Here is a 57671-nt window from a genome sequence, read left to right as displayed (position 1 = left end):
CGGTCCTTGTCGAGGTTCTGCAGCGCTTCGCGCAGAGAGCCGCAGACGGTCGGGATCTTCTTCAGTTCCTTCGGCGGCAGGTCATAGAGATCCTTGTCCATCGGCTGGCCGGGATGGATCTTGTTCTTGATGCCGTCGAGGCCGGCCATCAGCATGGCGGCAAAGGCGAGGTAGGGGTTCGCGCCCGGATCGGGGAAGCGGACCTCGACGCGCTTGGCCTTCGGCGATGAGCCGAATGGAATGCGGCAGGAGGCAGAGCGGTTGCGGGCCGAATAGGCGAGCAGCACCGGCGCTTCATAGCCGGGCACCAGGCGCTTGTAGGAGTTGGTAAGCGGGTTGGTGAAGGCATTGATGGCCTTGGCGTGCTTGATGATGCCGCCGATGTAAAACAGGCAGCTCTCCGAGAGGCCGGCATATTCATTGCCCGCGAAGGTCGGCTTGCCGCCCTTCCAGATCGACTGGTGGACGTGCATGCCCGAGCCGTTGTCGCCGAAGACCGGCTTCGGCATGAAGGTGGCCGTCTTGCCGTAGGCGTTGGCGACCTGGTGCACGACATACTTGTAGATCAGCATCTTGTCGGCGTTGCGGACCAGCGTGTCGAACTTGATGCCGAGTTCGTGCTGGGCAGCGGCGACTTCGTGGTGATGCTTTTCGACGCGCACGCCCATTTCGGCGAGCACGGTCAGCATCTCCGAGCGCATGTCCTGTGCCGAATCGATCGGCGGCACCGGGAAATAGCCGCCCTTGATACGCGGACGGTGACCGAGGTTGCCGGTCTCATAGTCGGTGTCGTCGTTGGACGGCAATTCGGTGGAATCGAGCTTGAAGCCGGTGTTGTACGGGTCGGCCTTGTACTTGACGTCGTCAAAGACGAAGAACTCGGCTTCCGGGCCGACGAAGATCTGATCGCCGATGCCTTCCGCCTTCATGTAGGCTTCGGCCTTCTTGGCGGTGCCGCGCGGGTCGCGGTTGTAGGACTCTCCGGAAATCGGATCGAGGATGTCGCACAGGATGACCATGGTCGACTGTGCGAAGAACGGGTCCATATGCACCGTCTCGGTGTCGGGCATCAGCACCATGTCGGACTCGTTGATCGCCTTCCAGCCGGCGATGGACGATCCGTCGAACATGACGCCGTCGGCAAACATGTCTTCCTCGACCTCAACGACATCCATAGTCACGTGCTGCAGCTTGCCCTTCGGATCTGTGAAGCGCAGGTCAACGAACTTCACGTCGTTGTCCTTGATCTGCTTCATGATGTCTTTGGCTGTCGTCATGTCATGTTTCCCTGTCTGATGACGTTTCGAGGAGATGATCTGAAATCAGAAACCTCAGACCGCGTCCATCCCTGTTTCGCCGGTGCGGATGCGCACGACTTCCTCGATGTTGGAGACGAAGATCTTGCCGTCGCCGATGCGGCCGGTCTGGGCGGCCTTTCGGATGGCTTCGATCGCGCCTTCGACTGCGTCGTCACCGAGCACGACCTCGATTTTCACCTTGGGCAGAAAATCGACAACATATTCGGCGCCGCGATAGAGTTCGGTATGGCCCTTCTGGCGGCCAAAACCCTTGGCCTCCGTAACGGTGATGCCTTGCAGCCCGGCCTCCTGAAGCGCTTCCTTCACTTCGTCTAGCTTGAACGGCTTGATGATCGCTTCGATCTTTTTCATGTAAAAAGTGGCCTCCACTGCCAAAAAGACGGGTTGTGAGCCCCGCTTGCGCCTCCTTCAAGCACGAACTGTGCCAATTTGAGGGGATTCGAAGCGGTATCACGCGATTTCGGTGCCATGCCGCGTCAGGATGTGATTTCGCGTCATTCGCTGCGTTGGATGCGTCATGGATACTGGGAACCTACACATTGTCAGCGCTCCCGTCCGCACAATAATTGAGCATATAGCGCACTTTGCAGGCAATTGTGTTTCGGCGACGCCATTGTCCCCAACGATGTGCTTACAGATTGCGCCATCTCGGCACCCGTTTGCTTCGAACCGAAAACTGGACGATCTTTGAACACAAGGATCGGGCTTGAGCCAATGCGTATCGGCACTCCATGAATAACGAACTTTTGTCTCCGGCCGAGATGACCGAGGCGGACCGGCTGGCGATCGCCACCGGCCCATTGGCCGGCATAGACCTTATGCGCAATGCAGGTGCCGCGGTCTCTGCCGTGGTGCTCGCCCATTTTCCAGTTGCCAGACGGGTCCACGTCCTGTGCGGTCCCGGCAACAACGGTGGCGACGGATATGTCGTCGCCCGCATTCTGAGGGACAGCGCCGTCGACGTAACCGTGTGGGCGTCCGGCTCGCCGAAAGCCGGCAGCGACGCGGCGCTCGCTGCTTCGGATTGCCCGGTCAGGCCTCGGCCGCTGTCGGAATTTGTTGCCGAGGCAGGTTCGATCGTGGTCGACGCGCTGTATGGGGCAGGGCTGTCCAAGCCACTATCCGGCGATGCCGCCAGGGCGGTCGAGGTCGCGACAGAGCTGAACCTGCCAGTCGTCGCGGTCGATCTGCCCTCAGGCGTGTCAGGCGAGAGCGGCCAGAGTCTCGGCCAGGCGTTCCGTGCCCGGATCACGGTGACGTTTGCGCGAAAAAAGCCCGGCCATCTGCTGTTGCCTGGGCGCGAGATGTGCGGCGAGCTGGTGCTTGCCGACATCGGCATCGGCGACGGGATCATTGCGCGGCTGGAACCGCGGACCTTCGAGAACACCCCGCCGCTTTGGATCGGGGATTTCCCGGTTCCAGCCGTCGACACCCATAAATACAGGCGCGGCCATGTCGGCGTCTTTTCCGGCGGGCCATCGGCCACGGGTGCCGCACGGCTGTCGGCGCTTGCCGCGGCCAGAAGCGGGGCAGGGGCGGTGACCGTGCTGTCGCCGGCAGATGCGCTGCAGGTAAATGCCGCGCATCTGACCTCGATCATGCTGCACAAGAGTGACAGCGTTGCGGACGTACAGGAATTCATCGACCGCCGCCGGCCGTCGGCTTTCGTCCTCGGACCCGGATTTGGCGTCGGCGAAAAAACACGTGATTTTGCCCTCGGCGTGTTAGCCACCGGGCAGCGGCCAGACGGCAGGGTCGACGGGCTGGTGCTCGATGCCGATGGTATTACTTCGTTTCGCGATACGCCGAACGCTTTGTTCGAAGCCGCCCGTCGTTCGAATGTGCCGGCGCTGGTGCTGACGCCGCATGAGGGCGAATTCGGCAGGCTGTTGCCGGACATCGCCGGGGACAAGAGCCTGTCCAAGCTGGCTAAGGCGCGCAGTGCCGCCGAGCGCGCCGGCGCCATCGTGGTCTACAAGGGCGCGGACACCGTGATCGCGGCGCCCGATGGCAGCGCAGCGATCAACGGCAATGGCGCGCCATGGTTGGCCACCGCCGGTTCGGGCGACGTGCTGTCGGGCATCATCGCCGGCTTTCTGGCGCAAGGCATGCCGGCTTTCGAAGCCGCCTGCGCAGCGGTCTGGATCCATGCCGAGGCCGGCAGCCGTTTCGGACCAGGGCTGATCGCCGAAGACCTGCCGCTGGCGCTGCTGCCGGTGCTGCGCCAGCTTGCCGAACGTCGCAACGAGGTGACTGCTGGATGAACCGCTGGGTCGCGCTGCTTGCCACAGTCTTCATCGCCGTTTTCATGGCACACACCGCGCGCGCCGAAGGTCTCGTGACCATCGTCGACGATCCGGCCGTGCTCGCCGCCCTCGATGCCAAGGGTTTTGGTTTCGCCGGCATTTTCGGCGTCGATGGCAAGGGCGACCTGAAGACGCTCTATGACAAGGCACCGGGCTATCACGCAATCGTCGAAACGATTGCCGGCGATGTCGCCGCGCTGCGGGCCGAGATGAAGGCTGGCGGGCGGCTGCTCTACGAAGTCACCGACGGCAATGTCGGCCGCATCATGGACATGCGCTGGCTGAAGACCGGCGCCGCGCGCTTCCGGCTGGTCGGTGTCGTCAATAGGATCGACCGGCGCGATTTCACCGAAGCGCGCGGCGACGGGAGTTGCGGCGAGGTGCGTTTCATCTATCGCCTCGCCTACAGCTTCAAGAAGAACGGCAAGGTTCTGGCCTCGCGCCTGCCGTTCAACTTCAATGCCATTTACAGCGCCGCGCCGGACGCCGATGGCGGCTGCGTCGGCGTTGCCGGACGCTGGACGCCACAGCTCGACGAGACCGTCGATACCGGCTGGCTCATCGGTGGGCCGCTGGATAAGGCGGGACTGAGCTTCAAGCAGCTCGAGCTCAACGCACAAGTGGTGCGCTTTCCCTCCGGCCAGGAGACCGAATTCGGCGGGCAGGCCGCCTATCTCATGCGGATTTTTGGCATCGATGGAGAGACGGTCAGCGAGAGGCCGCTGGAAAACACGCCGGATGTGGCGCTGCTCTCGGAAGACGCCGCGCTGAAAGCGAAACTTGCTGACTACATCAGCGCCAATCTCGCGGCGGTCGATCTCGGCGTCTACGAAATCCCCGATGAGTTCCTGGCGAAAAAAGTCATCTCATGGTCGACCTTCGGCAGCGCAAGGCAGGCCAACCACCCGTTTACGCCATTATTCCAGCCTGCGGATTTTGTCGGGTTCGATTATTCCGCCTTGAGGCTGGTGCGCACGCCGGAAGCGCTGGTCGAGCGGCTCGACAATGGCGCCTGTCAGGGGTGCCACCAGGCGGGTTCGACCGCCGGTTTCCATTTCATCGGTCTCGACGACAAGACGACCTCGCCGCTGAACCGCATCGAGGTCGGCATCTCGCCGCATCTTCATGCCGAGATGCCGCGGCGCGAGGCCTGGCTGCGCGCGACCGCAGCGGGCAAGGAGCCGAACCGCTTCCGCCCGCTGTCCTTCGCGCCGCCGGCCACATGGAAGGACGCCGGCGAGGTCGCGTATGCGCCGGCCGCAATGGCGATGCCGTGCCTGATGCCGGAGGATGAGGCCCGTTTCGGCACGACTTGGCAATGCGGCGGCGGCACCGTCTGCACGCCGCTGGCGACTGCGTCGGGCGTGCGGACCAAACTGGCGCAATGCCTGTTGCCCAAGGACAGCGGAAAGATGTTTGCCGGCCATCCCTGCCTGACCGGCTCGATCGCCAGCAACCCGGCGCAGCCTTTCAACGACCGCTACAGCATATCAGGCCAGTTCGCGGCCTTCGCGACCGACATTTCGCGCACCGCCTACACTTGCCGGCCCCCGAAGATCGGCGTGCCGGCCGGCATCGCCTATCGCGGCTGCGACGACAAGGACCGTGCCTTTGCCGGCTTCAAGCCGGGCAAGCCGATGCCGAACGAGATCTGCGGGCTGGTCGGCGGCAAGAAATTCGACACTTGCGTGGCAACCAACAATTTCGACCAGTGCCTCGGCGGCGCGGTCAACCGCGGCAACCGGCCGGCTTGCTCGGCCGATCATTTCTGCCGCGAGGACTATATGTGCCAGTCGCTGCCACCAGACACGCCTGGTATCGGTAAGGTGAAAGGTATCGGCTTCTGCTCGCCGACCTATTTCATTTTTCAGATGCGCATCGACAACCACGCGACACCCTGGACGGGCGCTGTCCGCGCCGCCATGGGGGCGGGGTTTGGCGCGGCGGAAGCGGAGTGAGCTTTTACTGTGGCCGCTTTCGCGCTGTCAGCGATGTCACAACGGAATGTTGTCGTGCTTCTTCCAGGGGTTCTGCATATCCTTGTTGCGCAGCATGCGGAGCGCGCGTGCAATGCGGCGACGGGTCGAATGCGGCATGATCACCTCATCGACATAGCCGCGCTCGGCGGCGACGAAGGGCGACAGGAAACGATCCTCGTAAGCCTTTGTATGCGCTGCGATCTTCTCCGCATCGCCAATGTCCTTGCGATAGATGATCTCGACCGCGCCCCTGGCGCCCATTACCGCGATCTGCGCCGTCGGCCAGGCATAGTTCATGTCGCCGCGCAGATGCTTCGACGCCATCACGTCATACGCGCCGCCATAGGCCTTTCGGGTGATGACGGTGATCTTCGGAACGGTCGCCTCGGCATAGGCGAACAAAAGCTTGGCGCCATGCTTGATCAGCCCGCCATATTCCTGCGCGGTGCCGGGCAGAAAGCCTGGAACGTCGACGAAGGTGACGATCGGAATCGAGAAACAGTCGCAGAAGCGTACGAACCGTGCCGCCTTGCGGCTGGCATCCGAATCGAGCACGCCGGCAAGCACCATCGGCTGGTTGGCGACGAAGCCGACCGTGCGGCCTTCGACGCGCCCGAAACCGGTGACGATGTTTTTCGCAAAATTCTGCTGGATCTCGAAGAAGTCACCCTCGTCGGCAACTTTAAGGATCAACTCCTTGATGTCGTAGGGTTTGTTGGCGTTGTCGGGGATCAGCCGGTCGAGCGACAGATCGTGATCGGTGACCGACTGGTAGCATTCGATCTCGGGAATATCCGCCGTGTTGGAGGCCGGCAGCAGATCGACCAGCCGGCGCATCTGCAGCAACGCCTCTACGTCATTGTCATAGGCCCCATCGGCGATCGAGGACTTCGTCGTGTGGACGGAGGCGCCGCCGAGGCTCTCGGCGGTGACTGTCTCGTTGGTGACGGTCTTCACCACGTCCGGGCCGGTGACGAACATGTAGGAAGTGTCGCGAACCATGAAGATGAAGTCGGTCATGGCCGGCGAATAGACGTCGCCGCCGGCGCAAGGGCCCATGATCAGTGAAATCTGCGGGATGACACCCGAGGCGAGCACATTGCGCTGGAAGATCTCGGCATAGCCGCCAAGTGCTGCCACGCCTTCCTGGATGCGGGCGCCGCCGGCGTCGTAGAGGCCGATGATCGGGGCGCGGTTACGCAGCGCCATCTCCTGCACCTTGACCACCTTTTCGGCGTGGGCCTCGGACAGCGAGCCGCCGAACACGGTAAAATCCTTGGCGAAGACATAGACCGGGCGGCCGTTGACGGTACCCCAGCCGGTGACGACACCGTCGCCGGCGATCTTGGTCTTCTCCATGCCGAAATCGGTCGAGCGATGCTCGACATACATGTCGAACTCCTCGAACGAGCCCTCGTCGAGAAAGACGTCGATGCGTTCGCGCGCGGTGAGCTTGCCCTTCTTGTGCTGAGCGTCGATACGGGCCTGGCCGCCGCCCATGCGCGCCATGTCGCGGCGGCGCTCGAGTTCCTTCAGCACGTCCTTCATCGGTCGATCCTCGAAACGGAAGCTGATTTGTGGTAATCATGCAGGCAGGGGAGCGCAAGCGCGGCTTTTGCCGTCGATTTGCTGCGCTGCAACATGATGCCCCTTGCATTCCGGGGCGAACTCGGCCATATGCAGCCACATAGGCGCTTGGGCCGGGAGTATCCGGCCTTCTCGACGAATGAGACTGGTTGCGTCTGTTTTCCCTCTTCCCGACAATCGGCAAGGTGGCGAAAAAGCCCCGTGGCATGATGCCTGCGGGCACGACAGCGCAGCCGAGTGGACGTTTACGTCCGCCCGCCTTGTCGTTTCATATCAATTTTTTCGACGGCAGGTTGCGCCCTGCCGCCATCGATGTTTGCGGCCACAGGCCGCGTGAAAGAAGACTATTTTGACCAACGAAAACACTTTTGCCGGTAACACCACCTCGACCGGTAACACTGCGGAACTCACCGGTTTCGCAGCCCTTGGAATTACCGGCGCTCTGCTCAAGGCGACCCATGGCGCCGGCTTTACCGAGCCGAAGCCGATCCAGACGCAGGCGATCCCGCCGCAGCTCGAAGGTCGTGACATTTTCGGCATCGCCCAGACCGGTTCGGGCAAGACCGCGGCGTTCGCGCTGCCGATCCTGTCGAAGATCATCGCGCTCGGCACCAAGCGCCGGCCGAAGACCGCTCGCGCGCTGATCCTGGCGCCGACGCGCGAACTCGCCGTGCAGATCGAAGAGATGATCAAGCTGCTCGCCAAGGGCGCGCATGTCTCGACAGCACTCGTGCTTGGCGGCGTCTCGCGTTTCAGCCAGGTGAAGAAGATCGCTCCCGGGGTCGACATCCTTATCGCCACGCCCGGCCGGCTGACCGATCTGGTGCGTGAGGGCGATCTCGTGCTTGCCGACACCAAATGGCTGGTGCTGGACGAAGGCGACCGCATGCTCGACATGGGCTTCATCAACGACGTCAAGCGCATCGCCAGGGCGACCGCGCCGGACCGTCAGACGGTGCTGTTCTCGGCGACCATGCCGGCGGAAATCGCCGAACTGGCCAAGGGCCTGCTGAAGAACCCGATCCGCGTCGAAGTGGCGCCTCACAGCACCGCAGCAGCCGAGATCGTGCAGGGCGTTGTCTTCGCCCGCACCAAGCAGAAGCGGCAGGTGCTGTCGACGATGCTCGCCGACGAGGCAATGAAGTCCGTCATCATCTTTTCGCGCACCAAGCATGGCGCCGACAGGGTGACCAAGGACCTTGAGCGCGACGGCTTCAAGGCTGCCGTCATCCACGGCAACAAGTCGCAGAACGCCCGCCAGAAGGCGCTGAACGATTTCCGCGAGGGTTCGGTGCGCATTCTTGTGGCGACCGATATCGCGGCGCGCGGCATTGACGTGCCCGGCATCAGCCATGTGGTGAATTTCGACCTCCCGGACGAGGCGGAGAGCTATGTCCACCGCATCGGCCGTACCGGCCGTAACGGCATGGACGGCATCGCCATCACGCTTTGCGATCCCTCCGAGAACAGCAAGCTGCGCCAGGTCGAGCGCATCATCCGCACCAAGCTGCCGATCGTTGCCGACCATCTCGGCAGCCCCGATCCGCAGCGCAATCCCGCCGAAAAGAACGAGCGCACCTTCGAGCCGGCCAACGACCGCAATGGTCGTCGCGACGGCAGGCGGCCAGGCGGCCAGAACAACGGCAAGAAGCGCTTCGGCGACAAGCCGGTCTTTGCCGGCGAGCGCAAGCCGGAAGGCGCCAAGCCCTTCAAGGGCAACAACAAGCGTCGTTTCGGCGGCAAGCGGCCAGCGGCGCGGGCTGCGTAATCAGATAGTTGCATCCGGCAGAGCCTGTCGGGCTCGGCTTGGCTGCTCACAATTGAAAAAGGCGATCGGAGCGATGCTTCGGTCGCCTTCTTCGCCTGAGACCTACTTCACCACCGCCTCTACCCACACCGTAATGCGCTGCGCGAGGAAAGCCGTGGTTGCTGGCGACAGCGCATCACCGGCAATGACGTGATTGTCCCGGTCGCCGGTATCGTCGACCGGCACCAGTTCGTGCGCGGCGCCCCAGCGCCCAGCGATTTCGCGGGTGCGGTCGGGCCGCACGATCCTGTCCGAATCCGAAAAGATGAACAGGGCAGGGATTGTCGCCTTCTCCACCGGCGCGCCATAGGCAAGCTCGGTCAGCGCCACCATCGGCAGCGTCGCCGCGATCGGATAGCGGTAGGTCCAGAATTTCTCGTGCAGCGCATTGCGTGGCACGAAGCGCGTTCCTTGCCGGCGACCAGCTCGGCGATCTCTCGGCCCCACGGCATGGTCAGGAGTTTGGCACCGGAAGCCTTGACGCCGAAATTCGGCGAGATGAACGCGATTGCCGCCACCCCGTCCGACCCGCCCGGCTGCGTCGCAGCCCAGGCCGCCAGCGAGCCGCCAGTCGAGGTAGCAATGACGATCACCTTGTCGCCGATCGCCCGGCCGATGGCGAGCGCTTCCTCATAGTCGTTGATCCAGGCGTTGACGCTGCCTTCGGCCATCGCAGCACCGCCCTGCCCGTGGCCGGTGAGGCGGGTGTAGTAGAGATTGGCGTCGAGCTGATCGGCCACCTCGTCGGGCAGCGGACGAACCTCGCCCTTCGACGCCGAAAAACCGTGGATGTAGACGATCGCGAGCGGCGTCCTGGCATGCACCATCGGATTGGCCCAGATGATCTCCTTCTCCAGCCCGTCGTAGATGCCCGGTACGGCTCCCTCGTTGCGTGCCAGATAGGCTTGCGGGTCATCGCCGACCACGGAAGGATCGAAGCGGATCGTGGTGTCGGCTTGCACGCGTGGGCCAAGCAGGAAGGCCAGGACAAGAATGACGGCGAGACCCAGTACCGCAAGCACGATCCGTTGCCCCATTGCAGACTCCACGCAACAATTCTCAACCTATGGCCGCGATGGCAAGCAGGCAACGGGCGTCCTGCCGGCGGCGGGATCGCCAACTTTGACAGCCGGCCTATTCGCTCGGCGGCTTGCGGTCGAAATTCAGCGGACGTGCCTTCCAGCGGGTCGCGGTGCTGATGACCCACCGGCAGAACGGTCTCGGCAGGATGCTGAGCAGCTTCAGGCCCCAGCTCAAGCGGCGCGGGAAGGTGACTTCGAAGCCGCCGGATTTGATGCCGCGCGCCATGCGCCGCGAGGCGCGGTTGACGGGCATCAGCCCGGGCATCGGCAGCAAATTCTTCTCGGTCAGCGGCGTGTCGACGAAGCCCGGATTCATCACCTGGATGCGCACGTTCATCTTATCAAAGTCGTATTTCAGCGATTCAGCCAGAATATTGATCGCCGCCTTGGTGCCGCCATAGGCGGCCGTGGTCGGCCAGCCGAAATAGGCGGTGACCGAACCGACCAGGACGACATGGCCGCGCGCGCGGACGCGCATGCGTTCGATGACCGGCACCAGGCCATTGATGATGCCGAAGTAATTGACATCGAAGGACTGGCGAAACCCGCGGACGGTGAGATCTTCGCCGGCGGTCGCAATATAGTTCCCGGCATTGAAGACGGCCAAGACGATCGGGCCGAGATCCTTCTCGATCGCCGCGACCGTCTTTGCCATGCGCTTCTCGTCGGTGACGTCGCAGGGATAGGCCGTGACACGGCCTGGCATCTGCGCCGTCTCGACGACAAGCGTGTCGATCGGTTCGTCGTCGAGCGCCGTCACCGCGACGGTATAGCCCTGAGCCGCAAGGTCCTTGGCCAGTGAACGGCCGATGCCGCTGCTGCCGCCCGTGATCCAGGCGACGCCGTGCTTCGGGTTGGCCCGATAGAGAGTCATGCTATGCCCTGCGACTTTTTCTTAGCCTGTGCTCTAGCGATGAAGAAATCGAATGAAAAGAGCGCTTTTCAGCGAAAGCTTCGAACGAATGCTGGAACGCGACATCTGTTTTAGGAATTGCAGCCCAGAAATGCCGCTGGACCAGGCAAATTCTTGCCTTGAAACCGAAGCTTCGGGTTTCTAGGGTTCCGCCGCAAGCATAAAGGAATCTCCATGCCCCGTTCTGTGATCGAAGCGATCGGCAACACGCCTCTGATCCGCCTCAACAAAGCTTCGGAAGAAACCGGCTGCGAGATCCTGGGCAAGGCCGAATTCATGAATCCGGGCCAGTCGGTCAAGGACCGCGCCGCGCTGTTCATCATCCGCGACGCCGAGCAGCGCGGGCTCTTGAGGCCGGGCGGGGTCATCGTCGAGGGGACGGCCGGCAACACCGGCATCGGATTGACGCTCGTCGCCAAGGCACTCGGCTACCGCACCGTGATCGTCATCCCCGAGACACAAAGCCAGGAGAAGAAGGACACGATCAAATTGCTCGGCGCCGAGCTGATCGAGGTGCCTGCCGTTCCCTACAAGAACCCCAACAATTACGTGAAACTGTCCGGCCGTCTGGCCGAGCAGATGGCCAGGTCCGAGCCGAACGGCGCGATCTGGGCCAATCAGTTCGACAACGTCGCCAACCGTGACGGCCATACCCGCACCACGGCGGAAGAAATCTGGGCCCAGACCGGCGGCAAGGTCGACGGTTTCGTCTCGGCGGTCGGCTCCGGCGGAACGCTGGCCGGCGTCGCGTTCGGGCTGAAGGCCAGGAGCAAGGACATCAAGATCGCGCTCGCCGATCCGCTAGGTGCGGCGCTCTACAGTTTCTACACCAGCGGTGAGTTGAAATCCGAGGGAAGCTCGATCACGGAAGGCATCGGGCAGGGGCGGATCACCGCCAATCTGGAGGGGTTCACGCCGGATTTCTCCTTCCAGATTCCGGATGAGGACGCGCTGCCGATCGTCTTCGACCTGATCCAGGAGGAAGGCCTGTGCGTCGGCGGTTCGACCGGCATCAACATTGCCGGCGCGATCCGGTTGGCGCGTGAAATGGGTCCCGGCCACACCATCGTGACCGTGCTTTGCGACTACGGCACGCGCTATCAGTCGAAATTGTTCAACCCGGAGTTCCTGCGCCAAAAGAACCTGCCGGTGCCGGGCTGGATGGAACAGCGAAGCACAATTTCGGTGCCGTTCGAGAAGGTTGCGTGATGGCTTACAGGACGGACGCCCTGTTTCGCGACGACGCCTATCTCAGGACGGCTGATGCCGTGGTTGTCGCCGTCAACGACCGTGGCGGCGTCATTCTGGACCGGACGATCTTCTATGCCACGTCGGGCGGGCAGCCGGGCGATACGGGCACACTCCAACGCGCCGACGGCAGCCTGATCGCTGTTGCCGCCACCATCACCGGCGAGACCAAGGACGAGATCATCCACGTGCCGCCGCCTGAGCAGGCGGCGCTTGAGATCGGCGAGCCGATAAAGCTCGCCGTCGATTGGGAGAGGCGGCATCTGCTGATGCGCATGCATACAGCCTGCCATTTGCTCACCGTCGTCTGCCCGTTCCCGATCACCGGCGCCTCGGTTTCCGAGGACGACAGCCGTGTCGACTTCGATATTCCGGATGCCGGCTTCACCAAGGAGGACGTGACGGCCAGGCTGATGGAACTGGTGCGGGCCGACCACCCGGTCTTTGTCAGGCTGATCACCGACGAGGAACTGGCGGCCAATCCGGGACTGGTGAAATCCAAGAATGTTCGGCCACCCGTCGGCACGGGCAAGATCCGCCTGGTCTGCATCGGCGAAAACGCCTCGATCGACAGCCAGCCTTGCGGCGGCACCCATGTGAGGAGCACTGGAGAAGTCGGCGAGATCCATATCGGCAAAATCGAGAAGAAGGGTCGCGAAAACCGGCGCTTCCGCATACGCTTTGGCCCGATGCCCGCGGCTTGATATATTAGTTTGCCAAAGGCGGGACAGGAGAAGAACAATGGCCGAAGACAGCCCTTTCACCGTCGACGCGGATTGGTTGCAGAGGCGCCTCGGCGAGCCCGGCCTGACCATCGTCGACGCGTCCTGGTATCTGCCGGCGCAAAAGCGCGACGCGCGCGCCGAATATGACGCAGCGCACATTCCGGGCGCCTCTTTCCTGGATCAGGATGCGATCTCGGATCCCGATTCCCCGCTGCCGCACACACTGCCGTCGCCGCAGCATTTCGCCCAATATGTCGGCGCCATGGGCATTTCGGCCGACGACACAATCGTCGTCTATGATGGTCCGGGTTTGTTCTCGGCACCACGCGCGTGGTGGATGTTCCGCGTCATGGGCGTGTTCCAGGTCTACATATTGGACGGCGGCTTCGACCGCTGGAAAGCGGCGGGACGGCCGGTCACGGCGGAGCCGACGAAGATCGCGCCTTGCGTCTTCCATGCCGACTTCGATGCCGCTCGCGTCGCCAGCCTTGCCAACATGCGCAGGCTCGTTGGGACGGGGGAAAGCCAGATCGCCGACGCGCGTTCGCCCGGCCGGTTTGCCGGTACTGAGCCGGAGCCTCGCGCCGGCATCCGCTCAGGCCATATGCCCGGCGCGCACAATGTGCCGTTTTCGGCGCTTGCTGAAAACGGCGAACTGCTGCCGAAAGACCGCTTGCGCAAGGTGATCGAGGACGCCGGCATCGACCTGTCGAAGCCGGTCGTCACCTCTTGCGGTTCTGGCATTACGGCGGCGGCGATCACGCTGGCGCTCGAGACGCTTGGCCATACCGACAACAGGCTCTACGACGGTTCATGGACGGAATGGGGTGGGCTTTCCGATACGCCCGTGGTGACGGGCAAGGACTGACGGTGATGAAGAACGGAGCGCTGGAAGACATCGAGGTCACGGTGACGTTTCTCGAAATGCATGTGCCGCCGGCCTATTCGCCGCCAGTGCCGTACAACCGTCAGATCGCATTGCTGAAGACCAAGGACATTCCACTGCATTTCTACCGCTATTTGATGGACCGGGTGGGCCGCAAATGGCACTGGGTCAACGTGCTGAGGCTGAGCGACGAGGAGCTGTCTGCTGGCCTTCACCGCGAGGACCGCGACATCAGGGTGCTGTATCTCGATGGCGCACCGGCCGGCTTCTTCGACCTCAAGCCGCATCTGCCGGAGGAAGTGGAACTCGCCTATTTCGGCATGATGGAGCACGCGACAGGGCAAGGCATCGGCCGCTGGTTCCTGGGTGCGGCGATCGCCGCCGCCTGGTCGCATGGCCCGAAGCGGGTGACGGTGCAGACCTGCACGCTCGATCATCCTGCGGCATTGCCGCTCTACCAGAAACTCGGTTTTGCGCCGGTGGCGCAAAAGAAGGAGATCGTGCATCCGATGTCCTTAGCCGAGCGCTCGGCCAGCGTCATGCGGCCATGATTTTCTCCGCAACCTGAACTTATTGTTCATCAAAGCTTCAGCTTGTCTTTGCCATCTTGCCGGCACCATCAATGCGGCCGAGGCCGAAGGAGAAAACACATGCTGACCCGACGCACATTTGCCGCCGCGCTGATTGCCGCACTCGCCGTGCCGACCGTAGCCGCCGCCCAGGCGACCACGCCTTCGGCGGCGACAATCGAGCGCCAGCTCGAGGCGGCGCCCCGAGTTAAGCTGCGCCCGAACCAGCGCGTCACCATCCGCGAATTCAAGAGGCGGCCGGACCTGCGGCGCATGGCCCGTTCGATCGATATCCAGTCGATCAATTTCGCCTTTGGCTCAGCGGCCATTTCCAGCTCGCAATACGACAAGATCGAAAACATCGCCGATGCGCTTCAGCGCATCCTGCGGCGCGACCCCGGTGCCCGCGTGCTGATCGAAGGCCATACCGACGCGGTCGGCTCCTTCCAGTCGAACCAGATTCTGTCCGAACAGCGCGCCGCCTCGCTAAAGCGCACTTTGGTGCGCGAATTCGGCGTGCCAGGTTATGCGCTCGAAACCGTCGGCTACGGCGAAGAATTCCTGCTGGTGCCGACGCAGAACGAGAATTGGCGCAATCGCCGGGTGACGCTGCGCCGCTTCGACGACTTCATAAGGTAGCGGGTGACTCGACGCCTGCCGAATCCCATTCTCCGTCTGGATCAACAGTCAAAAGAGAGCCCGGCTTGAATGAGCCGGGTTCTTTCCATATCGCTGGTCATTCAAACCCAATGTGATGGCGCGAAAGGACCAAACGATGACGATACGGGTGGTGATGGCCGGCGCGACCGGCTGGGTCGGCAAGGCGCTGGTTCCGGCGATCGGGGCGCAAGGCGACATGGCGCTGGCCGGGGCAGTGTCACGCAGCGGCGCGGGGCAGGATTCCGGCCTGCTGGTTGGCACGCCGGCTAGTGGCATCATCGTTTCCGCGTTGCTGGCCGAAGCGCTGGAGGTGCCGTCGGACGTGCTGGTCGACTACACCAAGCCACATGTCGTGAAAGACCATGCGCTGCTGGCCATCGAAAAAGGACGGCACGTTGTGATCGGCACGTCGGGGCTGGGTGCGGCCGATTTTGCCGAGATCGACGCTGCAGCACGCGCCAATCGTGTCGGCGTCATTGCGGCCGGCAATTTTTCGATCACCGCCACGCTGATGAAGCGGTTTGCCCTGATGGCGGCGAAATATGTGCCGGATGTCGAGGTCATCGACTATGCCAGCGCCAAGAAGCCCGACGCGCCGTCCGGCACCGCGCGGGAGCTTGCGGAGGCGCTGGCCGATGTCCGCAAGGCTTCGACCGCGCGGCCGGTCTCGGAGGTCTCCGGTGTGCCTGGAACGCGCGGCGCGGCGGTCGGTGCGGGCGAGGGGGTGCAGGTGCATGCGCTTCGCCTGCCTTCCTACATCCTGTCCTGCGAGGCACTGTTCGGCCTGCCCGACGAGCGGCTGACTATTCGTCACGACGCCGGCTCGTCCGCCGCTCCTTACGTGGCCGGCACGCTGCTCGCTATCAGGCGTGTACAGGAGATCACAGGGCTGGTGCGCGGTCTCGACGCCCTGATGGACTGATCCAAATTGGCAGGAATCGGGTGGGAAGCGCTGGCGCAGCGGCGTAATTTCCGGTCGACGACACCGGAGATTTCGCCATGACCATCCAGTTCAAAGCCTTGCCCACGGAAGATGTCAGAGCCTTGCAGCGCGGCGGGCCGGACGCTTACGGCCTGAGACCAGAGCGGAAAATATCCGACGGTGACGGCGTGCCTTGCCGCCACTGCCTGAACAACGTGGCCGCCGGCGACGCCTATCTCATCCTGGCCTACCGACCATTCCCGGAATTGCAGCCCTATGCCGAGACCGGGCCGATCTTCCTGCACGCCGAGGAATGCGAGCGCGCTGCCGAAGCCGAGGCGCTTCCCGAAATGCTCGAAAGCACCGACTACATCGTGCGCGGTTACGGCAAGGACGACCGCATCGTCTATGGCAGCGGCGGCGTCATCCCGACGGGCGCTATCGCGGCGCGGGCAGAGACTTTGTTCGAGCGCGACGACATCGCCTATGTGCATGTCCGCTCGGCGCGCAACAATTGCTACCAGTGCCGGATCGAGCGCGCGTGACGATCATCTGTCGCAGCTGTCGTATGCCTGTCGCAATGTCGCGTTAGAAAAGCATTGTCGATCGATTTGCCGACCGCGGATGAACCGGCGGGAAGTCTCGACATCCGAGGAAGCGGGGCTTTGGCTCCGCTTTTTTGTTGCCCGCATTCTCTCGCCCAAAGAAAAAGCCCGCCGGAACGACCGGCGGGCTTTGACTGTTGTCTGGACGGTTTTAGTTGAACTTGTACTTCGCACCGATACGGACGGTGTGGAACGAAGGCGTGGAGGTGAGGCTGTCATCCGGCGCCCCAATATCCGACGAAAAATCCTTCTCGGAGAACTGCGAATAGCGGTATTCGAGGCCGACGGTCACATTGCTGGACATAGCCGTTTCCAGGCCGGCACCAACTGAGAAGCCGCTGGAGTCCCAATCGAGGATATCACCGATGGGTGAGGACGCATTCAGATCGAAGTGCTGCCAGCTGTAGCCGCCGAGCACATAGGCGAGGGTTGATTCGTTGACTTTCATACCGACACGAGCAAGCACATCGAAACCGTAATCAGTATCCAGATTGACGGATCCGCCTCCGAGATCCAGCTCCGTGGTCATGCCGGAGTAACGAGCATCGACCATGACGCCTGCCACCCAGCTGCCGAAATCATGGTCGTAGCCGACGTTCAATTCACCGAACACGCCTTCGCCGCCGACCCCGTTGAACTCAAGGCCAACCGGCGGAACGTCGATCTGATGCACCGATGCGCCCGCACCGCCCGCTCCACCGATGTAGAAGCCGGTCCAGTTGTAGGCAGGGGCTTCAAAAGAGGCGACCCCGCCATTCTGAGCGCCAAACCGATAGTTGGCCGCAACCTGGAACGTATGCCGCGAGGTGTCCGTGTCGAGAACGCCATCCGGTATATCGAACTCGGAAAGAATGTTCTGAGTACCGAAGCGGGTATAGCGATATTCTGACTTGATGGTCCAGTTGCTGTTGATGGCCGTTTCAACGCCAGCTCCGACAAAGTAGCCGCTCTGGTCCCAATCGAAGTCAAAACCTGCGTTCGTGTCGAGCTTGTACTTCTGCCAGGAATAGCCGCCGAGCACATAGCCCAAAGTGTTTGGCGTGAAGAGGTAGCCAACCCGCAAACCAGCGTCGAAACCATAGGTCTCGCGGATCGAAGCGTCCAATCCAGCAACATCGAGCGTGGTTTCAATGTTGCCGACATGGGCGTCCAAAAGCCCGCCGATCAGGAAGCGCGGCGACACCATGTAGTCGTAGCCGACGGTCAGTTCACCGTACACGCCTTCACCGCCAATGCCGTTCAACGAGAAGCCGGGAAGGAAATCGCTGCTGAGCTCGTGGACATTGGCGCCGGCGCCAACCCCAAAGCCGACATAGATGCCACTCCAGTTGAAGCCGGACGTCTCGACGACCGGCACAACCGCGTCGGCGGCATGAGAAACCGATCCGAGCGCCAGCACCGAAACCGCGCCAAGAAGAACAGATTTTGCGAATCTTTTGCTGATCATTGCCCCTAACCCCTTTGAAACCCAGCACGTCTCTAGCAGCAGCCCATACTGGCCGCTGTAGCAAAAAAGTCACAGGAGGAGCAGATTGCAAGCAAGCCGAGCAAAACCGGTCAGCTAATCGCAAACCGTGAAATCTGCTTGTGGAAAAACAGAGCCGCCGACGGGCGTCGGCGGCTCTGTGGGGAAGGAATCAGGGGCGGGTTCAGGCGGCGAGAACGGCCTTCGGCTCGACCAGATCGTAGCCGAGTGCTTCGGCCACCGCGCGGTTGGTGATCTTGCCCTTGTGGACATTCAGGCCGTTGCGCAAATGATGATCGTCGACCAGCGCCTTCAGGCCCTTGTCGGCGAGCTGCAGGCCATAATGCAGAGTCGCGTTGTTGAGCGCATGGGCCGAGGTGACCGGCACCGCGCCCGGCATGTTGGCGACGCAATAGTGAATGACGCCGTCGACCTCATAGGTCGGCTCGGCATGGGTTGTGGCGTGCGAGGTCTCGAAGCAGCCGCCCTGGTCGATGGCGACGTCGACCAGCACGGAACCTTTCTTCATGCCCGATAGCATTTCGCGCGAAACGAGTTTCGGCGCGGCGGCACCCGGGATCAGCACGGCCCCGACGACGATGTCAGCCGAAAAACATTCCTCTTCCAGCGCCTCGACGGTCGAGTAGCGAGTGTGGACGCGGCCGCCGAAGATATCGTCGAGCTGGCGCAGGCGCGGGATCGAACGGTCGATGATGGTGACGTCGGCGCCAAGCCCTGCCGCCATCCGGGCGGCATGCAGGCCGACGACGCCGCCGCCGAGCACAGTGACCTTGCCGGGCAGCACGCCGGGCACGCCGCCGAGCAGCACGCCGCGGCCGCCATTGGCCTTCTGCAGCGCGGTAGCGCCGGCCTGGATCGACAGGCGGCCGGCAACTTCCGACATCGGCGCCAGCAGCGGCAGGCCGCCGCGGTCGTCGGTGACGGTCTCGTAGGCGATGGCCGTCACGCCCGAGGCCAGCAGGCCCTTGGTCTGCTCCGGATCTGGAGCGAGATGGAGATAGGTGTAGAGTATCTGGCCGTCACGGAGCTGAGCCCATTCATTGGGCTGAGGTTCTTTGACCTTGACGATCATGTCGGACTTGGCGAACACGTCGGCGGCCGTCTTGGCGATGGTGGCGCCGGCGGCGCGATAGGCGTTGTCGTCGGCGCCGATGCCGGCGCCGGCACCGGTCTCGACCAGCACTTCGTGGCCATGCGCGACATATTCGCGGACCGAGCCCGGCGTCAGGCCGACGCGGTATTCGTGGTTCTTGATTTCCCGGGGGCAGCCGACGCGCATCTTCTTCTCCTCCTGATCCAGCCCTTTGGGGCATGTTCCCTGTCCAGAGATAGTGAACCACGAATCGTCCCGTAGGTGTTTGCGAATGCGCTTGCGCAAGAGGGTGTGGTTCGATAATCGTTGCGCAAAATAGATGGATTGTCGCAGGAATCCCGAAAAATGCCGCTCGACAGGATCGATATCGCCATACTCGAGACATTGCAGAAGGATGGGCGGATACCCAACGCGGCGCTTGCCGAGAAGGTCGGCCTATCGCAGTCGGCCTGCTCGCGGCGGCTGGACAATCTGGAGAAATCCGGAACCATCCGCGGCTATCACGCCCGGCTTTCCAATGCCGCTCTTGGCCACCAGATGACGGCGATCGTGCATATATCGCTATCGGGGCAATTCGAGAAAACACTGTCGGATTTCGAGGCGGCGATAAAGCGCTGCCCGAATGTTCTGTCCTGCCACCTCATGTCAGGCGAATACGATTATATACTGCGCATCGCGGCGAAGGACCTCGTCGACTATGAGCGCATCCACAAGGAGTGGCTGTCGGCGATGCCGCATGTGACGAAGATCAATTCGTCCTTCGCCTTGCGCGAGATCGTCGACCGAACGGCCGTGGGGATGAAGCCGGAGATGGCTTAGGCCTCGAAGGCCTCTGTCACCACCCGGTCCATCGGTACGTCATGCGGTTGCGGGTAGATGGTGGCGATGCGCTGCAACTCATAACCGACACCGATGACCAGCGGCTTGAACGGCATCGTCGCCAGCGTCCGGTCGAAGAAACCGCCGCCATAGCCCAGCCGATACTGTCCCGGATCGATGCCGACAATCGGCGAAATGACGATGTCGGGCAGCACCGGATCGCCTTCAGCCGGGATCGGGATATTCCAGACACCCTTCTCCAGCCGGTCGCCCGGTGCAAAGGCGCGAAAGATAAGCGGCCGGCCTTTCTCGATGACAACAGGCAGTGCGGTACGGCCACCGCGCTCATTGATGGACGCCATCCATGGCCGCAGATCCGGCTCGCCGCGGAACGGCCAATAGAGGCTGACCATGCGGCCCTCGATGGCGCCGATAACCGCGTCGAGGCTTTCGCCGATGCGCTGCGACATTGCCGTGCGCACGTCAGCCGAGACAGCGAGCCGGGCTGCAATCAGCCGCTCGCGCTCGGCCTTGCGCCATCGTTTGACGTCGGTCCAGTCGGATAGGGGCGCCCGGAATTCCGGGTCGAGCTCGTGCATGAAGCAAGGCGGCGAAGAATAGTGCGCCGGACCGTCGTCATGATCGCTATCCAAGTTCCACTCCCGTCGTCTGTTTCGACGAAATTATACCCGCCGGCAGGATGGGGGCATGTACATTCGCGACATCTTAGAGCTGGCAGTCGGCAAAGTTGGATGTTGTTGCAGTGCACAAAACTATCTACATCAGCCTTTGTGAATTGCTCTCCCAGAGTGAATGAGATGAATGAATCCAGCCATCATGTCGTTGTCGTCGGGGCAGGCTTTGGGGGTCTCGAATTCACCCGCGCGCTTGACGGTGCGCCGGTGCGCATCACCATGATCGACAAGCGCAACCACCATCTCTTCCAGCCGCTGCTCTACCAGGTGGCGACAACGGCGCTGGCGACCTCGGAAGTCGCCTGGCCGATCCGCCATCTCCTGCGCAAGCGCAAGGACGTGACGACGCTGCTCGCCACCGTCAGCGGTGTCGACCGCGCCGGCAAACGCGTGCTGCTCGATGATGGCAATGCGGTCGCCTACGACACGTTGCTGCTGGCCACCGGCGCCCGCCACGCCTATTTCGGCCATGACGAATGGGAGCCTTTCGCACCGGGGCTGAAGACGCTGGAGGACGCCACCACCATTCGACGGCGCATTCTGCTCGCCTTCGAGCAGGCCGAGCGGGAAACCGATCTCGCCAAGCGCCAGGCGCTGCTTACGCTGGCGATCGTCGGTGGCGGGCCGACCGGCGTGGAACTGGCCGGCACTATTGTCGAACTGGCGCACGACACGCTGCGCGGCGAGTTCCGCAACATCGACACGCGGCAGACGCGCGTGGTGCTGATCGAGGCCGGCGACCGCGTCCTTCCCAATTTCGCCCCGGAACTCTCCGATTACGCCAGCAAGGCGCTCGAGCGGCTCGGCGTGACGGTCGAACTCGGCCGGCCCGTCACGCGCTGCGATGCCGAGGGCGTGGTTTTCGGTGATACGCACTTGCCGGCCAGGACGATCCTGTGGGCAGCCGGGGTCGCCGCTTCGCCGGCCGCCGAATGGCTGGGGGCGGCGGCGGACCGTGCGGGCAGGGTGCTGGTCGAGCCCGACCTGACCGTGCCGGGTAGCCCCGAGATTTTCGTCGTCGGTGACGCTGCGCACGTCCTGCGGCCGGATGGCCGCATGGTGCCCGGCGTAGCACCTGCCGCCAAACAGCAAGGCCGGCATGTCGCCGCGACGATCAAGGCCCGGCTTGCCGGCGACGCAACCCCGCGGCCGTTCCACTACAAGCATGACGGCGATCTGGCCACGATCGGCAAGCGCGCCGCCGCGATCGATTTCGGCTGGATCAAGCTCACCGGCCGGCCGGCCTGGTGGCTGTGGGGCCTCGCGCACATCTACTTCCTGATCGGCTTCCGTAACCGGCTTGCGGTTTCACTGAGCTGGCTATGGATCTACGTGACAGGTCAGCGCAGCGCGCGGCTAATCACCCAAGGCGACGACGACAGGAACTGACGTCTCCGCCCGCGCGCATTCATCGGCACGTCATCTGTTCCTGATGGACTCGACCGGATTTCGGCGCGAAGCTTTGCTTCGGGCAGGGCTTGGCACGCCGTTGAAGGCAGGCATGTTGCCGAAGCCTGACATGCCGTCGAACAGGAGAAAACAAAGCAATGCTCGAACTGCTTCAACCCGTCTCCCGTCGCGGGTTCCTTGCCAGCGCCGCCGCCACCGGAGCGCTGATCATGCTTCACCCGTTCTCCGCTCGCGCTCAGGGGAATCAGGCGCATCTCAGGATCATGGAGACGACCGACATCCATGTGAATGTCCTGCCTTACGATTACTACGCCGACAAAGAGAACGACACGATGGGACTATCACGCACCGCTTCGCTGATCGATGCGGTGCGCAAGGAAGCCACCAATGCGATGCTGATCGACAATGGCGACCTTCTGCAGGGCAACCCGATGGGCGACTATATTGCCTACGAGCGGGGGATGAAGGATGGCGACCTGCATCCGGTCATGAAGGGCATGAACCTGCTCGGCTATGAATGCTCGACGCTCGGCAACCACGAATTCAATTACGGCCTGCCGTTCATGGACAAGGTGCTGGCGGGCGCCAATTTTCCGTTCGTCTGCGCCAACCTGATCCGCGGCACCGAACTCGCTGCGAACCCGCGGGACGACAAGCTCTATCTCAAGCCTTACGTCATCCTCGACAAGAAGATCAGGGACGGGTCCGGCGCCGAGCAGCCTCTCAGGATCGGCGTCATCGGCTTCGTGCCGCCGCAGATCATGGTCTGGGACCTGAAGAATCTCGAGGGCAACGTCAAGACGCGCGACATTGTCGAGGCGGCCAAGGCGTGGGTGCCGCAGATGAAGGAGGAGGGCGCCGACATCATTATTGCGCTCTCACATTCCGGCATCGACGTGAAGCAGGGCGACATGATGGAAAACGCCTCGTTCTTCGTCGCTGGCGTCGAGGGCATCGACGCAGTGTTCACCGGCCACCAGCATCTCGTCTTTCCCGGCAAGAAGGACTTTCAGGCGCTCGAGGCCGTCGATACTGAAAAGGGCACGCTGCAGGGCAAGCCTGCCGTCATGGGCGGCTTCTGGGGCTCGCATATGGGTCTGATCGACTTGTTGCTGGAGCGCGACGGGTCGAAATGGCGGGTCGTCTCGGCGACCTCCGAGGCACGGCCGATCTACGAGCGGGTCGAGAAGGCGAACAAGCCGACGGTCGCTGACGACCAGCGCATCGTCGATGCGCTGAAAGAAGATCACGAGGCGACGCTTGCCTATGTGCGCCGGCCGGTCGGGAAAACCTCGGCGCCGCTCTATTCCTATTTCGCGCTGGTCGCCGACGATCCGTCGGTGCAGATCGTCAGCCAGGCGCAGGCCTGGTATCTCAGGGATATCCTCAAAAATACGCAGTGGAAGGACGTGCCGCTGCTGTCGGCGGCGGCGCCCTTCAAGACCGGCGGGCGCAACGGCGCCGACTACTATACCGACGTTCCCGTGGGCGACATCGCCATCAAGAACGTCGCTGATCTCTATCTCTATCCGAACACTGTCCGCGCCGTCGAAATCACCGGGGCTGAAGTGAAGGATTGGCTGGAAATGTCGGCCGGTATCTTCAACCAGATCGAGCCCGGTAAGCCCGACCAGCCGCTCATCAACACCGATTTCCCATCCTACAATTTCGACGTGATCGACGGCGTCACCTACCGGATCGATCTGTCGCGGCCGCCGAAATATGATTCCAAGGGCGGGCTGGTGAACGCCGGATCGAGCCGCATCGTCAACTTGATGTTCGACGGAAAACCAATTGATCCCCAACGAAAATTCGTCGTCGCCACCAACAACTACCGCGCCGGCGGTGGCGGCAATTTCCCGGAGATCGACGCCTCGAAGATCATCTACGAGGCGCCGGATACCAACCGCGACGTGATCGTGCGCTACCTCATCAGCCAAGGCACGATCAACCCGTCGGCGGACGCCAACTGGTCGTTTGCGCCAATGCCTGGAACCAGCGTGGTGTTCGAGACCGGCGCCAAGGCGAAGGATTTTATTGCGCAGGTGAAGTCGCTGAAGATCGAACCGGCAGGCGAAGGCGAAGCAGGGTTTGCCAAGTACCGCATCACTCTCTGAAGACAAAGCTTTTGCGCGCTAACTCAAACCCACGCCTACAGCGGCGTAGGGTTTGGCGCTTCAAGCTGGCGGTGCGAAACGCCGCTTGATCACGGGCATGACCAGATCCAGCGCGTCCGTGGAAATGCCGCCGGAATAGCCGTCCGGCAACTGGTCGATCAGTTCGGGCTCGTCGAGCCCTTGCGAAAAGCCGCCGCCGGCATAGGGGCCGAGCAGGTAGACGCGGGTGTCGACGGCATCCATGCGATCCAGAAAACGGTCGGGCCAGCCCCACAGCCATTGGGCGACATTGATCGGGATGAGCAGGGTCCCCTGCCGGCACGCCTCCGGAACGTAGCCGCTCCAGCCGAGCGCCGCATAGCGCAGGATGCATCGGGTCAGCGATGCACGGCTCAGCGTATGCATGTCTGGCAGCGCCGTCTTGACCGCCGCGATCGGCCTGTCGCCGCCATACACAGTCAAGCCGGCGCGCTCGGTTGGCTTCAGCGTGGCGAGCCAGGAGGCCAACGTCTCGCCTTCCTTGGGGTCGTTGCTTTTGATGTTGATGTTGAAACGGCGGTTCGGGAAGTGCTGCAGCACCTCGTCCAGCGACGGCATCATGCCGATCCCCTTGCCGCGAAACGGAAAGGTCTTGCCGCCATCAGCCGTATAGCCATAGCCGACATCGAGCGCCTTCAACTCGGACATGGCATGGGCGCGCGTTTCTCCCTTGCCTTCAGTGCGGCAATCCAGCGTCCAGTCGTGGAAGACGGCGAACTTGCCATCCGTGGTCGGGTGGACATCGAGTTCGAGCGCGTCCGCGCCAGACGCGAAGGCGGCTTCCATCGAGGGGATCGTGTTTTCAAGGAAAGGATGGCGTGGCGGCAGCATGCGTTCGGCCGTGCAAGTGTCGGGGCCAAGATCCTTGCGGTCGAAATCCTGGGCCATGCCGCGATGGGCTAGCACCGCCGGCGTGCCGGCCAGACGGCTCGACAGCAGCGAGCTGTTGTTGAGCCAGATGCCGCTCGCGACGACAAGAATGGCAACGAGGAAGATCGTCCGTTTGCGCATGATGTGATTCCAATTCTTGGCGCCGCATCTTGCGTCGGGATCGGACTTTTTCACGGCAGCCAGATGATAGCGTGGCCGCAAATCAAGCGATGATGTCGCCGGACTGACCTAAGCTCTGTAGACCACCTGGCGAACATCGATGTAGCTGGCGCGGAAGCCGGCTTCGCAATAGTGCAGGTAAAACTCCCAGAGTTTCTTGAAGCGGTCGTCGAAACCGAGCGGCACGATCTTTTCCCATGACGCCCAGAAGCGGTGGCGCCATTCGGCGAGTGTGCGGGCATAGTCGTCCGGGAAAATGCGCTCGCGCAGATGAGCGAGGCCATGGTCTTTACCGAGCGTTTTCAGGATCGATGGCGTCGGCAGCATGCCGCCCGGGAAGACGTAACGCTGGATGAAATCCGGCCGCGCGCGATAGGTGTCGTAGGCCTTCTCGTTGATGGTGATGATCTGCAGGCCGGCGGTGCCGCCGGGCCGCAGGCAATCCTTCATCTTGCCGAAAAACACCGGCCAGTATTTTTCGCCGACCGCCTCGAACATCTCGATCGAGGCGATGCGGTCGTAGGTGCCGGTCTCGTCACGATAGTCCTGCAGCTTGATGTCGACCTTGTCGGCAAGTCCAGCCTTCTGGACGCGCGCTCTGGCGAAATCATGCTGCTCGCGACTGATGGTCAATCCGGTGACGCGGCAGCCGATCTCGCGCGCGGCGAATTCGGCAAAGCCGCCCCAGCCGCAACCGATTTCCAGCACGTGGTCTTTCGCGCCGATGCCCGTGTCCTTGGCCAGCGCGCGGTACTTGGCGGCTTGCGCGCTTTCCAGATCGTTGGCGCCAGTCGCATAGAGCGCCGACGAATAGGTCATGCTCGGATCCAGCCATTCCTTGTAGAAGGCGTTGCCGAGATCGTAATGCGCCGAAATGTTGCGCTTCGAGCCCGTGCGGGTGTTTTGGTTGAACCAGTGGCGGACACGCTGGACGGCGTTGATGAGCCAGCTGGCGCCGCCGGCGATGCGCTCTCCGATTTCCGAATTGACCACGAACAGTTCCAGGAAACTGGTTACATCGGGACTGTCCCAATCGCCGTCGATGTAGGATTCTGCGATGCCGATGGTGCCGCCGGTGAAGGCGCGGCCGGGCAAGCGCCAGTTCTTGAGCACCAGTTCGGCGTCCGGACCCGGCGCCTTGCCGCCGACGAGGACGGCGCGGCCGTCCGGCATCCTCACCTTGAGCGAGCCACGCGGCAGGTTCATCGCCGCCGACAACACCATGCGCGCCTTGGCCGGCAGGCCCTTGACGGTATCGGCGAAATTGAATTCGTCCAGCCTGACCGCGTCGCCCCACGCAACGCCGGTGTCTTCCTTGTGAGCCATGTCACGCCCCCGGACTTCTGCGGAGCCGGCACAAAATGGCCGGTTTCCACACTCGCAGTTCATTCGTCAGAGCGCGAACGCCGCTTCCTGATGAATCCCCGCAGCAATCTTTCATCTCATCAAAGGGAGCTTCAAGAGGCAAGGGGCAAGCGAACACGGATCAATGGACAGATTTTGGGGGAGGGCGCTGATCAACGCCGGAATCACTATGGTTGCAATCACCCAGATGCAGTAGTTGTAGCCATGCGTTACGTTATCGTCATCTGCACCGTCACGTTCTTCCTGATCTGGGACGGAATCTACAATCAGGGCCGCTATCTCGACACCACGGTCAGGGAGATAACGCGCATCGTGCGCTACATCACCAGCCTGGTGTAGGTTTCTTTCGCGCTCAACGCGTTGTCGCCGCGACATCGTTGCCGGTTGACGCGACCGTTTTGCCCACACAAAACACGCTTGCACATCGATCGAGGAGGCTGGGTTGATCCGGCATATCGTTTTCTTCAGCGCGCGGCACAAAGAGGATGTCGAGGCCGTACGCACGGGCTTGCTGGCGCTGGGCAATATCCCACATTCCCGTCTTTTCGAGGTGACACTCAACACCAAGGTCGACCCGCTTTCGGACGAGATCGACGTGGTCGTTTATGCCGAATTCGAGGATGAGGCCGCGCTGGCCGCCTACAAGGCGCATCCGCTCTATGGCGAGACGACCAGCCAGGTCAAACCGCTGCGCGAATTGCGATATTCGGCGGATGTTGTGGCGGCGTCCTGAAAAGAAATCGACCGAAGCAGGAGCAACGTGCTTCGCTTACTCCGTCTGAGCAGCGGTCGGTTCGGTCAGATCGGCGCCAGGCTGCTTCGGCGCACGCCAGACCAGTATGGCAATAACAGCCATCGCGACGACCGCTGCCGCTATGAACAATATCTTTCTCATTTGGATCACGTAGGTTGGTTTCCGACAGCGGCAAGTGTTCCGGAGGCTCGCGTACTGACGCCGCGCGATCGGCCACCTGGATCTTTGCGGCGTCAGACGAGGCTCTTGAACCAATTTCCGGAATGATGCACACCGCGCCGGCATGACCGAAACGCTGCCAGCAGGCCCTTATCCGCCAAGCCCTTATCCGCCAGGCCCTCATCCGCTTGACCATCTTGTGCTGCCGACCGCCAGCCTCGACGTGGCGCGGGCGCGGCTGGTTTCGCTTGGATTTGTCGTGGCACCGACCGGCATCCATCCTTTCGGAACGGAAAACTGCTGCGTCTTCCTTGAAGACGGCACTTACCTCGAGCCGCTGGCGGTGGGCAACGCGCAAGCGGCGGCGAAAGCGATCGCGGACGGCAACGTCTTCGTCGCGCGCGATCGTGCCTATCGCGACGAGCGCGGCAATGAGGGATTTTCCGCCCTTGTCCTGGGCACCGAAAATGCGAACGCAGATCATATGCGCTATGTCGAAGCCGGCCTGTCGGCCGGAGACATGCTGAGCTTTTCGCGCGCCTTCGCTGACACAGCTGGAAAGAGCGACACGGCATCGTTCAAACTGGCCTTCGCCTCCGGTGCCGGGGCGAAGGACGCATTCCTGTTCGCCTGCGAGCGGATCAATGCGCCGAAAGTGGATCGCACCGCGTTGCAGATCCACCCCAATGGCGCAACCGGCATCATCGAAGTCGTGGCGGTCAGCGACCAGCCATCCGAACAGCACCGATTGATCTCGATCGCGGCGCGCAGTCCCACGGCCGGACAGGGGAGCACCGCGTTTGGCCTGCCGAACGCGACCTTGACCCTGCTTGACCCCGCCGCTTTCGAAGCGCGCGTCGGCATACTTGCCGGCGCGCCATCGGAACTCCGCTTCGCCGGGGTAGTCTTTTCAGTTCGCCGCGCAGACACGGTCGCAAAGCTGCTTGCAGCCAATTCCGTCGAACACGACATACGCGGCAATGATATTGTCGTGCGGCCGGCACACGGACAGGGTGTGGCCTTCATCTTCCGGGAGATCGCATGAGCAAGCCCAATTCGTCCGTAACCGTCGGCAATGTCGTCTTCGGCAACACCGCGCCGCTGTCGCTGATTGCCGGCCCGTGCCAGCTTGAATCGCGCCAGCACGCCTTCGATATGGCTGGCGCGCTGAAGGAACTGACTGAGAAGCTGGGACTGGGCCTCGTCTACAAGACCAGCTACGACAAGGCCAACCGCACCTCGCTTGGCGGCACGCGCGGCGCCGGGCTCGATGCGGCGCTGCCGGTCTTCGACGATTTGCGCAAGGCGTTTTCGCTGCCGATCCTGACCGATATCCACACCGAGGAACAGTGCGCGGTCGTGGCGCCGCATGTCGACATCCTGCAGATTCCGGCTTTCCTCAGCCGCCAGACCGACCTGCTGATCGCGGCTGCAAGAACCGGCAAGGTCGTCAATGTGAAGAAGGGCCAGTTCCTCGCGCCCTGGGACATGAAGAACGTCGTCGCCAAGATCACCGGTTCCGGCAACGCCAACGTGCTGGTTACCGAGCGCGGCGCATCCTTCGGCTACAACACGCTGGTGTCCGATATGCGCGCCCTGCCGATCATGGCCGAGATCGGCGCGCCGGTGATTTTCGACGCCACGCATTCCGTGCAGCAGCCGGGCGGGCAGGACGGCTCCACGGGTGGCGATCGGCGCTTCGTCGAGACGCTGGCGCGCGCCGCGGTTGCTGTCGGCGTCGCCGGCGTGTTCATCGAGACGCACCAGGATCCCGACAACGCCCCCTCCGATGGCCCCAATATGGTGCCGCTGAAGGATCTCCCGGCCCTGCTTGAAAGGCTGATGGCATTCGACCGCGTCGCCAAGGGCTGAGCATGCCCAGGGTCCTAAGTCCCGCCTCCCTCTAAACTTGTGGTCAACAGGTGCCGGTTGTACGCTGTCCAGGCAACCGAGTACCTTGGAGGAGGAAGCCATGCCCGTCGCCCGTGTCACCGAAATCACGTCATCGTCGAAGAAGAGCTTTCAGGACGCTATCGAACTGGGAATTGCGCGCGCTGCAAAGACTTTAAAGAACGTCGAAGGCGCCTGGATCCAGGACCAGAAGGTCGTCGTCGAGGACGGTAAGATCTCCGCCTACCGCGTCAACATGAAGGTCACCTTCATCTTGGCTGAGTGACCGACTGGCGTCGAAAAGTCTGGAACCTTCATTCGCGCCCCTCATTGTCAAGCATAGCGTCAACGACAACGAGGAGTACACAATGACAACCCAGACAGGACACACAGAAGCCATCGCTGCCTCGCGGGTCATCGGCACATCAGTCTACAACACGGAAGGCACGCATATCGGCGACATCGAGGATGTCATGCTCGACAAGTTGTCGAATGGAATCATGTTTGCCGTGATCGGCTTTGGCGGATTTCTCGGCATCGGCGAGAAGTATCATGCGATTCCGTGGGCGACCCTCGACTATGACGAGAACAAGGGCGGCTACGTCGTGCCGTTCACCAAGGAGCAACTGAAGGCTGCTCCCGCCTATTCGATCAACGAGCTGACGGGCGCCGACGGCGAGGCCGCGCGTGATGCTTCATACAGCTACTACAAGGTCGAGCCTTATTGGCACTGACCTTGATCTGCCGGAATCAAAAGGCCCTCGGTTGAACCGAGGGCCTCTTCTGCAGGATATCTACTCCGCCGCTTGAAGGGTCGACAACTCTACCGCGCCTTGTTGAGGCTGCTGAGTGTCACACGACGTCAGAAACGCCGCCGCGATCAGGAACAAACTCACAATGCCGCTCAACTGAGACATGGCGAAACTCCTCCTGTTTCGCCCCGCGCAAGTGCGAGCATAACCAGAAAGTCGCATGCCGCCAAGACTTATGATGACAGCAATTTTTGCTTTGTGAACCGGCACGGCGGAGGTGGCGGCAATATTTGCGGACGCCCCGATTGCGTTTTGCAGCACTTTGGCTAAGACGTGCGCGACGCTTCGTCAGATCAAATCGGGGACATCGTATGACCGCCATCATCGACATTGTCGGGCGTGAAATCCTGGACAGCCGCGGAAACCCGACCGTCGAGGTCGACGTCGTGCTCGAAGACGGCTCGATGGGCCGCGCTGCGGTACCCTCCGGCGCATCGACCGGCGCGCATGAGGCGGTCGAGCTGCGAGACGGCGGCGCCCGCTACCTCGGCAAGGGCGTCCTGCGGGCGGTAGAGGCCGTCAATGGCGAGCTGTTCGAGGCGATTGGCGGCATGGAAGCCGAGAACCAGATCCACATCGACCAGACCATGATCGAGCTCGACGGCACGCCCAACAAGAGCCGGCTCGGCGCCAACGCCATCCTCGGCGTGTCGCTGGCAGTGGCGAAGGCTGCGGCGGAAGCGGCTGGCCTGCCGCTCTACCGCTATGTCGGCGGCACCAAGGCGCATGTGCTTCCGGTGCCGATGATGAACATCATCAACGGCGGCGCCCACGCCGACAATCCGATCGACTTCCAGGAGTTCATGATCCTGCCGATCGGTGCGCCGACACTGCGTGACGGCGTGCGCTGGGGCTCGGAAATCTTCCACACGCTGAGGAAGCGGCTGAAGGACGCCGGCCACAACACCAATGTCGGCGACGAGGGCGGCTTCGCTCCTAACCTGAAGAGCGCGCCCGCTGCGCTCGATTTCATCATGGAATCGATCGAGCAGGCTGGCTTCAAGCCGGGCGAAGAGGTTGCGCTCGGTCTCGATTGCGCCGCCACCGAATTCTTCAAGGACGGCAACTACGTCTATGAAGGCGAGAAGAAGACCCGCGATCCGAAGACCCAGGCCAAATATCTGGCCAAGCTCGCCGCCGACTATCCGATCATCACCATCGAGGACGGGCTGGCCGAGGACGACTGGGACGGCTGGAAAACGCTGACCGACCTCATCGGCAAGAAGACCCAGCTGGTCGGCGACGATCTGTTCGTCACCAACACGGCGCGGCTACGCGACGGCATTCGCATGGGCGTCGCCAATTCGATCCTGGTCAAGGTCAACCAGATCGGCTCACTGACCGAGACGCTTGACGCCGTCGAGACCGCGCACAAGGCCGGCTACACCGCGGTCATGTCGCATCGCTCGGGCGAAACCGAAGATTCGACCATCGCCGATCTCGCGGTTGCCACCAATTGCGGGCAGATCAAGACAGGTTCGCTGTCGCGCTCTGATCGCATGGCCAAGTACAACCAGCTCATCCGCATCGAGGAAGAACTCGGCAAGCAGGCGCTCTATGCCGGCAAGTCGATCGTCAAAGGCTGAGCCAGCCGAAAATATCCGGAATGAAAGGGCGGGGCATTCTCCGCCCTTTTTGCTTTACACCGCCAAATCCGGCCGTCCGTAACCGTCCATTAAGCACAATTGGGCGAGAAAGGAGGCTAGGTCGCAGAGCGTTAGAGCGTCCTTTGCTCGTCCAAGAGGACGCGCGGCGCTTTATGGGATTTGGATCATGTGGACACGTCAGCACAAGCAGAGAAATACCGGGCGGCTGATCATTCCCTCGCTCTGCGTGGTGTTCCTGGCCTATTTCGGATTCCACGCCTATCACGGCGAATTCGGCATCTATTCCAAGTACCGGTTGGAAGCCGAAACCGTCGACCTGCAAGGTAAGCTCGATGCCGTCAAGGCGCGCCGGCTCGACCTGCAGCGGCGCGTTCAGCTCATGCATCAGGGCACGCTGGAGAAGGACATGCTTGACGAGCAGGCGCGCAAGGCGCTCAATATGTCTCACGCCGACGAAATCACCATCATGTTACCGGCTACGGCGAGATAACCATATTTCAGTTAATCGCAAATATTTTCAATGATTTTAATCGCTTAGACGCATGTCAGCCATGCATTTTCAGCATGGCGAAACGTCTTCTCGCGTGTTAGCCTCCCCAAAATCGGTTGGGAGAACTGATCTCCCTCAGTGTCCGCAAGAGACGCCAACAGGGAGTGATGCATGGCCACCGCCGCCAGAAAAGCGCCTGCCAAATCCAAATCCAGATCCGACGGCAAATCGGCGGGGCTTTCAGCCCCCAAGCCTGTCGACTTCACCAAGCAAGAGGAGCTTGACGCCTACCGGCGCATGCTGCTTATCCGCCGCTTCGAGGAAAAGGCCGGCCAGCTCTACGGCATGGGTTTCATCGGCGGCTTCTGCCATCTCTATATCGGCCAGGAAGCAGTCGTCACCGGCATGAAGATGGCGCTGGTCGATGGCGACCAGATGATCACCGCCTACCGCGATCACGGCCACATGCTGGCGATGGAACTGTCGCCGCGCGGCGTCATGGCCGAGTTGACAGGGCGCCGCGGCGGCTTGTCCAGGGGCAAGGGCGGCTCCATGCACATGTTCTCCAAGGAGAAGCATTTTTACGGCGGCCACGGCATTGTCGGCGCGCAGGTTTCGCTCGGCACCGGCCTTGCTTTCGCCAACCGCTATCGCGGCAACAACAATGTGACGCTGACCTATTTCGGCGACGGCGCCGCCAATCAGGGCCAGGTCTATGAAAGCTTCAACATGGCCTCGCTGTGGAAGCTGCCGGTGATCTACATCATCGAGAACAACCGCTACGCCATGGGCACCTCGGTGTCACGTTCGTCGGCCGAGACGGATTTTTCGCACCGCGGCGCCTCCTTCAAGATCCCCGGCATCCAGGTCGATGGCATGGACGTCCGCGCGGTCAAGGCAGCCGGCGATCTCGCCGCCGAATGGTGCCGCGCCGGCAAGGGGCCGCTGATCCTCGAAATGCAGACCTACCGCTACCGCGGCCACTCGATGTCCGATCCGGCAAAGTACCGCTCCAAGGAAGAAGTGCAGAAGATGCGCTCCGAGCGTGACCCGATCGAGCAGGTCAAGGCGCGCCTGATCGAGAAGAAGTGGGCCGATGAGGACGAGCTCAAGGCCGTCGACAAGGAGGTTCGCGATATCGTCGCCGACGCCGCCGAATTTGCCCAGAATGACGCAGAGCCGGATCCGTCCGAGCTCTGGACCGACATCGTGCTGTAAGAGAGGGCAAGGACATGCCGATCGAAATTCTCATGCCCGCTCTCTCGCCGACCATGGAAGAGGGCAATGTTTCCAAATGGTTGAAAAACGAGGGCGACAAGGTCGTCGCTGGTGACGTCATCGCCGAGATCGAAACCGACAAGGCGACGATGGAAATCGAGGCCGTCGACGAAGGCACGCTTGCCAAGATCGTGGTTCCTGCCGGCACCGAAGGTGTCAAGGTCAACGCGCTGATCGCTGTGCTCGCCATTGATGGCGAAGACATCGACAAGGCCGGCGAAGGCGTCGGCGAAGAAGAACCTGCCAAGGCTGAAACAGCAGCGCCACCACCTGCTGCGGCCAAGAGCGAGGCGGCGGCACCTGTCGCCGCCGCGCCGAGAACCGAAATTGCCGCCGATCCGGACATCCCGGCCGGCACGGAAATGGTCTCGACCACTGTGCGCGAGGCGTTGCGTGACGCGATGGCCGAGGAGATGCGCCGCGATGGCGACGTCTTCGTCATGGGCGAGGAGGTCGCCGAGTACCAGGGCGCCTACAAGATCACGCAAGGGTTGCTGCAGGAATTCGGGCCGCGTCGCGTCGTCGACACGCCGATCACCGAGCATGGTTTCGCCGGCGTTGGCGTTGGGGCCGCGATGGCTGGCCTGAAACCGATCGTCGAGTTCATGACCTTCAACTTCGCCATGCAGGCGATCGACCAGATCATCAACTCCGCCGCCAAGACGCTCTACATGTCCGGCGGCCAGATGGGCGCGCCCATCGTCTTCCGCGGGCCGAACGGCGCGGCTGCCCGCGTCGCCGCCCAGCATTCGCAGTGCTATGCCGCCTGGTACAGCCACATTCCCGGTCTGAAGGTGGTGATGCCCTACACCGCCGCCGACGCCAAGGGGTTGCTGAAGGCCGCGATCCGCGACCCGAACCCGATCATCTTCCTCGAAAACGAAATCCTCTATGGCCACTCCTTCGACGTGCCGAAGATGGACGATTTCGTGTTGCCGATCGGCAAGGCGCGCATCCATAAATCAGGCAAGGACGTCACCATCGTCTCCTTCGGCATCGGCATGACCTATGCGATCAAGGCCGAGGCCGAATTGCGCGGCATGGGCATCGATGCCGAGATCATCGACCTCAGGACCATCCGTCCGCTCGATTTCGACACCATCATCGCTTCGGTCAAGAAGACCAACCGTCTGGTGGTGGTGGAGGAAGGATTTCCGCAGAACTCGGTCGGCGACCACATCGCCAACCAGGTGTCGCAGCGCGCCTTCGATTTCCTCGACGCGCCTGTCATCACCATTGCCGGCAAGGACGTGCCAATGCCCTATGCGGCCAACCTCGAAAAGCTGGCGCTGCCCAATGTCGGCGAGGTCGTCGAGGCGGTCAAAGCCGTCACATATCGCTGAGCAGGGCGGGAGGACAAAATGCCGATCAACATCACCATGCCTGCCCTCTCGCCCACGATGGAAGAGGGCAATCTTTCCAAATGGCTGGTCAAGGAGGGTGACAAGGTTTCGCCGGGCGATGTGCTCGCCGAGATCGAGACCGACAAGGCGACGATGGAAGTTGAGGCCGTCGACGAAGGCACGGTCGCCAAGCTGGTCGTTCCGGCCGGCACCGAAGGCGTCAAGGTCAACGCGCTGATCGCCGTGCTCGCGGCTGAGGGCGAGGATGCGGCGGCGGCCGCAAAGAGCGGTGATGGCGCTGCGCCGGCAAAGGCCGAGGCCAAGCAGGACAAGGCGCCAATCTCCCCACCCGTGGGGGAGATGTCGACGAAGTCGACAGAGGGGGGCGCTGTCCCTCCAGCCGTAGGGAGCAAAGCGCCCCCCTCTGGCCTGCCCTCTTTGTCGCCACTTGGCATCTCCCCCACAAGGGGGGAGATCAGCCAATCGCCGGACGGCCGCACCTTCGCCTCGCCGCTGGCCCGTCGCATCGCCCTGGAAGCCGGCGTCGACGTCTCAGCGGTGACCGGTTCCGGCCCGCATGGCCGCGTGGTCAAGGCCGATGTCGATGCAGCTATTTCCAGCGGCAGCGCCAAGGCGCCCGCTGCAAAAGCGGCGCCCGCCGGCGCTCCGGCTCCAGCTGTCGCAGCCAAGCCAATGTCGGACGACCAGGTGCTGAAACTGTTCGCCGAAGGCTCCTACGAGCTTGTTCCGCACGACAACATGCGCAAGACCATCGCGCGCCGGCTGGTCGAGGCCACGACCACCATCCCGCATTTCTACCTGACGCTCGACTGCGAGCTCGATGCGCTTCTGGCGCTGCGCACGCAGATCAATGCGGCTGCCCCGGTGAAGAAGACCGACAAGGGTGAGGTGCCGGCCTACAAGCTGTCGGTCAACGACATGGTCATCAAAGCGATGGCGATGGCGCTGATGGCGGTGCCGGATGCCAATGCCTCATGGACCGAGAGTGCCATGGTCAAGCACAAGCATGCCGATGTCGGTGTCGCGGTCTCGATCCCCGGCGGCCTGATCACGCCGATCATCCGGCGTGCCGACGAAAAGACCCTGTCGGTCATTTCCAATGAGATGAAGGACCTTGCCAGCCGTGCCCGCAGCCGCAAGCTGAAACCGGAAGAATATCAGGGCGGCACCACGGCAGTGTCTAATCTCGGCATGTTCGGCATCAAGGACTTTGCCGCCGTCATCAACCCGCCGCATGCGACGATCCTGGCGGTCGGCGCCGGCGAGGAGCGCGCGGTGGTCAGGAGCGGCGAGATCAAGATCGCCACCATCATGTCGGTGACGCTGTCGACAGATCACCGCGCCGTCGACGGTGCGCTCGGCGCCGAACTGCTCGTCGCCTTCAAGCGCATGATCGAAAACCCGATGGGCATGCTGGTCTAGAAAGGAAAAAGGCGGTGCGGAAATTCTTCACCAGCCTTTTTGCCTTCATCCTTTCCGGTTTGGCCGGCGGATTGGTGGCGCAGGGGCTCGCCGTCGCCACTGATGCCGACGTAGAGTACATCCTTGTGTTCATGATCTCGGCTCTCGTCACCATCCTCGTGACGGTCGCCCTCTTCATCGCGCAGTTTATGTCGAACCCGCAAAGCGCGATAAACCTGACGTCGCTTATCGCGGTTGCGTTTTTTGTGCTCGTCGGGGTTGGCCTGATTACCTGGACTTTTTCCCAGCCACCCGGAAAGAGCCAGTGGTCGAGCGATCTTCCCATTGTCGCCGGCCTCGTCCTGCCGGGCCTCGCCACGGTGTTGGTCCAGTGGCTGTTCGTGGGCTGGCGGGTAAAGCGCGCACAAGCAGGATTTGGCAGGAGCGGGGCAAACGCATGAAAACAGTCCTTTGCTACGGCGACTCGCTGACCTGGGGCTACGATGCGGCAAGCCTGGATCGCCACCCGCTCGAGGACCGCTGGCCGAGCGTGCTGCAGGCGGCGTTGGGAGGCGGTATCGAAGTCATTGCCGAAGGCTTGAACGGCCGCACAACGGCTTTCGACGATCATCTGGCCGGCGCCGACCGTAACGGCGCTAGAGTGCTGCCGACGATCCTGATGACGCATGCGCCGATCGACCTGATCATCATCATGCTCGGCGCCAACGACATGAAGCCGTGGATCCACGGCAATCCGGTCGCCGCTAAGCAAGGCATCGAGCGCCTGATCGATATCGTGCGCGGGCACGACTACCCGTTCGACTGGCCGGCGCCGCAGATCCTGATCGTCGCGCCGCCCGCGGTCAGCCGTACGGAAAACGCCGAATTCAAGGAAATGTTCGCCGGCGGCGATGAAGCCTCGAAGCGGCTGGCACCACAATATTCCGCCCTCGCCGACGAGGCCGGCTGCGGCTTCTTCGATGCCGGAACGGTGGCGACGACTACGCCGCTCGACGGCGTGCATCTCGATGCCGAAAACACGCGAAACATTGGCAAGGCGCTGGCACCGCTGGTGCGCGTGATGTTAGCGACATGATAGTCAATGCATTTCTGATCATTGGCATTTGGTTGGCTGTGCATTGGCAGGGCCGCCGAAGTCGGCTTCTCGCAGGTTACGCATTTCTGGGGCTCTGGGTTTCCGACGCCCTTTCGATACTGGTGCATGAGCCAGCTTTCGCGCCTTTAATACTGAGGTACGAGCCAATTTCGATACCGAAGCCTTCTTTCGGTGAAGCCTCGCTTCAATAAGGACCACAAAATGGCTGAGAATTACGACGTCATCATCATCGGCTCCGGCCCCGGCGGCTACGTCACGGCGGTGCGTTCAGCCCAGCTCGGCTTCAAGACGGCGATCGTCGAGCGCGAGCATCTCGGCGGCATCTGCCTTAACTGGGGCTGCATCCCGACAAAGGCGCTGCTGCGCTCGGCCGAGATCATGCATTATTCGGATCATCTGAAGGACTATGGATTGAAGATCGACGGCAAGGTCAGCGTCGACACCGCTGCCGTCGTCGACCGCTCGCGGAAGGTCTCGCTGCGGCTGAACGGTGGCGTCGCCTTCCTGATGAAGAAGAACAAGGTCGACGTCATCTGGGGCGAAGCCAAGCTCTCCAGGCCCGGTGAGGTTGTTGTTTCGAAATCCTCCAAGAAGCCGATGGAGCCGCAGCCGCCGGCGCCCAAGGGCGTCAAGGGCGAGGGCACCTACACCGCAAAGCACATCATTCTTGCCACCGGCGCCAGGCCGCGTGCGCTGCCCGGCATCGAGCCTGACGGCAAACTGATCTGGACCTATTTCGAGGCGATGGTGCCGAAGGAGATGCCGAAGTCGCTGCTGGTGATGGGTTCGGGCGCGATCGGCATCGAATTCGCTTCGTTCTACCGCACCATGGGCGCCGAGGTGACGGTGGTCGAGCTGCTGCCGGCGGTAATGCCGGTCGAGGACGCCGAGGTCTCGAAATTCGCGCAGAAGCAGTTCGAGAAGCAAGGCATGAAGATCATTCTCGAAGCCAAGGTGACCAAGGTCGAGAAGGGCGCGAACTCGGTTACCGCGCATGTCGAGATGAAGGACGGCAAGGTCGAGAAGATCACCGCGGATCGGATGATCTCGGCCGTCGGCGTGCAGGGCAACATCGAGAATCTCGGCCTCGAAGCGCTCGGTGTGAAGACCGACCGCGGCTGCGTTGTCGTCGACGGCTACGGCAAGACCAATGTGCCCGGCATCTATGCGATCGGCGATGTCGCTGGCCCGCCCATGCTCGCCCACAAGGCCGAACATGAAGGCGTGGTCTGCGTGGAAAAGATCGCCAACTTTCCAGGCGTTCACGCCACTGACAAGCTGAAGATTCCGGGCTGCACCTATTGCAACCCGCAGGTATCCTCCGTCGGCCTGACCGAAGCGAAGGCGAAGGCCGAGGGCAAGGACATCCGCGTCGGCCGCTTCCAGTTCGCCGCCAACGGCAAGGCCATCGCGCTCGGCGAGGACCAGGGCTTCGTCAAGACCATTTTCGACAAGAAAACCGGGCAGTTGCTTGGCGCGCATATGGTTGGCGCCGAAGTGACTGAGCTGATCCAGGGTTTTGTCGTGGCGATGAATCTGGAGACCACCGAGGAAGAACTGATGCACACGATTTTCCCGCACCCAACGCTGTCGGAGATGATGAAGGAAAGCGTCCTAGACGCCTATGGCCGCGCGCTGAACGCATGATAAATCGGCCGCTTGAGGCTCAACACGCGAGAGCCAAGGAACTCGACGGCAAGGTAATTCGTTTCCGGATGCATTCATCACACAAGGATAGGGCATATGGACGTGAACGGCGTGGGCTGGGTAGCAGCGATCATCATCGGCGGTTTGGCAGGATGGCTTGCCGAGATGTTCATGAAGAGCAACACCGGCATCCTGATGAACATCATTCTTGGCATCGTTGGCGCGATCGTGCTGAATGCCATCCTGCAGGCGCTCAACATCGGCGCCTTCGGCGCCGGCTGGATCGCCTATCTGATCACCGGCTTCATCGGTGCCTGCCTGCTGATCTGGGTAGGGCGCATGGTGCGCCGTTAGTTGCTGAACTCTTGCCATGCGAACGCGGCTGTGGCGGCATGCGCCGCCGCGGCCTTTTTCTTTGGAGCGAAAAGTCTTAGATGACTTGTGAAAAGCGAACGTCGGACAGGCGATCGCCAACGAACCGGATTTCAGATGGTCACCGTCCTCGACACGATCGCCAATGCGCCGCGCCTGCGGCATCCTGAAAAGGCGCACAAGCCCGACCAGGACGTGCTGCGCAAGCCCGACTGGATCCGCGTCAAGGCGCCGATGTCGAAAGGCTATGCCGAGACGCGCGAGATCGTGAAGTCGCACAAGCTGGTGACGGTGTGCGAAGAGGCCGGCTGCCCCAATATCGGCGAATGCTGGGAAAAGAAGCACGCCACCTTCATGATCATGGGCGAAATCTGCACGCGCGCCTGCGCCTTCTGCAACGTGGCTACCGGTATACCGACCGCGCTCGATCCCGATGAACCGGCCCGTGTCGCACACGCCGTCAAGCAAATGGGCCTGACCCATGTCGTCATCACCTCAGTCGACCGCGACGATCTCGCCGACGGCGGAGCTCAGCACTTTGCCGAGGTCATCCGCGCCATCAGGGCGGCAACGCCGTCGACGACGATCGAAATCCTGACGCCCGACTTCCTGCGCAAGGAAGGCGCGCTGGAGATCGTGGTGGCGGCGAAGCCCGACGTTTTCAACCATAATCTGGAGACCGTGCCGTCGAACTATCTGACGGTCCGGCCGGGCGCCCGCTATTTCCATTCGATCAGGCTGTTGCAGCGGGTCAAGGAGCTCGATCCGTCGATCTTCACCAAATCCGGCATCATGGTTGGCCTTGGCGAGGAGCGGAACGAGATCCTGCAGCTGATGGACGATCTGCGTTCGGCCAATGTCGACTTCATGACCATCGGCCAGTACCTGCAGCCGTCGAAGAAGCACCATCCGGTTATCCGCTTCGTCACGCCGGAGGAATTCAAGTCCTTCGAGACCATCGGCAAGACCAAGGGCTTCCTGCTGGTGGCGTCAAGCCCGCTGACGCGCTCGTCGCACCATGCCGGCGACGATTTCGCCAGGCTGCGCGCGGCGCGCGAAGCGTTTCTCAGAAAGTCCGCCTAACACACTGGTTTCATGCCGCAATTCGAAGCCCATCGTCGCGTTTCCCATACGCCGGAGCAGATGTTTGCTCTGGTTGCCGATGTCGAATCCTATCCACAATTCCTGCCGCTTTGCGAGGCGCTGACGGTTCGCTCGCGCAAGGAACGCAACGGCCGCACACTGCTCATCGCCGACATGAGCATCGGCTACAAGGCGATCCGCGAGACTTTCACCACGCAGGTGCTGCTAAAGCCTGACGAGAACGCCATCGACGTAAAATACATCGACGGTCCGTTCAAATATTTGAGCAATGCCTGGCGGTTCGAGCCGGCCGACGGCGGTTGCAACGTCTGCTTCTTCATCGACTACGAATTCAAGAGCCGTATTCTGGGCGCGGTGATGGGAACGATGTTCGATCGCGCCTTCCGCATGTTCTCCGAGGCGTTCGAGAAGCGCGCCGACGTCATCTATGGGCCAGCGCCAGCAGCCTGATCCGCAGCGAGTGCGCGCAAGCCCAGTTCAAGCGCATGCTTGACCGTCGCCTGGCGGATGAAATTGCGGCCTTTGTCGGTGAACAACTGACATTCGCTGACGACCGGCCGACCAGTCAAGGCGACACCGAACCAGACCAGGCCGACGGGCTTTTCCGTCGAGCCGCCGCCTGGACCGGCAATGCCGGTGACGGCGAGGGTCAGTCCGGCGCGCGAACGGGTCAGGGCGCCCTGCGCCATCTCGATCGCCGTTTCCCGCGAGACCGCGCCATGCGCCTCAAGCGTGGCGGCGGAAACGCCGAGCATCTCCGTCTTGGCCTCGTTGGAATAGGTGATGAAACCCCGGTCGACCACCGTGGAAGAGCCGGCGATGTCGGTCAGGGCGGCGATGATCATGCCGCCGGTGCAGCTCTCGGCCGTCGCCAGCATGATGTCGCGCTGCTGGCAGGCTTGAAGCAGGGCATCTGCGAGATCGTTGTTGCTCATTCGGGGACATCCCCTGGAAATACGACACTGGCGGTCGCGATGGCGGCTATCCCTTCCTCGCGGCCGACAAAGCCGAGCCTTTCGTTGGTTGTCGCCTTGATCGAGACACGGTTCCGGGAAATTCCCAGCATTGCCGAAAGGGTTTCTGTCATTGCTTCGCGATGCGGGCCGACCCGTGGCGCCTCGCAGATCAGCGTTATGTCGGCATTTGCGATGCGCCCGCCGCGCGCGCGCACCAGTCTCGCCGCATGTTCGACGAAGATCCGCGAGGCCGCGCCCTTCCACTGCGGATCCGATGGCGGGAAATGCGTGCCGATGTCGCCGGCGCCGCAGGTGGCGAGCAGCGCGTCGGCCAAGGCGTGCAGGCCGACGTCGGCGTCCGAATGGCCGGACAGTTTCTTGTCGTGCGGGATGGAGACGCCGCACAGGATGACATGGTCACCGGGCTCGAACGCATGAACGTCGTAGCCATTGCCGGTGCGGATGTCTGGAAAGCGCGGCCGTTCGCCGGAAAGCCGCTGATCCGCCATCGAAATATCTCTTGCCCAGGTGAGTTTGACATTATCCGGCGAGCCCGGAACGATTTTCACCGGAATATGTGCCCACTCGGCGATCGCGGCATCGTCGGTGAAGTCCGCCTTGCCGAGATGATGGGCCTTTTCGTGGGCGGCCAGGATTGGCCAGAACGGAAAGCCTTGCGGCGTCTGGGCTGCATGAAGCCCGTTCCTGGAAACCGTCTCGCCGATCATGCCGGCGGCCGATTCACGTTTCAGCGTGTCGGCGACTGGTAGGGCAGGCAGCGCTGCCTGGCGCTCGCCGATGGCGGCGATCGTACGATCTATCAATTCCGCGTCGACGAAAGGGCGAACGGCATCATGGACCAGAACCTGGCCCGGCGCATGGCCTCTCAGCGCAAGCAGCCCGAGCCGAACGGAGTCTTGCCTGGACGCGCCACCCGTTACCGTGACGACCCGATCGGCGTTGGCTCCGGCGGCGCTGCGAAAAAGCGCGCTGTCGTCGGCATGGATGGCGACGACGACGGGACCGATTCTCGGATGCGCCAAAAACACGTCCAGTGTGCGCGCGATGACGGCACGGCCACCGATCCTTTGGTATTGCTTTGGCCCGTCGGCCTGACCCGCGCGCGCGCCGCGGCCGGCAGCGACAATAACGACTGCAACTTTGTTGTCCGCCGCCGAGGCTTGCTTTTCGCTTGCATCTGTCATGCCGAGACGCTTAGCGCATGATCCCGAAAAGTGGAATCGCTTTTCGGAAGAGATCATGCGCAGATGCAAAGTGCCCAAGGCGTCCTTCCCAAAGAAGCACGGCGCTTGGGCGCGGTAGGGGCTGAAGGCCGGCATTTTTCCTAAAGCGCCTTAATGCGACGTCATTGCGCGTTGCACTTCGCTATCATTCTGGCTAGAGAATGTGCAGCAATTAAAAATGCTTGGTTTTTGTGCATGCTTGACCTGACCAAATTGGCTTCGCCGCTGGACGTGGGAAGTGTGAGAATCCGCAATCGCGCCTTCCTCGCGCCCATGTCGGGTATATCAGATGAGCCGTTCCGGCAGCGTGCCTATGCGCACGGCGCCGGGTTGGTCGTGTCGGAGATGGTGGCGAGCGGCGAGCTTGCCAAAGGCAGGGCCGGTTGCGGCTTGCGCATCCGTCATTCCGGGCTGCCTGTTCACATGGTGCAGCTTGCCGGCCGTGAGGCGGCGCACATGGCCGAGGGCGCCCGTATAGCCGCGGGCGAGGGCGCCGACATCATCGACATCAACATGGGCTGCCCGGCCAAGAAGGTGACGGGCGGCTATGCCGGTTCGGCGCTGATGCGCGATCTCGATCACGCTTTGTCGCTGATCGAGGCGGTGGTCGGCGCGGTCGAGGTGCCGGTCACGGTCAAGATGCGGCTTGGCTGGGACGAAAGCGCGCTCAACGCGCCGATGCTGGCGCGCCGCGCTGAGCAGGCGGGCGTCAAGATGGTGACAGTGCATGGCCGCACGCGCTGCCAGTTCTACCAGGGCAAGGCCGACTGGCGCGCCATCGCACGCGTAAAGCAGGCTGTGTCGATACCGGTCGTTGCCAATGGCGATGTCGGCTCGCTGGCCGAGGCAGCAATGATCCTCGACCAGTCGGGCGCCGACGCGGTGATGATCGGCCGCGCGCATTATGGCGCGCCGTGGACGGCAGGCAGCATCGCGACAGCCGCGGCAAAGAAGGCAACGCCCGGCGTGCCTGAAAGCCCTGAAGTGTTGGCCGACTATGTCGTTGCCCACTACGAGGACATGCTGACGCTCTACGGCACCGAAAGCGGCGTGCGCCAGGCGCGCAAGCATCTTGGCTGGTATCTCGACCGCCACACCGCCGGTGTCGCTGATGAGCGGCGAAAGGCCATCCTCACCTCCTTCGAGCCCGTCCGCGTCATTGCCGCGTTGCGCGAGGTGCTTTCACACGCTCCCGAGGCGATGAACCTGCGGGGCGCGGCATGAATGCCAACATTACACAGAGCACGGATATGGCGGACGCCGCCCACATCGTGCTCAACACCATCCGCCGCCCGGTGATCATGGTCGATGCGGAAGGATTCATCACCTTCGCCAATGCCGATGCCGAGGATTTCTTCCGCTCGAGCGCGACCATGCTCGCCCGTAACACACTACCCAAGCTCATTCCCTTCGGCAGTCCGCTGCTGACGCTTGTCGACCAAGTGCGCGAGCGCCGGGCGCCCGTCAACGAATATCGGGTCGATGTGTCGTCGCCGCGTCTTGGCATCGAGAAAGTCGTCGATCTCTACGTCGCGCCGGTGTCGGAATTTCCAGGCTCCGTCGTGGTGATGTTCCAGGAACGATCGATGGCCGACAAGATCGATCGGCAGATGACGCATCGCGGCGCGGCACGCTCGGTGACCGGCTTGGCCGCGATGCTTGCCCACGAGATCAAGAACCCGCTATCCGGCATCCGGGGTGCTGCCCAGCTGCTTGAACTGTCGGCTTCCGATGAAGATCGCGCGCTGACCCGGCTGATCACCGACGAGACCGACCGCATCGTCTCGCTGGTCGATCGCATGGAGGTGTTTTCCGATGAGCGGCCGATCGACCGCTATCCGGTCAATATCCATGTCGTGCTCGACCATGTGAAGGCTATTGCCAAGAACGGTTTTGCCAAGCGAATCAAGATATTGGAGGATTATGATCCATCATTGCCTCCGGTTTTCGCCAACCGTGATCAGCTCATCCAGGTGTTCCTCAACCTGGTCAAGAATGCTGCCGAGGCCATTGGCGGCGATCCGCAAGGCGAGATCACCCTGTCGACCGCGTTCCGGCCGGGCATCCGTGTCTCCGTTCCGGGATCGCAAGGCCGCGTGTCGCTGCCGCTCGAATTCTGCGTGCGCGACAACGGCTCCGGCGTTTCCGAAGATATCCTGCCGATCCTATTCGACCCGTTTATCACCACCAAGCCGAACGGGTCGGGGCTTGGTCTTGCGCTGGTCGCGAAAATCGTCGGCGAGCATGGCGGCATCATCGAATGCGATTCGACGCCGCGCGGAACCACCTTCCGCATTCTGATGCCAGCTTGGAAAGAAACGCCGTTCGGCACGGACGATGATGGCGAAGGAGACCGCAAATGACGGTTCGCGGCAATATTCTCGTCGCCGACGACGATGCAGCCATCCGCACGGTCCTCAATCAGGCGCTTTCGCGCGTCGGTCATGAGGTGCGCGTGACCTCCAACGCCTCGACGCTGTGGCGCTGGGTGGCGGCGGGCGAGGGCGATCTCGTCATCACCGACGTGGTCATGCCGGACGAGAACGCCTTCGACATGCTGCCGCGCATCAAGAAGGCGCGGCCGGAACTGCCCGTCATCGTCATGAGCGCCCAGAACACGTTCATGACCGCGATTCGCGCCTCCGAGACCGGCGCCTACGAATATCTGCCGAAACCGTTCGACCTGACCGAGCTTCTCAACATCGTCAACCGGGCGCTTTCCGAGCCCCGACGGCCGAAGATCGATGCGCGGGCGGACGAGCCGCCGGAAACGATGCCGCTGGTCGGCCGCTCGGCCGCGATGCAGGATATCTACCGCATGCTGGCGCGCATGATGCAGACCGACCTGACGGTGATGATTTCAGGCGAATCGGGCACCGGCAAGGAACTGGTGGCGCGCGCGCTGCACGAATACGGCCGCCGTCGCGGCGGTCCCTTCGTCGCGATCAACATGGCGGCGATCCCGCGCGACCTGATCGAATCGGAACTGTTCGGGCACGAGAAGGGCGCCTTCACCGGCGCGCAAAACCGCTCCACCGGCCGTTTCGAGCAGGCCGAAGGCGGCACGCTCTTCCTCGACGAGATCGGCGACATGCCGATGGAAGCGCAGACGCGCCTGCTGCGCGTCCTGCAGCAGGGCGAATACACCACCGTCGGCGGCCGCACGCCGATCAAGACCGACGTGCGCATCGTCGCCGCCACCAACAAGGATCTGCGCACGCTGATCAATCAGGGGCTTTTCCGTGAGGATCTCTTCTATCGCCTGAACGTCGTGCCGTTAAGGCTGCCGGCGCTGCGCGAGCGGTCCGAGGACGTTCCGGATCTCGTGCGGCACTTCTTCAAGCTCGGCGTCAGCGAGGGCCTGCAGACCAAGCGCATCTCCACCGGCGGCATCGAGCTGATGAAGCGTTATCCGTGGCCCGGCAACGTGCGCGAGCTCGAAAACCTTGTCCGCAGGTTGGCCGCGCTCTATTCGCAGGATGAGATTTCCGCCGAGATCATCGAGGCGGAACTGAAGACCGGTGAGAGGCCGGTCGTTCCCGGTGGCGGCAACCTCATTCCCGACGATCTGTCCATCGGCCAGGCGGTGGAACATTTCCTGCAGCGCTATTTTGCGTCGTTCGCCGGCGATTTGCCGCCCGCCGGCCTCTATCAGCGCATTCTCTCCGAGGTCGAATATCCGCTGGTGCTGGCCTCGATGACGGCAACCCGCGGCAATCAGATCAAGGCTGCGGAACTCTTGGGCCTCAACCGCAACACGCTGCGCAAGAAGATCCGCGAACTCGGCGTCAACGTCTACAAATCGACCAGGCAGGCTTAGAGCGACGTACGTTCCATTCGGACGTACAAAGTTCGCTCTAACGCTTTGAATTTTCGCATCGTGTTTTCCGAAAAATCGATCTCGATTTTCGGGCCGATGCGATAGAGCGGCACCTTTTCCGGGGGATCGATCGCCGAAACATTTCCGTCCAGGTCACACTTGTTGCATAATCGCCACAATGCGTTGCATACATCCGACGCAATCACTGGCTCTAGACGGCGACATGGCTTCACAGGCACCGACACTGAGCGAACCGCTTTTCAGCGACCCCGGAACAAGGGACGGGCGCCGGCTGCTTGCGCTGCCCGGCGTGGTGGCAGTTGTCGGTGCGCTGGTTACGGCGGCGATCTCCTTCGCCATTCTCGTCGGCGCCACGCCGATCACGCCGGACGAGAGGACGACGCTGGCGCTTATCGCCCTCAATGCGGCGTTCATCGTGTTTCTGATTGCGCTGGTCGGTCGCGAAGTGCATCGCATTTTGATGGCGCGCCGGCGCGGCAAGGCGGCGTCGCGGCTGCATGTGCGGATCGTCGCGATGTTCGCGCTGGTCGCCGCGATTCCCGCCATCATGGTGGCGATCATCGCCTCGATCACGCTCGACATCGGCCTAGATCGCTGGTTCGAGATCCGCACCAAGACGATCGTCAATTCGTCGCTGTCGATCGCCGATGCCTATGTGCAGGAGAACGCGCGCAATCTCCAGGGAACGACCCTGTCGATGGCCTACGATCTCGACGCCTCCCGCACGCTCTACGGCCTCGATAGAACCGGCTTCCTCGATCTGATGAACAAGGAAGCCGTCGGACGCTCGCTGGCCCATGCCGCGCTGGTCAAGCCAGACGGTTCATTCGTCATGAGCGCCAAGACCGACGCCGATTTCGCCATGCCGGAGCCGCCGGAAGGCGCCATGAGCAGTGCCGCCGACGGCAGGCCGGTGCTGATCGAGCCGAAGACGCGCAACATCATGGGCGCCATCGTCAAGCTGCGCGAGATCGAAGGGCTCTATCTCTACACCATCCGCCTGGTCGATCCCGAGGTGATCAAGGCACGACAGATTGTCAGGTCCAACACCGACGAATATCGCGGTCTGGAAGCCAATCGCCGCACCTCGCAGGTGGCCTTCGCACTTCCCTACCTGTCGCTGACGCTGATCATCATTCTGTCCGCCATCTGGACCGGCATTGCCGTGGCTGATCGCCTAGTGCGGCCCATCCGCCAGCTCATCGGCGCGGCCGACGAGGTTGCGACCGGCAATCTCGACGTTGCCGTGCCCGTTCGGCCCTCCGACGGCGACGTCGCCTCGCTCGGCGACACCTTCAACAAGATGCTGCTGGAACTGAAATCGCAGCGTAACGAGATTCTGTCCGCCAAGGATTTGATCGACGAGCGGCGGCGTTTTTCGGAAGCCGTGCTTGCCGGCGTCACCGCCGGTGTCATCGGCGTCGATCCCTATGGTATCGTCACCATCGTCAATCGATCGGCCGAAACGATGCTGGCCATATCCGCCACTGCCGCACTCGGGCAAAATCTCTCCACAGTGCTGCCGCATGTCGGCCGCGTATTCGAGATCGGCCGCAAGTCGGGAAAGCCTGTCCACCGCGAGCAGGTGACCTTCTATCGCGCCGGCACGGAGCGGACCTTCAACGTGCAGATCACGGTCGAGGCCGGCGACGACGGTTCGGAGGAGAAATCCTATGTCGTGACGGTCGACGACATCACCGATCTGGTCCAGGCGCAGCGTTCCTCGGCATGGGCGGATGTGGCGCGGCGCATCGCCCACGAGATCAAGAACCCGCTGACACCGATCCAGCTTTCCGCCGAGCGCATCAAGCGCCGCTACGGCAAGGTCATCACCGAAGACCGCGAGGTTTTCGATCAGTGCACCGACACGATCATCAGGCAAGTGGAAGACATCGGCCGCATGGTCGACGAGTTCTCCGCTTTCGCACGCATGCCCAAGCCCGAAATGAAGGCCCTCGATTTGCGCGAGTCGTTGCGCGAAGCCTCGTTCCTCGTCGAAGTGAGCCGCGCCGATATCACCTTCGAGCGCGTATTCGGCAACGAACCGCTCAAGGGCACTTTCGACAGCCGCCTGATGGCGCAGGCTTTTGGCAATATTATCAAGAACGCAGCCGAGGCGATCGACGGACTTGATCAAAAGGACCGCTCGCACGGCATAATCCGGATTCAAGCCGGGCGCCAGAATGGCGCGATTCGCATTGACGTCATCGACAATGGCAAGGGCTTGCCGCGCGAGAATCGTCAGCGATTGCTCGAGCCTTACATGACGACACGCGAGAAGGGCACGGGGCTTGGCCTCGCTATCGTCAAGAAGATAGTGGAAGACCATGGCGGCCGGCTCGAACTGCATGACGCGCCGGCGGATTTCCACGGCGGGCGAGGCGCGATGATCAGCATCATCCTGCCGCTTGCCGCCACCGTGCCGTCGAGCGGCGAAAGCAGGACGGAACACGAAAGAGAAACTGAAAAGGTCGGTAATGGCGTCTGACATTCTCATCGTCGATGACGAGGAAGACATCCGCGAACTTGTCGCTGGTATCCTGAGCGACGAAGGTCACGAAACCCGCACGGCATTCGATGCCGACAGCGCCCTGGCGGCGATCGCCGACCGGGCGCCGAGACTGATTTTCCTCGACATCTGGCTGCAAGGCTCACGTCTGGACGGACTGGCGCTGCTGGACGAGATCAAGACAATGCATCCGAGCCTGCCCGTGGTGATGATCTCGGGCCACGGCAACATCGAAACGGCGGTCTCGGCCATACGTCGCGGCGCCTATGACTTCATCGAGAAGCCGTTCAAGGCCGACAGGCTGATCCTTATCGCCGAACGTGCGATTGAAACCTCGAAGCTGAGACGCGAGGTTTCGGATCTCAAGCTGCGCAGCGGCGAAACCTTCGACCTGATCGGCATGTCGTCGGCGATGAGCCAGTTGCGTCAGACCATCGAACGCGTCGCGCCGACCAACAGCCGCGTCATGATCATCGGCCCGTCCGGGTCGGGCAAGGAACTCGCGGCACGCGCCATCCACACACTGTCGGCGCGCAAGGGGGCACCGTTCGTCACGCTTAGCGCTGCCAACATCACGCCCGAACGCATGGAGGTCGAGCTGTTCGGCACCGAATCCAACGGTGTCGAACGCAAGGTCGGCGCGCTTGAGGAAGCCCATCGCGGCATTCTTTACATCGACGAAGTGGCTGACATGCCGCGCGAAACGCAAAACAAGATTCTGCGCGTGCTGGTCGAACAGCAGTTCGAGCGGGTAGGGGGCACCAAGCGGGTCAAGGTCGATGTCCGAATCATTTCATCGACCTCGCAGAACCTGGAGGCGATGATCGCCGACGGTCGTTTCCGGGAGGATCTCTATCACCGCCTGGCGGTGGTTCCGGTCATGGTGCCGGGACTGGCCGAGCGGCGCGAGGACATCCCCTATCTTGTCGACAATTTCATGAAGCAGATCGCCCGCCAAGCCGGCATCCGGCCGCGGCGCATCGGCGACGACGCGCTGGCCGTGCTGCAGGCGCACAACTGGCCGGGCAACGTCCGCCAGTTGCGCAACAATGTCGAGCGGCTGATGATCCTGGCGCGCGGCGACGATGTCGATGCGCCGATCACCGCAGACCTCTTGCCTGCCGAGATCGGCGACGTCATGCCGCGCACGCCAAACCAATCCGATCAGCACATCATGGCGCTGCCGCTGCGTGAGGCGCGCGAACAGTTCGAGAAGGACTATCTGATAGCCCAGATCAACCGTTTTGGCGGCAACATCTCGAAAACGGCCGAGTTCATCGGCATGGAGCGCTCGGCGCTTCACCGCAAGCTGAAGTCGCTGGGCGTCTGATACCCAATCCAATCGTGGCTTGCGCAATTATTGGTTACGGCGCAGGCGGAATCGCATAAGAAAGCGCTACAGCGCCGCGCGTCTTTTGGGACGTGCAAAGGACGCTATAGCACTTTGATTTTTGCGCCGATTCCGATTTCGGGGTCATGCGCTGACTTCTCCAGGGGTGACCCATGCCGCGCATTGCCTATGTGAACGGGCGCTACGTCGCTCACGCCGACGCTTTCGTGCATATCGAGGACCGTGGCTATCAGTTCGCCGATGGTGTCTACGAGGTCTGCGAGGTAGCGCGCAGCTTTATCGTCGATATGCCTCGCCATCTCGGACGGCTGAACCGCTCGCTGACCGAATTGTCGATCGACTGGCCGGTCACGCGGGGCGTGTTGCCGATTATCATGCGCGAGGTGGTTCGCCGCAACCATGTCACCGATGGCCTGGTCTATCTTCAGGTGACGCGTGGCGTCGCCAGCCGTGACTTTATTTTCCCGGCGGCGGGCACGAAGCCGTCGCTGGTGGTGACCGCCAGGAAAGCCGACCCCGCTGCTGCAGCGAAGAGGGCCGAAAGCGGAATCAAGGTTATCACCGTGCCGGAGAATCGTTGGGACCGGGTAGATATCAAGTCGGTCGGCCTGTTGCCAAATGTGCTCGCCAAGCAGAAGGCCAAGGAAGCCGGCGCCCAGGAGGCCTGGTTCGTCGATGCCGACGGCACCGTCAAGGAAGGTGGATCGTCGAATGCCTGGATCATCACCAGGGATGGCGTGCTGGTGACGCGTCCGGCCGAGCACGGCATCCTGCGCGGCATCACCCGCACCACGCTGTTCGAGGTAGCCGCCAGGCTCGGCCTGAAAATCGAGGAGCGCGGCTTTTCGGTCGCTGAGGCCAAGGCCGCGCGCGAGGTTTTCATCAGCTCCGCGACCACGATCGCCATGCCGATCGTGGCGATCGACGGTGCACCCGTCGCTAACGGCCATCCGGGCTCGATAACACTTTCCTTGCGGCAAGCCTTTTTTGACGTTGCGGAAAAAAGTCCAGCCTGATAACCGCACAGGTGGAATGAACATCAATATATCTCGTTCTGCTTGTCGTTATTGACGGCAAGATGGTGTTTGCGTGCTTGACACGTGCCGGGTAATTTGGCGCATTGGCTTGCAAACCGAAGGGGATCGGCGAAAGACAAGAACAATGGCGGAACGATCGCAAAATCTTCAGGACCTGTTCCTGAATTCAGTTCGCAAAAGCAAAAACCCACTCACCATCTTTCTCATCAACGGCGTGAAGCTGACCGGTGTGGTCACTTCGTTCGACAATTTCTGTGTTCTGCTGCGTCGAGACGGCCATTCCCAGCTCGTCTACAAGCACGCCATTTCCACGATCATGCCGAGCCAGCCGGTTCAGATGTTCGATGGTGAGGAAAGCCAGGGCGCCTGATTGGCACGTAAGAAAGACGCGGACCGCAGCGTTCGCGAAAAACCAGCATATCAGCCGGGGGCGGAAGCCGAAGGCCGGACTCGGGCCGTGGTTATCGTGCCCGTGCTTACCCGCCAGCCACGCGGCGACGAAGACACGAATCGCCCGCGCTTGACGCGGTCCGCCGAAGCTCGCCACGACGAGGCGGTTGGCCTTGCCCAAGCCATCGACCTCGACCCGATCCATACCGCGGTGGTGACCGTCAACGATCCGCGGCCTGCCACCTTGCTCGGCAGCGGCAAGGTCGCGGAGTTCGCCGAGATCGTCAAAGAGGGCCATGCCGAACTGGTCATTGTCGACCATCCACTGACGCCGGTGCAGCAGCGCAACCTGGAAAAGGAACTGAACGCCAAGGTGCTGGATCGCACCGGGCTGATTCTGGAGATTTTCGGCGAGCGTGCGCGGACCAAGGAAGGCACGCTGCAGGTCGATCTTGCGCACCTCAACTATCAGAAGGGCCGGCTCGTGCGAAGCTGGACCCACCTCGAGCGCCAGCGCGGCGGCGCCGGCTTTCTCGGCGGCCCCGGCGAAACGCAGATCGAATCGGATCGCCGTGCCCTGCAGGATAAGATCAAGAAGCTGAAGCACGAGCTGGAAACCGTGCGGCGCACTCGCGACCTGCACCGCGCCAAGCGCAAGAAGGTGCCTTTCCCGGTGGTGGCGATCGTCGGCTACACCAATGCCGGCAAGTCGACGCTGTTCAACAAACTGACCGGAGCAGGGGTGCTGGCCGAGGACATGTTGTTTGCCACGCTCGACCCGACACTGCGCCGGGTGCGACTGCCGCACGGCACGCCGGTCATCCTTTCGGACACGGTCGGTTTCATTTCAGACCTGCCAACGCATCTGATCGCTGCCTTCCGGGCCACGCTGGAAGAGGTGGTCGAGGCCGATCTCGTCCTCCATCTGCGCGATATTTCGGACCCCGACACCGCCGCCCAGGCCGAGGATGTCGAGCGCATCCTAGCCGATCTCGGCGTCGATGCTGGCGACGGCAAGCGCGTCATCGAAGTGTGGAACAAGATCGACCTGCTCGACGAAGGCAACAGGGCTCGGCTTCTTGCCGATGGCGCCGATGGCAACAAGACGCCGCCGATTGCCATATCGGCCGCCACCGGCGAGGGCATCGATGTGCTGAAGGCGATCATTGAGACAAGAGTTTCAGGCGAGCTGGAAACGCTGACCATCACGCTCAAGCCTGAGCAGCTCGGGCTCGTCGACTGGCTCTACCGCAATGGCGACGTCGTCTCGCGCACCGACAATGAAGATGGCGGCGTGACCGTCGCGCTCAAGGCGACGCAAAGCGCGCATGAAGAGATAGAAAGCCGATTGCACCGTAAAAACAACGGATAGTCGCTGTTACTTCGCGCTCTTGGCTTGCTGCCAAAACGCCTCCATCTCGTCGAGCGAGGCCTTTTCCAGCGTGTTTCCGGACGCTTCCAGCGCTTGCTCGACGTAGTGGAACCGCGACCGGAATTTCTCGTTGGTGCCGCTGAGCGCCGCTTCGGAATCGACCTTGAGATGACGCCCGAGATTGACGACGGCAAACAGCATGTCGCCGAACTCGTCCTTGATCGAAGCCGTATCGCCCTTGGCCAAGGCCTCGCGCAACTCGCCGATCTCTTCCTCGATCTTGTCGAGGATCGGCGTGGCCTCGCTCCAGTCGAAGCCGACGCGGGCAGCTTTCTCCTGCAGCTTGAGTGCCCGGGTCAAAGCGGGCAGGGCGACCGGTATGCTGTCCAGAAAACCCTTGCCGTGATCCTCCGGATCGTGCCCGCGGGCGAGGCGGGCGCTGCGTTTCTCAGCCTTCTCCTCGGCCTTGATCTTTTCCCACATGCCCTTGGCCATGCCGGCGCTGCGCGCCTTCTCATCGCCGAAGACATGCGGGTGGCGGCGGATCATTTTCGTGGTGATGGCCTGGACCACGTCGCCAAAAGCGAATTCACCAGCCTCCTCGGCCATCTGCGCGTGGTAGACGACCTGCAGCAGAAGGTCGCCGAGCTCGTCGCGCAGATCGTCCAGGTCGCCGCGCGCGATGGCGTCCGCCACCTCGTAGGCTTCCTCGATCGTGTAAGGCGCGATGGTCGAAAAATCCTGCTCGATGTCCCACGGACAGCCGGTTTCCGGGCCCCGCAGCGCCGCCATGATCTCAATCAGCCGGGAAATGTCCTTCGAGGGTTTCATCGGCCGGATGCTAGCCTGCGTCCGACCGTGTAGCCAACGGCGTCGGACGGCGAGGGGCGATTGTCCACAGCGCTGCTCAACGCCTCAGTCGAGCACGGAGACGATCGCCTTGGCGAGCGCGTCCATACCGTCTTCCGGCAGGCCGGCGACATTGATGCGGCTGTCACCGACCATATAGACGCCGTGCTCGGCGCGCAGCCGCTCGACCTGCGCTTCGGACAGGCCAAGCCGGGAAAACATGCCGCGATGGCTGGCGACGAAATCGAAGCGATCGGAATTGGACTGCCGCCGCAGCGCTTCGGCGAACTGCACCCGAAGCCGCAGCATGCGCAGGCGCATCTCCTCTAGCTCCGCTTCCCAGTCGGCGCGCAGCGTGGCGTCTTCAAGCACAGTGCGCACCGCGGCCGCGCCATGGTCCGGCGGCATCGAGTACATGGCGCGCGCCGCCGACAGCATCTGGCTCATTGCCACATCCGCCTGCGCGCCGTCTTTAGCCAGGATCATCGCCGCGCCGACACGGTCGCGATACACGGCAAAGTTTTTCGAGCAGCTCGAGGCAACGACCATCTCCGGAACTTTTTCAGCCAGCAGGCGCAAGCCGGCGGCGTCTGCGTCCAGGCCTTCGCCAAAGCCCTGATAAGCAATGTCGACAAACGGCAGCAGGCCGCGCTCGACGACAAGGTCGGCTATTTCAGCCCACTGCGCGATGTCCAGATTGGCGCCTGTCGGATTGTGGCAGCAACCATGCAGCAGCACTACGTCGCCGCTCTTGGCGGTCGCCAGCGCGCTCATCATGTCGGCGAAGCGAACAGCACCTGAGGCAGCGTCGAAATAGGGATATTCGCATATCTGCAAGCCGGCGGCGCGCATCACCGGCATGTGGTTCGGCCATGTCGGGTCCGACAGCCAGATCGTTGCGTCCGATCGCGTCCTCTTGAGCAGCTCAGCCACCAGCCGCAGCGCGCCTGAGCCGCCGGGCGCCTGCGCCGCACGGATGCGTGTAAGCTCGGCCGCAGGGCCAAAGACCAGCCTCGCCATCGCCGTGTTGAAGCCGGTATCGCCGGCAAGGCCGAGATAGGTCTTGGTATCCTGGCTCTGCAGCAATCGCTTTTCGGCTTCGCGCACGGCGCGCATCACCGGCGTCTTGCCATCGCGATCCTTGTAGACGCCGACGCCGAGGTCGACCTTGTCGGGGCGGGGATCGGCGCGATAGAGGCCAATCAAAGCAAGGATCTTGTCGGCTGGGGCAGGCTGAAGATCTTCAAACATCGGCGCGGTTCCGTTGGCGGCGGAGTGATACGCAAATCGGCCGTGCTGCGCCAGCGGTTTTCATTTGCGCCAAGTTGAAAACCGCCAACCGGGACATAGAAATCCATAGCGTGCATCGAGGAGAGGCTCGCACCCGGCGAAAGGCCTTGATGGCACGGCGCGTCGCGCCGTTCTATCACGCTGGCTTGAGGGCAGCAGACGGCAAGGCAGCGGCAGGTTGCTGCTTCTTGGCACCCCAACCGATCCGCGGCAACCATTCGAGGTAGTAGGCGAAGCCGAACTGCAGCGCGATGCCTGTCGTGATCAGGATCGTGTCGTAGAGCAACCCGCCTGGGCTGACGACCTTCATGACCTGCGCAATCATGGCGAGGATCGTTCCGGCGATGAAGACCGGCAGCGAATGCTTGCCGAGAACCGCGAGCGGGTGTCCGGGCCTGGTCCTCGCCAGGTTGGAAAGCGCCGGGAGCGTCACGATCAGATAGGCGATCGCCAGAACGTGCATGAGCCGCGACAGCGACAGGAATGTCTTATCGAAACCGGTCAGCACGGTAGGCAGGCCGGAGGCCGTCTCGATGCCCCACAGCGGCAGCCGCACCCAAATCAGCGCGCCGACCAGATGCCCGACGGCCGCGCTCGTCATCATCCAGTTGAAGCGGATTTCGCCGCCGCGCTTGACATGCAGCATGCCGGCGATCCCGATGACAAACAGAAATTGCCAGGAGAGCGGGTTCAGGAACCAGAAGCCGTCGCCGGGAAAATTCGAAGGCGCGATCTGGAAAATGCCGGCGATGAGCCAGAGGGCAGCGGACGCAGCAAGCATCAGCCGCAGGCTGAACGTGCCGATCCACAGGAAAAGCGGCATCATCAGAAGCACCACGGCATACATGGAAAGAATGTTGTTGTAGCCGATCTGATGCCCGAGCGCGGCGATGCCGAGCAGCGCTTCCGGCGTGTCCTCGATGATCATCTGGATGTTGATCAGCTTCAAAAGATCGGGCCGCGAGAAATGCAGTGCAGCTGCCGAGAAGATCGCCAGCGTCGCCACGGTGGTCATGACGTGGGTGACATAGAGGACACCCGCGCGCCGCCAGGCCTTCAGGGTGATGAGCAACCGGTTTCCCGGCTGGAACTTCAGTCCGTAGGCGAGCCCGACAGCGATACCAGAAATCAGCACGAAGGCTTCGGCCGAATCGGAAAAGCCGAAATTCTTGTGCGTGAAATACTCGAAGACCGTCCCGGGCACATGGTTAACGAAGATCGTCAGTAGCGCTAGCGCGCGGAAGACATCGATGCGGGTATCCCGCTGGGTTGGCGCATTGCCTGTCGTGTCGGGGCTTGTCATATCGGGTCGATAATTCGTGGAACAAAGCGGGCCCAAAGGACCGTCGGCGAAGGGAAGATTCGGCGGTGAATGTTTCCTGCCTATAACTCGCAAGTGCCCCGAAAAAGATGACACCTTCGCGATTTTCCGCGTCACAAATTAATTCACATGTAAACATCGAAATCCCCGGCGGCGCTAACCGCACAGCGAATTGTGGCGGCTGAGGGGCGGGCCGCTCGGTCGCGGACAAAGAAGCCGCACGCGTGATGGTGAGGCGTTGCACCGGTGATGTCTGACCTTCCCGGATCGCAAAAAATTCAAAGAGCGGGATTAAAAACCTGCCATGCTCCGTAAACGGGACATGAGAGGGTCGATGCCACGCTTCGATATCATAGGACAGCTTGGTTCGCTGCGGCGCTACGCGCGTTCGCTGACGCGCGACAGCGCCGAAGCAGAGGACCTGGTGCATGACGCGCTGGTGCGGGCCTATGAGCGGCGCGGCACCTTCCGATCCGGCGGAAACCTGCGCGCATGGCTGCTGTCGATCGTCCACAACGCTTTCATTGACGGCTTGCGGTCCCGCAAGTCTGAAGCGGCGCGCGTCGAGCAGGCCGGGTATCTTGCCGACGCCAGTATGCAGGCTCCCCAGGAGCATTCCGTCCGCTTGGCGCAGGTGCGCGAAGCCTTTTTCAAATTGCCGGAAGAGCAGCGCTCGGCGCTGCATCTCGTCGCCATCGAGGGACTTACCTACAGCCAGGCGGCCGAGGCCAGCGGCGTGCCGTTGGGAACGCTGATGTCGCGCATCGGCCGGGCGCGGGCGGCGCTCCGTGAGATGGAGGACAAATTGCCGGCGCGTGTGAAAAGCCACCTCAG

General features: G+C 62.3%; 54 protein-coding genes and 1 pseudogene (2 of these 55 running past the window's edge). 39 read left to right on the top strand and 16 right to left on the bottom strand.

What is annotated here, in order from left to right; genetic code table 11:
* Positions 1-1277: the 5' portion of a type I glutamate--ammonia ligase gene (gene glnA, locus EJ075_RS29065; protein ID WP_095488582.1), read on the bottom strand. The gene continues 133 nt to the left of window position 1, outside the view; the window shows 1277 of its 1410 coding nt (coding positions 1-1277); its start codon is at positions 1275-1277; its stop codon lies off the left edge, out of view.
* Between the two features lie 54 nt (positions 1278-1331).
* Positions 1332-1670, bottom strand: coding sequence for a P-II family nitrogen regulator (locus tag EJ075_RS29060; RefSeq protein WP_006205430.1), 339 nt, complete (start codon positions 1668-1670; stop codon positions 1332-1334).
* Between the two features lie 380 nt (positions 1671-2050).
* Here EJ075_RS29060 and EJ075_RS29055 point away from each other — a divergent pair, with 380 nt between their 5' ends.
* Complete coding sequence (locus EJ075_RS29055; protein ID WP_126106687.1) at positions 2051-3583, top strand: NAD(P)H-hydrate dehydratase; 1533 nt, start codon at positions 2051-2053, stop codon at positions 3581-3583.
* Positions 3580-5583, top strand: coding sequence for a hypothetical protein (locus EJ075_RS29050; RefSeq protein ID WP_126106686.1), 2004 nt, complete (start codon positions 3580-3582; stop codon positions 5581-5583). Before EJ075_RS29055 ends, EJ075_RS29050 begins: the two co-directional genes overlap by 4 nt.
* Before the next feature lie 36 nt (positions 5584-5619).
* Here the strand turns inward: EJ075_RS29050 and EJ075_RS29045 are convergent, their stop codons facing one another.
* Positions 5620-7152, bottom strand: a complete 1533-nt coding sequence (locus EJ075_RS29045) for an acyl-CoA carboxylase subunit beta (protein ID WP_126106685.1) — start codon at positions 7150-7152, stop codon at positions 5620-5622.
* 388 nt (positions 7153-7540) lie between these two features.
* On the opposite strand from EJ075_RS29045, the gene EJ075_RS29040 reads away from it, so the two are divergent.
* Entirely contained in the window at positions 7541-8959 is a 1419-nt protein-coding gene (locus EJ075_RS29040; RefSeq protein ID WP_126106684.1) for a DEAD/DEAH box helicase, read from the top strand.
* A gap of 102 nt (positions 8960-9061) precedes the next feature.
* Here the strand turns inward: EJ075_RS29040 and EJ075_RS29035 are convergent.
* Both EJ075_RS29035 and EJ075_RS29030 read right to left on the bottom strand, forming a co-directional pair.
* Positions 9062-10035 (bottom strand): annotated as a pseudogene (locus tag EJ075_RS29035) (alpha/beta fold hydrolase).
* A 97-nt stretch (positions 10036-10132) separates the two neighbouring features.
* Positions 10133-10954 (bottom strand): SDR family oxidoreductase, encoded by an 822-nt coding sequence (locus EJ075_RS29030; RefSeq protein ID WP_126106683.1) that lies wholly within the window; start codon positions 10952-10954, stop codon positions 10133-10135.
* Positions 10955-11167: 213 nt separating this feature from the next.
* Between EJ075_RS29030 and EJ075_RS29025 the strand changes: the two genes are divergently transcribed.
* From EJ075_RS29025 to EJ075_RS28995, 7 genes are all read left to right on the top strand, one after another.
* The gene (locus tag EJ075_RS29025; RefSeq protein ID WP_126106682.1) at positions 11168-12202 is read left to right on the top strand and encodes a cysteine synthase A; all 1035 of its coding nucleotides are present in this window, start codon (positions 11168-11170) and stop codon (positions 12200-12202) included.
* Positions 12202-12945, top strand: a complete 744-nt coding sequence (locus tag EJ075_RS29020; protein ID WP_126106681.1) for an alanyl-tRNA editing protein — start codon at positions 12202-12204, stop codon at positions 12943-12945. The genes EJ075_RS29025 and EJ075_RS29020 overlap by 1 nt, the downstream gene beginning before the upstream one ends.
* Positions 12946-12982: 37 nt before the next feature.
* Positions 12983-13834 (top strand): 3-mercaptopyruvate sulfurtransferase, encoded by an 852-nt coding sequence (gene sseA, locus EJ075_RS29015; RefSeq protein ID WP_126106680.1) that lies wholly within the window; start codon positions 12983-12985, stop codon positions 13832-13834.
* Positions 13835-13839: 5 nt separating this feature from the next.
* On the top strand, positions 13840-14403 hold the full coding sequence (locus EJ075_RS29010; RefSeq protein ID WP_126106679.1) for a GNAT family N-acetyltransferase: 564 nt from the start codon (positions 13840-13842) through the stop codon (positions 14401-14403).
* A 99-nt stretch (positions 14404-14502) separates the two neighbouring features.
* Positions 14503-15060, top strand: a complete 558-nt coding sequence (locus EJ075_RS29005; protein WP_126106678.1) for an OmpA family protein — start codon at positions 14503-14505, stop codon at positions 15058-15060.
* Positions 15061-15196: 136 nt separating this feature from the next.
* Positions 15197-16003, top strand: a complete 807-nt coding sequence (gene dapB / locus EJ075_RS29000; protein ID WP_126106677.1) for a 4-hydroxy-tetrahydrodipicolinate reductase — start codon at positions 15197-15199, stop codon at positions 16001-16003.
* Positions 16004-16080: 77 nt separating this feature from the next.
* Positions 16081-16548 carry a DUF1203 domain-containing protein gene (locus tag EJ075_RS28995; RefSeq protein ID WP_126106676.1) on the top strand — a complete coding sequence of 156 codons (468 nt, stop codon included), beginning with the start codon at positions 16081-16083 and terminating at the stop codon, positions 16546-16548.
* A 211-nt stretch (positions 16549-16759) separates the two neighbouring features.
* Here EJ075_RS28995 and EJ075_RS28990 read toward each other — a convergent pair whose 3' ends face one another.
* Both EJ075_RS28990 and ald read right to left on the bottom strand, forming a co-directional pair.
* Complete coding sequence (locus EJ075_RS28990) at positions 16760-18055, bottom strand: outer membrane beta-barrel protein (protein ID WP_126106675.1); 1296 nt, start codon at positions 18053-18055, stop codon at positions 16760-16762.
* A gap of 202 nt (positions 18056-18257) precedes the next feature.
* Positions 18258-19373: an alanine dehydrogenase gene (gene ald / locus EJ075_RS28985; RefSeq protein WP_126106674.1), complete on the bottom strand. Its 1116-nt coding sequence runs from the start codon at positions 19371-19373 to the stop codon at positions 18258-18260.
* A 159-nt stretch (positions 19374-19532) separates the two neighbouring features.
* Here ald and EJ075_RS28980 point away from each other — a divergent pair, with 159 nt between their 5' ends.
* Positions 19533-20006 (top strand): Lrp/AsnC family transcriptional regulator, encoded by a 474-nt coding sequence (locus EJ075_RS28980; RefSeq protein ID WP_095488596.1) that lies wholly within the window; start codon positions 19533-19535, stop codon positions 20004-20006.
* Here the strand turns inward: EJ075_RS28980 and EJ075_RS28975 are convergent.
* A complete protein-coding gene (locus EJ075_RS28975) occupies positions 20003-20659 on the bottom strand; it encodes a 5-formyltetrahydrofolate cyclo-ligase (protein ID WP_126106673.1) in 657 nt (218 codons plus the stop codon). The genes EJ075_RS28980 and EJ075_RS28975 overlap by 4 nt on opposite strands.
* A gap of 165 nt (positions 20660-20824) precedes the next feature.
* Between EJ075_RS28975 and EJ075_RS28970 the strand changes: the two genes are divergently transcribed.
* Both EJ075_RS28970 and EJ075_RS28965 read left to right on the top strand, forming a co-directional pair.
* A complete protein-coding gene (locus tag EJ075_RS28970) occupies positions 20825-22090 on the top strand; it encodes an NAD(P)/FAD-dependent oxidoreductase (RefSeq protein WP_126106672.1) in 1266 nt (421 codons plus the stop codon).
* A 158-nt stretch (positions 22091-22248) separates the two neighbouring features.
* Positions 22249-24228, top strand: a complete 1980-nt coding sequence (locus EJ075_RS28965) for a bifunctional 2',3'-cyclic-nucleotide 2'-phosphodiesterase/3'-nucleotidase (RefSeq protein WP_126106671.1) — start codon at positions 22249-22251, stop codon at positions 24226-24228.
* Positions 24229-24288: 60 nt separating this feature from the next.
* On the opposite strand, the gene EJ075_RS28960 is transcribed toward EJ075_RS28965, so the two are convergent.
* Complete coding sequence (locus tag EJ075_RS28960; protein ID WP_126106670.1) at positions 24289-25278, bottom strand: glycerophosphodiester phosphodiesterase family protein; 990 nt, start codon at positions 25276-25278, stop codon at positions 24289-24291.
* Between the two features lie 108 nt (positions 25279-25386).
* Entirely contained in the window at positions 25387-26643 is a 1257-nt protein-coding gene (locus EJ075_RS28955) for a cyclopropane-fatty-acyl-phospholipid synthase family protein (RefSeq protein WP_126106669.1), read from the bottom strand.
* Between the two features lie 243 nt (positions 26644-26886).
* On the opposite strand from EJ075_RS28955, the gene EJ075_RS34085 reads away from it, so the two are divergent.
* A complete protein-coding gene (locus EJ075_RS34085) occupies positions 26887-27021 on the top strand; it encodes a hypothetical protein (RefSeq protein ID WP_281033441.1) in 135 nt (44 codons plus the stop codon).
* 103 nt (positions 27022-27124) lie between these two features.
* Complete coding sequence (locus tag EJ075_RS28950; protein ID WP_095488602.1) at positions 27125-27415, top strand: Dabb family protein; 291 nt, start codon at positions 27125-27127, stop codon at positions 27413-27415.
* 36 nt (positions 27416-27451) lie between these two features.
* Here EJ075_RS28950 and EJ075_RS34080 read toward each other — a convergent pair whose 3' ends face one another.
* Positions 27452-27577 carry a hypothetical protein gene (locus EJ075_RS34080; RefSeq protein WP_281033440.1) on the bottom strand — a complete coding sequence of 42 codons (126 nt, stop codon included), beginning with the start codon at positions 27575-27577 and terminating at the stop codon, positions 27452-27454.
* A 142-nt stretch (positions 27578-27719) separates the two neighbouring features.
* Between EJ075_RS34080 and EJ075_RS28945 the strand changes: the two genes are divergently transcribed.
* The 15 genes from EJ075_RS28945 to EJ075_RS28875 all read left to right on the top strand — a co-directional run bounded on the left by EJ075_RS28945 (position 27720) and on the right by EJ075_RS28875 (position 41127).
* The gene (locus tag EJ075_RS28945) at positions 27720-28640 is read left to right on the top strand and encodes a VOC family protein (RefSeq protein WP_126106668.1); all 921 of its coding nucleotides are present in this window, start codon (positions 27720-27722) and stop codon (positions 28638-28640) included.
* Complete coding sequence (gene kdsA, locus EJ075_RS28940; RefSeq protein WP_126106667.1) at positions 28637-29467, top strand: 3-deoxy-8-phosphooctulonate synthase; 831 nt, start codon at positions 28637-28639, stop codon at positions 29465-29467. Before EJ075_RS28945 ends, kdsA begins: the two co-directional genes overlap by 4 nt.
* Before the next feature lie 100 nt (positions 29468-29567).
* Positions 29568-29771, top strand: coding sequence for a dodecin family protein (locus EJ075_RS28935; protein ID WP_095488666.1), 204 nt, complete (start codon positions 29568-29570; stop codon positions 29769-29771).
* Positions 29772-29853: 82 nt separating this feature from the next.
* Positions 29854-30219 carry a PRC-barrel domain-containing protein gene (locus EJ075_RS28930; protein WP_095488605.1) on the top strand — a complete coding sequence of 122 codons (366 nt, stop codon included), beginning with the start codon at positions 29854-29856 and terminating at the stop codon, positions 30217-30219.
* Between the two features lie 389 nt (positions 30220-30608).
* Positions 30609-31883: a phosphopyruvate hydratase gene (gene eno / locus EJ075_RS28925; RefSeq protein WP_095488607.1), complete on the top strand. Its 1275-nt coding sequence runs from the start codon at positions 30609-30611 to the stop codon at positions 31881-31883.
* 187 nt (positions 31884-32070) lie between these two features.
* Positions 32071-32394: a septum formation initiator family protein gene (locus EJ075_RS28920; RefSeq protein WP_095488608.1), complete on the top strand. Its 324-nt coding sequence runs from the start codon at positions 32071-32073 to the stop codon at positions 32392-32394.
* Between the two features lie 171 nt (positions 32395-32565).
* Positions 32566-33612: a pyruvate dehydrogenase (acetyl-transferring) E1 component subunit alpha gene (gene pdhA / locus EJ075_RS28915; protein WP_126106666.1), complete on the top strand. Its 1047-nt coding sequence runs from the start codon at positions 32566-32568 to the stop codon at positions 33610-33612.
* A gap of 14 nt (positions 33613-33626) precedes the next feature.
* On the top strand, positions 33627-35015 hold the full coding sequence (locus EJ075_RS28910; RefSeq protein WP_095488610.1) for a pyruvate dehydrogenase complex E1 component subunit beta: 1389 nt from the start codon (positions 33627-33629) through the stop codon (positions 35013-35015).
* Between the two features lie 18 nt (positions 35016-35033).
* Positions 35034-36458 (top strand): pyruvate dehydrogenase complex dihydrolipoamide acetyltransferase, encoded by a 1425-nt coding sequence (locus tag EJ075_RS28905; protein ID WP_126106665.1) that lies wholly within the window; start codon positions 35034-35036, stop codon positions 36456-36458.
* A 14-nt stretch (positions 36459-36472) separates the two neighbouring features.
* Positions 36473-36898 carry a hypothetical protein gene (locus EJ075_RS28900; RefSeq protein ID WP_126106664.1) on the top strand — a complete coding sequence of 142 codons (426 nt, stop codon included), beginning with the start codon at positions 36473-36475 and terminating at the stop codon, positions 36896-36898.
* Positions 36895-37533: an SGNH/GDSL hydrolase family protein gene (locus tag EJ075_RS28895; protein ID WP_095488613.1), complete on the top strand. Its 639-nt coding sequence runs from the start codon at positions 36895-36897 to the stop codon at positions 37531-37533. The genes EJ075_RS28900 and EJ075_RS28895 overlap by 4 nt, the downstream gene beginning before the upstream one ends.
* A gap of 222 nt (positions 37534-37755) precedes the next feature.
* Entirely contained in the window at positions 37756-39201 is a 1446-nt protein-coding gene (gene lpdA / locus EJ075_RS28890; RefSeq protein WP_126106663.1) for a dihydrolipoyl dehydrogenase, read from the top strand.
* Positions 39202-39297: 96 nt separating this feature from the next.
* A complete protein-coding gene (locus EJ075_RS28885; protein ID WP_095488615.1) occupies positions 39298-39555 on the top strand; it encodes a GlsB/YeaQ/YmgE family stress response membrane protein in 258 nt (85 codons plus the stop codon).
* 135 nt (positions 39556-39690) lie between these two features.
* Positions 39691-40656, top strand: a complete 966-nt coding sequence (gene lipA / locus EJ075_RS28880) for a lipoyl synthase (RefSeq protein WP_126106662.1) — start codon at positions 39691-39693, stop codon at positions 40654-40656.
* Positions 40657-40668: 12 nt separating this feature from the next.
* The gene (locus EJ075_RS28875) at positions 40669-41127 is read left to right on the top strand and encodes a type II toxin-antitoxin system RatA family toxin (protein WP_126106661.1); all 459 of its coding nucleotides are present in this window, start codon (positions 40669-40671) and stop codon (positions 41125-41127) included.
* Here the strand turns inward: EJ075_RS28875 and EJ075_RS28870 are convergent.
* Positions 41103-41612, bottom strand: a complete 510-nt coding sequence (locus EJ075_RS28870; protein ID WP_126106660.1) for a CinA family protein — start codon at positions 41610-41612, stop codon at positions 41103-41105. The two genes, EJ075_RS28875 and EJ075_RS28870, sit on opposite strands and share 25 nt — an antisense overlap.
* Positions 41609-42838, bottom strand: a complete 1230-nt coding sequence (locus EJ075_RS28865) for a bifunctional 2-C-methyl-D-erythritol 4-phosphate cytidylyltransferase/2-C-methyl-D-erythritol 2,4-cyclodiphosphate synthase (protein ID WP_126106659.1) — start codon at positions 42836-42838, stop codon at positions 41609-41611. Before EJ075_RS28865 ends, EJ075_RS28870 begins: the two co-directional genes overlap by 4 nt.
* Positions 42839-43072: 234 nt before the next feature.
* On the opposite strand from EJ075_RS28865, the gene dusB reads away from it, so the two are divergent.
* The 8 genes from dusB to hflX all read left to right on the top strand — a co-directional run bounded on the left by dusB (position 43073) and on the right by hflX (position 53377).
* Positions 43073-44101: a tRNA dihydrouridine synthase DusB gene (gene dusB, locus EJ075_RS28860; RefSeq protein WP_126106658.1), complete on the top strand. Its 1029-nt coding sequence runs from the start codon at positions 43073-43075 to the stop codon at positions 44099-44101.
* A complete protein-coding gene (locus EJ075_RS28855; RefSeq protein WP_126106657.1) occupies positions 44098-45240 on the top strand; it encodes a nitrogen regulation protein NR(II) in 1143 nt (380 codons plus the stop codon). Before dusB ends, EJ075_RS28855 begins: the two co-directional genes overlap by 4 nt.
* Positions 45237-46697 (top strand): nitrogen regulation protein NR(I), encoded by a 1461-nt coding sequence (gene ntrC, locus EJ075_RS28850; RefSeq protein ID WP_126106656.1) that lies wholly within the window; start codon positions 45237-45239, stop codon positions 46695-46697. Before EJ075_RS28855 ends, ntrC begins: the two co-directional genes overlap by 4 nt.
* A gap of 223 nt (positions 46698-46920) precedes the next feature.
* On the top strand, positions 46921-49206 hold the full coding sequence (locus EJ075_RS28845; RefSeq protein ID WP_164547215.1) for a PAS domain-containing sensor histidine kinase: 2286 nt from the start codon (positions 46921-46923) through the stop codon (positions 49204-49206).
* Positions 49196-50557 (top strand): sigma-54 dependent transcriptional regulator, encoded by a 1362-nt coding sequence (locus tag EJ075_RS28840; RefSeq protein WP_126106655.1) that lies wholly within the window; start codon positions 49196-49198, stop codon positions 50555-50557. Before EJ075_RS28845 ends, EJ075_RS28840 begins: the two co-directional genes overlap by 11 nt.
* Before the next feature lie 173 nt (positions 50558-50730).
* Entirely contained in the window at positions 50731-51594 is an 864-nt protein-coding gene (locus tag EJ075_RS28835) for a D-amino-acid transaminase (RefSeq protein ID WP_126106654.1), read from the top strand.
* Positions 51595-51739: 145 nt separating this feature from the next.
* A complete protein-coding gene (hfq, locus tag EJ075_RS28830) occupies positions 51740-51985 on the top strand; it encodes an RNA chaperone Hfq (protein WP_006202172.1) in 246 nt (81 codons plus the stop codon).
* Positions 51986-53377, top strand: a complete 1392-nt coding sequence (gene hflX, locus EJ075_RS28825) for a GTPase HflX (protein ID WP_126106653.1) — start codon at positions 51986-51988, stop codon at positions 53375-53377. It abuts the gene before it with no gap.
* A 6-nt stretch (positions 53378-53383) separates the two neighbouring features.
* Here hflX and mazG read toward each other — a convergent pair whose 3' ends face one another.
* From mazG to opgC, 3 genes are all read right to left on the bottom strand, one after another.
* Positions 53384-54208 (bottom strand): nucleoside triphosphate pyrophosphohydrolase, encoded by an 825-nt coding sequence (mazG, locus tag EJ075_RS28820; protein WP_126106652.1) that lies wholly within the window; start codon positions 54206-54208, stop codon positions 53384-53386.
* 84 nt (positions 54209-54292) lie between these two features.
* Positions 54293-55477, bottom strand: a complete 1185-nt coding sequence (locus EJ075_RS28815; RefSeq protein WP_126106651.1) for an amino acid aminotransferase — start codon at positions 55475-55477, stop codon at positions 54293-54295.
* Between the two features lie 175 nt (positions 55478-55652).
* Positions 55653-56819 carry an OpgC domain-containing protein gene (gene opgC / locus EJ075_RS28810; RefSeq protein ID WP_126106650.1) on the bottom strand — a complete coding sequence of 389 codons (1167 nt, stop codon included), beginning with the start codon at positions 56817-56819 and terminating at the stop codon, positions 55653-55655.
* Between the two features lie 352 nt (positions 56820-57171).
* On the opposite strand from opgC, the gene EJ075_RS28805 reads away from it, so the two are divergent.
* Positions 57172-57671 carry the 5' portion of a sigma-70 family RNA polymerase sigma factor gene (locus tag EJ075_RS28805; RefSeq protein WP_245330029.1) on the top strand. 19 nt of this gene lie beyond the right edge of the window, so the window shows 500 of its 519 coding nt (coding positions 1-500); its start codon is at positions 57172-57174; its stop codon lies off the right edge, out of view.

It is taken from the genome of Mesorhizobium sp. M6A.T.Cr.TU.016.01.1.1 (assembly GCF_003952585.1).
GTDB classification, from domain to species: Bacteria; Pseudomonadota; Alphaproteobacteria; order Rhizobiales; family Rhizobiaceae; genus Mesorhizobium; species Mesorhizobium mediterraneum.
The sequence above is the reverse complement of the archived record's forward strand: the minus strand, read 5'-3'. Positions and strand labels throughout refer to the sequence as shown.

Coding starts and splice junctions, on each gene's coding strand:
- EJ075_RS29060 (WP_006205430.1), bottom strand. CDS start 1,670: ATGAAAAAGATCGAAGCGATCATCAAGCCGTTCAAGCTAGACGAAGTG.
- EJ075_RS29055 (WP_126106687.1), top strand. CDS start 2,051: ATGAATAACGAACTTTTGTCTCCGGCCGAGATGACCGAGGCGGACCGG.
- EJ075_RS29050 (WP_126106686.1), top strand. CDS start 3,580: ATGAACCGCTGGGTCGCGCTGCTTGCCACAGTCTTCATCGCCGTTTTC.
- EJ075_RS29045 (WP_126106685.1), bottom strand. CDS start 7,152: ATGAAGGACGTGCTGAAGGAACTCGAGCGCCGCCGCGACATGGCGCGC.
- EJ075_RS29030 (WP_126106683.1), bottom strand. CDS start 10,954: ATGACTCTCTATCGGGCCAACCCGAAGCACGGCGTCGCCTGGATCACG.
- EJ075_RS29025 (WP_126106682.1), top strand. CDS start 11,168: ATGCCCCGTTCTGTGATCGAAGCGATCGGCAACACGCCTCTGATCCGC.
- EJ075_RS29020 (WP_126106681.1), top strand. CDS start 12,202: ATGGCTTACAGGACGGACGCCCTGTTTCGCGACGACGCCTATCTCAGG.
- sseA (WP_126106680.1), top strand. CDS start 12,983: ATGGCCGAAGACAGCCCTTTCACCGTCGACGCGGATTGGTTGCAGAGG.
- EJ075_RS29010 (WP_126106679.1), top strand. CDS start 13,840: ATGAAGAACGGAGCGCTGGAAGACATCGAGGTCACGGTGACGTTTCTC.
- EJ075_RS29005 (WP_126106678.1), top strand. CDS start 14,503: ATGCTGACCCGACGCACATTTGCCGCCGCGCTGATTGCCGCACTCGCC.
- dapB (WP_126106677.1), top strand. CDS start 15,197: ATGACGATACGGGTGGTGATGGCCGGCGCGACCGGCTGGGTCGGCAAG.
- EJ075_RS28995 (WP_126106676.1), top strand. CDS start 16,081: ATGACCATCCAGTTCAAAGCCTTGCCCACGGAAGATGTCAGAGCCTTG.
- EJ075_RS28990 (WP_126106675.1), bottom strand. CDS start 18,055: ATGATCAGCAAAAGATTCGCAAAATCTGTTCTTCTTGGCGCGGTTTCG.
- ald (WP_126106674.1), bottom strand. CDS start 19,373: ATGCGCGTCGGCTGCCCCCGGGAAATCAAGAACCACGAATACCGCGTC.
- EJ075_RS28980 (WP_095488596.1), top strand. CDS start 19,533: ATGCCGCTCGACAGGATCGATATCGCCATACTCGAGACATTGCAGAAG.
- EJ075_RS28970 (WP_126106672.1), top strand. CDS start 20,825: ATGAATGAATCCAGCCATCATGTCGTTGTCGTCGGGGCAGGCTTTGGG.
- EJ075_RS28965 (WP_126106671.1), top strand. CDS start 22,249: ATGCTCGAACTGCTTCAACCCGTCTCCCGTCGCGGGTTCCTTGCCAGC.
- EJ075_RS28960 (WP_126106670.1), bottom strand. CDS start 25,278: ATGCGCAAACGGACGATCTTCCTCGTTGCCATTCTTGTCGTCGCGAGC.
- EJ075_RS28955 (WP_126106669.1), bottom strand. CDS start 26,643: ATGGCTCACAAGGAAGACACCGGCGTTGCGTGGGGCGACGCGGTCAGG.
- EJ075_RS34085 (WP_281033441.1), top strand. CDS start 26,887: ATGCGTTACGTTATCGTCATCTGCACCGTCACGTTCTTCCTGATCTGG.
- EJ075_RS34080 (WP_281033440.1), bottom strand. CDS start 27,577: ATGAGAAAGATATTGTTCATAGCGGCAGCGGTCGTCGCGATGGCTGTT.
- EJ075_RS28945 (WP_126106668.1), top strand. CDS start 27,720: ATGACCGAAACGCTGCCAGCAGGCCCTTATCCGCCAAGCCCTTATCCG.
- kdsA (WP_126106667.1), top strand. CDS start 28,637: ATGAGCAAGCCCAATTCGTCCGTAACCGTCGGCAATGTCGTCTTCGGC.
- EJ075_RS28935 (WP_095488666.1), top strand. CDS start 29,568: ATGCCCGTCGCCCGTGTCACCGAAATCACGTCATCGTCGAAGAAGAGC.
- EJ075_RS28930 (WP_095488605.1), top strand. CDS start 29,854: ATGACAACCCAGACAGGACACACAGAAGCCATCGCTGCCTCGCGGGTC.
- eno (WP_095488607.1), top strand. CDS start 30,609: ATGACCGCCATCATCGACATTGTCGGGCGTGAAATCCTGGACAGCCGC.
- EJ075_RS28920 (WP_095488608.1), top strand. CDS start 32,071: ATGTGGACACGTCAGCACAAGCAGAGAAATACCGGGCGGCTGATCATT.
- pdhA (WP_126106666.1), top strand. CDS start 32,566: ATGGCCACCGCCGCCAGAAAAGCGCCTGCCAAATCCAAATCCAGATCC.
- EJ075_RS28910 (WP_095488610.1), top strand. CDS start 33,627: ATGCCGATCGAAATTCTCATGCCCGCTCTCTCGCCGACCATGGAAGAG.
- EJ075_RS28905 (WP_126106665.1), top strand. CDS start 35,034: ATGCCGATCAACATCACCATGCCTGCCCTCTCGCCCACGATGGAAGAG.
- EJ075_RS28895 (WP_095488613.1), top strand. CDS start 36,895: ATGAAAACAGTCCTTTGCTACGGCGACTCGCTGACCTGGGGCTACGAT.
- lpdA (WP_126106663.1), top strand. CDS start 37,756: ATGGCTGAGAATTACGACGTCATCATCATCGGCTCCGGCCCCGGCGGC.
- EJ075_RS28885 (WP_095488615.1), top strand. CDS start 39,298: ATGGACGTGAACGGCGTGGGCTGGGTAGCAGCGATCATCATCGGCGGT.
- lipA (WP_126106662.1), top strand. CDS start 39,691: ATGGTCACCGTCCTCGACACGATCGCCAATGCGCCGCGCCTGCGGCAT.
- EJ075_RS28875 (WP_126106661.1), top strand. CDS start 40,669: ATGCCGCAATTCGAAGCCCATCGTCGCGTTTCCCATACGCCGGAGCAG.
- EJ075_RS28870 (WP_126106660.1), bottom strand. CDS start 41,612: ATGAGCAACAACGATCTCGCAGATGCCCTGCTTCAAGCCTGCCAGCAG.
- EJ075_RS28865 (WP_126106659.1), bottom strand. CDS start 42,838: ATGACAGATGCAAGCGAAAAGCAAGCCTCGGCGGCGGACAACAAAGTT.
- dusB (WP_126106658.1), top strand. CDS start 43,073: ATGCTTGACCTGACCAAATTGGCTTCGCCGCTGGACGTGGGAAGTGTG.
- EJ075_RS28855 (WP_126106657.1), top strand. CDS start 44,098: ATGAATGCCAACATTACACAGAGCACGGATATGGCGGACGCCGCCCAC.
- ntrC (WP_126106656.1), top strand. CDS start 45,237: ATGACGGTTCGCGGCAATATTCTCGTCGCCGACGACGATGCAGCCATC.
- EJ075_RS28845 (WP_164547215.1), top strand. CDS start 46,921: ATGGCTTCACAGGCACCGACACTGAGCGAACCGCTTTTCAGCGACCCC.
- EJ075_RS28840 (WP_126106655.1), top strand. CDS start 49,196: ATGGCGTCTGACATTCTCATCGTCGATGACGAGGAAGACATCCGCGAA.
- EJ075_RS28835 (WP_126106654.1), top strand. CDS start 50,731: ATGCCGCGCATTGCCTATGTGAACGGGCGCTACGTCGCTCACGCCGAC.
- hfq (WP_006202172.1), top strand. CDS start 51,740: ATGGCGGAACGATCGCAAAATCTTCAGGACCTGTTCCTGAATTCAGTT.
- mazG (WP_126106652.1), bottom strand. CDS start 54,208: ATGAAACCCTCGAAGGACATTTCCCGGCTGATTGAGATCATGGCGGCG.
- EJ075_RS28815 (WP_126106651.1), bottom strand. CDS start 55,477: ATGTTTGAAGATCTTCAGCCTGCCCCAGCCGACAAGATCCTTGCTTTG.
- opgC (WP_126106650.1), bottom strand. CDS start 56,819: ATGACAAGCCCCGACACGACAGGCAATGCGCCAACCCAGCGGGATACC.